Annotated in this window: 60 protein-coding genes and 2 pseudogenes (1 of these 62 only partly in view); 23 read left to right on the plus strand and 39 right to left on the minus strand. The window is 62.7% G+C overall.

Annotated features, from left to right (window positions below; translation table 11 throughout):
• Positions 1-442: 442 nt before the first annotated feature.
• From NKI95_RS15175 to NKI95_RS15215, 9 genes are read right to left on the minus strand one after another with little or no spacing between them, the layout of a single operon-like run.
• Complete coding sequence (locus NKI95_RS15175; protein ID WP_352717687.1) at positions 443-1012, minus strand: c-type cytochrome; 570 nt, start codon at positions 1010-1012, stop codon at positions 443-445.
• On the minus strand, positions 993-1877 hold the full coding sequence (locus NKI95_RS15180) for a cytochrome c oxidase assembly protein (RefSeq protein WP_352717689.1): 885 nt from the start codon (positions 1875-1877) through the stop codon (positions 993-995). Before NKI95_RS15180 ends, NKI95_RS15175 begins: the two co-directional genes overlap by 20 nt.
• Entirely contained in the window at positions 1874-2215 is a 342-nt protein-coding gene (locus NKI95_RS15185) for a hypothetical protein (protein WP_352717988.1), read from the minus strand. Before NKI95_RS15185 ends, NKI95_RS15180 begins: the two co-directional genes overlap by 4 nt.
• A gap of 1 nt (position 2216) precedes the next feature.
• Positions 2217-2822 carry a cytochrome c oxidase subunit 3 gene (locus tag NKI95_RS15190; protein ID WP_352516479.1) on the minus strand — a complete coding sequence of 202 codons (606 nt, stop codon included), beginning with the start codon at positions 2820-2822 and terminating at the stop codon, positions 2217-2219.
• Entirely contained in the window at positions 2819-4783 is a 1965-nt protein-coding gene (gene ctaD, locus NKI95_RS15195) for a cytochrome c oxidase subunit I (RefSeq protein ID WP_352717691.1), read from the minus strand. Before ctaD ends, NKI95_RS15190 begins: the two co-directional genes overlap by 4 nt.
• Entirely contained in the window at positions 4780-5796 is a 1017-nt protein-coding gene (coxB, locus tag NKI95_RS15200) for a cytochrome c oxidase subunit II (RefSeq protein WP_352717693.1), read from the minus strand. The genes ctaD and coxB overlap by 4 nt, the downstream gene beginning before the upstream one ends.
• Positions 5793-6326, minus strand: coding sequence for a c-type cytochrome (locus tag NKI95_RS15205; RefSeq protein ID WP_352717695.1), 534 nt, complete (start codon positions 6324-6326; stop codon positions 5793-5795). The genes coxB and NKI95_RS15205 overlap by 4 nt, the downstream gene beginning before the upstream one ends.
• A gap of 1 nt (position 6327) precedes the next feature.
• Positions 6328-7170, minus strand: a complete 843-nt coding sequence (locus NKI95_RS15210) for a substrate-binding domain-containing protein (protein ID WP_502909165.1) — start codon at positions 7168-7170, stop codon at positions 6328-6330.
• 1 nt (position 7171) lies between these two features.
• Positions 7172-8974, minus strand: a complete 1803-nt coding sequence (locus tag NKI95_RS15215; RefSeq protein WP_352717696.1) for a methanol/ethanol family PQQ-dependent dehydrogenase — start codon at positions 8972-8974, stop codon at positions 7172-7174.
• A 320-nt stretch (positions 8975-9294) separates the two neighbouring features.
• Here NKI95_RS15215 and NKI95_RS15220 point away from each other — a divergent pair, with 320 nt between their 5' ends.
• The 3 genes from NKI95_RS15220 (at position 9295) to NKI95_RS15230 (ending at position 11048) form a co-directional block, all read left to right on the plus strand.
• On the plus strand, positions 9295-10155 hold the full coding sequence (locus NKI95_RS15220) for an SIR2 family NAD-dependent protein deacylase (RefSeq protein WP_502909167.1): 861 nt from the start codon (positions 9295-9297) through the stop codon (positions 10153-10155).
• A gap of 48 nt (positions 10156-10203) precedes the next feature.
• Positions 10204-10362, plus strand: coding sequence for a hypothetical protein (locus NKI95_RS15225; RefSeq protein WP_352717700.1), 159 nt, complete (start codon positions 10204-10206; stop codon positions 10360-10362).
• 191 nt (positions 10363-10553) lie between these two features.
• The gene (locus NKI95_RS15230) at positions 10554-11048 is read left to right on the plus strand and encodes a hypothetical protein (protein WP_352717702.1); all 495 of its coding nucleotides are present in this window, start codon (positions 10554-10556) and stop codon (positions 11046-11048) included.
• 36 nt (positions 11049-11084) lie between these two features.
• On the opposite strand, the gene NKI95_RS15235 is transcribed toward NKI95_RS15230, so the two are convergent.
• The 3 genes from NKI95_RS15235 to NKI95_RS15245 form a co-directional block, all read right to left on the minus strand.
• Entirely contained in the window at positions 11085-11387 is a 303-nt protein-coding gene (locus tag NKI95_RS15235; RefSeq protein ID WP_352717704.1) for a DUF982 domain-containing protein, read from the minus strand.
• 60 nt (positions 11388-11447) lie between these two features.
• On the minus strand, positions 11448-11741 hold the full coding sequence (locus tag NKI95_RS15240; RefSeq protein ID WP_352717706.1) for a DUF982 domain-containing protein: 294 nt from the start codon (positions 11739-11741) through the stop codon (positions 11448-11450).
• A 126-nt stretch (positions 11742-11867) separates the two neighbouring features.
• On the minus strand, positions 11868-12071 hold the full coding sequence (locus NKI95_RS15245) for a hypothetical protein (protein ID WP_352717708.1): 204 nt from the start codon (positions 12069-12071) through the stop codon (positions 11868-11870).
• A gap of 293 nt (positions 12072-12364) precedes the next feature.
• Here NKI95_RS15245 and NKI95_RS15250 point away from each other — a divergent pair, with 293 nt between their 5' ends.
• Complete coding sequence (locus tag NKI95_RS15250; protein ID WP_352717710.1) at positions 12365-12949, plus strand: sigma-70 family RNA polymerase sigma factor; 585 nt, start codon at positions 12365-12367, stop codon at positions 12947-12949.
• 367 nt (positions 12950-13316) lie between these two features.
• Here NKI95_RS15250 and NKI95_RS15255 read toward each other — a convergent pair whose 3' ends face one another.
• The 10 genes and pseudogenes from NKI95_RS15255 to NKI95_RS15300 all read right to left on the minus strand — a co-directional run bounded on the left by NKI95_RS15255 (position 13317) and on the right by NKI95_RS15300 (position 21907).
• Positions 13317-13535, minus strand: a complete 219-nt coding sequence (locus NKI95_RS15255; RefSeq protein WP_352717992.1) for a hypothetical protein — start codon at positions 13533-13535, stop codon at positions 13317-13319.
• Between the two features lie 231 nt (positions 13536-13766).
• Positions 13767-14525, minus strand: a pseudogene (locus NKI95_RS15260) (class I SAM-dependent methyltransferase); the annotation flags it as partial.
• The gene (locus NKI95_RS15265) at positions 14522-15511 is read right to left on the minus strand and encodes a GNAT family N-acetyltransferase (RefSeq protein WP_352717712.1); all 990 of its coding nucleotides are present in this window, start codon (positions 15509-15511) and stop codon (positions 14522-14524) included. The pseudogene NKI95_RS15260 and the gene NKI95_RS15265, both read right to left, overlap by 4 nt.
• Positions 15512-15518: 7 nt before the next feature.
• A complete protein-coding gene (locus NKI95_RS15270; RefSeq protein WP_352717714.1) occupies positions 15519-16583 on the minus strand; it encodes a glycosyltransferase family 4 protein in 1065 nt (354 codons plus the stop codon).
• A 20-nt stretch (positions 16584-16603) separates the two neighbouring features.
• Positions 16604-17536, minus strand: a complete 933-nt coding sequence (locus NKI95_RS15275) for a glycoside hydrolase 5 family protein (RefSeq protein ID WP_352717716.1) — start codon at positions 17534-17536, stop codon at positions 16604-16606.
• Complete coding sequence (locus tag NKI95_RS15280) at positions 17529-18290, minus strand: TIGR04290 family methyltransferase (protein ID WP_352717718.1); 762 nt, start codon at positions 18288-18290, stop codon at positions 17529-17531. Before NKI95_RS15280 ends, NKI95_RS15275 begins: the two co-directional genes overlap by 8 nt.
• Before the next feature lie 2 nt (positions 18291-18292).
• Entirely contained in the window at positions 18293-19093 is an 801-nt protein-coding gene (locus NKI95_RS15285; protein WP_352717720.1) for a nucleotidyltransferase family protein, read from the minus strand.
• Positions 19093-20196 (minus strand): CgeB family protein, encoded by a 1104-nt coding sequence (locus NKI95_RS15290; RefSeq protein ID WP_352717722.1) that lies wholly within the window; start codon positions 20194-20196, stop codon positions 19093-19095. The genes NKI95_RS15285 and NKI95_RS15290 overlap by 1 nt, the downstream gene beginning before the upstream one ends.
• 14 nt (positions 20197-20210) lie before the next feature.
• Positions 20211-20807: a histidine phosphatase family protein gene (locus tag NKI95_RS15295; protein WP_352717724.1), complete on the minus strand. Its 597-nt coding sequence runs from the start codon at positions 20805-20807 to the stop codon at positions 20211-20213.
• The gene (locus tag NKI95_RS15300; RefSeq protein WP_352717725.1) at positions 20804-21907 is read right to left on the minus strand and encodes an inositol-3-phosphate synthase; all 1104 of its coding nucleotides are present in this window, start codon (positions 21905-21907) and stop codon (positions 20804-20806) included. The genes NKI95_RS15295 and NKI95_RS15300 overlap by 4 nt, the downstream gene beginning before the upstream one ends.
• Before the next feature lie 159 nt (positions 21908-22066).
• On the opposite strand from NKI95_RS15300, the gene NKI95_RS15305 reads away from it, so the two are divergent.
• Positions 22067-23899 (plus strand): hypothetical protein, encoded by a 1833-nt coding sequence (locus tag NKI95_RS15305; protein WP_352717727.1) that lies wholly within the window; start codon positions 22067-22069, stop codon positions 23897-23899.
• A gap of 244 nt (positions 23900-24143) precedes the next feature.
• Here NKI95_RS15305 and NKI95_RS15310 read toward each other — a convergent pair whose 3' ends face one another.
• Genes NKI95_RS15310 through NKI95_RS15345 form a run of 8 tightly spaced genes read right to left on the minus strand, consistent with a single transcriptional unit; the run spans position 24144 to position 33100 of the window.
• Complete coding sequence (locus NKI95_RS15310) at positions 24144-25190, minus strand: UDP-glucuronic acid decarboxylase family protein (protein ID WP_352717729.1); 1047 nt, start codon at positions 25188-25190, stop codon at positions 24144-24146.
• A 23-nt stretch (positions 25191-25213) separates the two neighbouring features.
• On the minus strand, positions 25214-26323 hold the full coding sequence (locus tag NKI95_RS15315) for a CgeB family protein (RefSeq protein ID WP_352717731.1): 1110 nt from the start codon (positions 26321-26323) through the stop codon (positions 25214-25216).
• Entirely contained in the window at positions 26320-27414 is a 1095-nt protein-coding gene (locus tag NKI95_RS15320) for a CgeB family protein (protein ID WP_352717733.1), read from the minus strand. The genes NKI95_RS15315 and NKI95_RS15320 overlap by 4 nt, the downstream gene beginning before the upstream one ends.
• A complete protein-coding gene (locus NKI95_RS15325; protein ID WP_352717735.1) occupies positions 27411-28541 on the minus strand; it encodes a CgeB family protein in 1131 nt (376 codons plus the stop codon). Before NKI95_RS15325 ends, NKI95_RS15320 begins: the two co-directional genes overlap by 4 nt.
• Before the next feature lie 2 nt (positions 28542-28543).
• Positions 28544-29644: a glycosyltransferase family 4 protein gene (locus tag NKI95_RS15330; protein ID WP_352717736.1), complete on the minus strand. Its 1101-nt coding sequence runs from the start codon at positions 29642-29644 to the stop codon at positions 28544-28546.
• Positions 29629-30921, minus strand: coding sequence for a TIGR04295 family B12-binding domain-containing radical SAM protein (locus NKI95_RS15335; RefSeq protein ID WP_352717738.1), 1293 nt, complete (start codon positions 30919-30921; stop codon positions 29629-29631). Before NKI95_RS15335 ends, NKI95_RS15330 begins: the two co-directional genes overlap by 16 nt.
• Positions 30918-31997, minus strand: coding sequence for an NAD-dependent epimerase/dehydratase family protein (locus tag NKI95_RS15340; RefSeq protein ID WP_352717739.1), 1080 nt, complete (start codon positions 31995-31997; stop codon positions 30918-30920). Before NKI95_RS15340 ends, NKI95_RS15335 begins: the two co-directional genes overlap by 4 nt.
• Positions 31994-33100: an NAD-dependent epimerase/dehydratase family protein gene (locus NKI95_RS15345; protein ID WP_352717741.1), complete on the minus strand. Its 1107-nt coding sequence runs from the start codon at positions 33098-33100 to the stop codon at positions 31994-31996. The genes NKI95_RS15340 and NKI95_RS15345 overlap by 4 nt, the downstream gene beginning before the upstream one ends.
• Positions 33101-33338: 238 nt before the next feature.
• Between NKI95_RS15345 and NKI95_RS15350 the strand changes: the two genes are divergently transcribed.
• Entirely contained in the window at positions 33339-33608 is a 270-nt protein-coding gene (locus NKI95_RS15350; protein WP_352467978.1) for a hypothetical protein, read from the plus strand.
• A gap of 24 nt (positions 33609-33632) precedes the next feature.
• On the opposite strand, the gene NKI95_RS15355 is transcribed toward NKI95_RS15350, so the two are convergent.
• Both NKI95_RS15355 and NKI95_RS15360 read right to left on the minus strand, forming a co-directional pair.
• Positions 33633-34229 (minus strand): response regulator, encoded by a 597-nt coding sequence (locus NKI95_RS15355; protein WP_352717743.1) that lies wholly within the window; start codon positions 34227-34229, stop codon positions 33633-33635.
• 1 nt (position 34230) lies between these two features.
• Positions 34231-34428, minus strand: coding sequence for a hypothetical protein (locus NKI95_RS15360; RefSeq protein ID WP_352467976.1), 198 nt, complete (start codon positions 34426-34428; stop codon positions 34231-34233).
• Positions 34429-34576: 148 nt separating this feature from the next.
• Here NKI95_RS15360 and NKI95_RS15365 point away from each other — a divergent pair, with 148 nt between their 5' ends.
• Both NKI95_RS15365 and NKI95_RS15370 read left to right on the plus strand, forming a co-directional pair.
• Entirely contained in the window at positions 34577-37681 is a 3105-nt protein-coding gene (locus tag NKI95_RS15365) for a CheR family methyltransferase (RefSeq protein WP_352717745.1), read from the plus strand.
• Positions 37678-38037, plus strand: coding sequence for a response regulator (locus tag NKI95_RS15370; RefSeq protein ID WP_352717747.1), 360 nt, complete (start codon positions 37678-37680; stop codon positions 38035-38037). Before NKI95_RS15365 ends, NKI95_RS15370 begins: the two co-directional genes overlap by 4 nt.
• A gap of 68 nt (positions 38038-38105) precedes the next feature.
• Here the strand turns inward: NKI95_RS15370 and NKI95_RS15375 are convergent, their stop codons facing one another.
• Positions 38106-40406 carry an FdhF/YdeP family oxidoreductase gene (locus NKI95_RS15375; RefSeq protein WP_352717749.1) on the minus strand — a complete coding sequence of 767 codons (2301 nt, stop codon included), beginning with the start codon at positions 40404-40406 and terminating at the stop codon, positions 38106-38108.
• A gap of 145 nt (positions 40407-40551) precedes the next feature.
• Between NKI95_RS15375 and NKI95_RS15380 the strand changes: the two genes are divergently transcribed.
• The 5 genes from NKI95_RS15380 (at position 40552) to NKI95_RS15400 (ending at position 42082) form a co-directional block, all read left to right on the plus strand.
• Positions 40552-40770, plus strand: coding sequence for a hypothetical protein (locus tag NKI95_RS15380; protein WP_254818791.1), 219 nt, complete (start codon positions 40552-40554; stop codon positions 40768-40770).
• 27 nt (positions 40771-40797) lie between these two features.
• The gene (locus tag NKI95_RS15385) at positions 40798-41235 is read left to right on the plus strand and encodes a GFA family protein (protein WP_352912867.1); all 438 of its coding nucleotides are present in this window, start codon (positions 40798-40800) and stop codon (positions 41233-41235) included.
• Between the two features lie 149 nt (positions 41236-41384).
• Positions 41385-41543 (plus strand): hypothetical protein, encoded by a 159-nt coding sequence (locus NKI95_RS15390; protein ID WP_352717753.1) that lies wholly within the window; start codon positions 41385-41387, stop codon positions 41541-41543.
• Positions 41544-41680: 137 nt separating this feature from the next.
• Positions 41681-41860: a hypothetical protein gene (locus tag NKI95_RS15395; protein ID WP_292657139.1), complete on the plus strand. Its 180-nt coding sequence runs from the start codon at positions 41681-41683 to the stop codon at positions 41858-41860.
• 3 nt (positions 41861-41863) lie between these two features.
• Positions 41864-42082, plus strand: coding sequence for a hypothetical protein (locus tag NKI95_RS15400; RefSeq protein ID WP_352717755.1), 219 nt, complete (start codon positions 41864-41866; stop codon positions 42080-42082).
• A gap of 43 nt (positions 42083-42125) precedes the next feature.
• On the opposite strand, the gene NKI95_RS15405 is transcribed toward NKI95_RS15400, so the two are convergent.
• Positions 42126-42401, minus strand: coding sequence for a hypothetical protein (locus NKI95_RS15405; protein WP_352717757.1), 276 nt, complete (start codon positions 42399-42401; stop codon positions 42126-42128).
• Between the two features lie 440 nt (positions 42402-42841).
• On the opposite strand from NKI95_RS15405, the gene NKI95_RS15410 reads away from it, so the two are divergent.
• From NKI95_RS15410 to NKI95_RS15455, 10 genes and pseudogenes are all read left to right on the plus strand, one after another.
• Positions 42842-43558 (plus strand): GntR family transcriptional regulator, encoded by a 717-nt coding sequence (locus tag NKI95_RS15410; protein ID WP_352717759.1) that lies wholly within the window; start codon positions 42842-42844, stop codon positions 43556-43558.
• Complete coding sequence (locus NKI95_RS15415) at positions 43558-44652, plus strand: LLM class flavin-dependent oxidoreductase (protein ID WP_352717994.1); 1095 nt, start codon at positions 43558-43560, stop codon at positions 44650-44652. Before NKI95_RS15410 ends, NKI95_RS15415 begins: the two co-directional genes overlap by 1 nt.
• Positions 44652-45197, plus strand: coding sequence for a flavin reductase family protein (locus tag NKI95_RS15420; protein ID WP_352717761.1), 546 nt, complete (start codon positions 44652-44654; stop codon positions 45195-45197). Before NKI95_RS15415 ends, NKI95_RS15420 begins: the two co-directional genes overlap by 1 nt.
• Positions 45198-45286: 89 nt before the next feature.
• Positions 45287-46264 (plus strand): TRAP transporter substrate-binding protein DctP, encoded by a 978-nt coding sequence (gene dctP / locus NKI95_RS15425; RefSeq protein WP_352717763.1) that lies wholly within the window; start codon positions 45287-45289, stop codon positions 46262-46264.
• A 78-nt stretch (positions 46265-46342) separates the two neighbouring features.
• Positions 46343-46855: a TRAP transporter small permease gene (locus tag NKI95_RS15430; protein ID WP_352717765.1), complete on the plus strand. Its 513-nt coding sequence runs from the start codon at positions 46343-46345 to the stop codon at positions 46853-46855.
• 54 nt (positions 46856-46909) lie between these two features.
• Positions 46910-47230 (plus strand): annotated as a pseudogene (locus NKI95_RS15435) (TRAP transporter large permease subunit); the annotation flags it as partial.
• Positions 47231-47336: 106 nt separating this feature from the next.
• Positions 47337-48167, plus strand: a complete 831-nt coding sequence (locus tag NKI95_RS15440) for a TRAP transporter large permease subunit (RefSeq protein WP_352717767.1) — start codon at positions 47337-47339, stop codon at positions 48165-48167.
• A 26-nt stretch (positions 48168-48193) separates the two neighbouring features.
• Positions 48194-48907: a hypothetical protein gene (locus NKI95_RS15445; RefSeq protein ID WP_352717996.1), complete on the plus strand. Its 714-nt coding sequence runs from the start codon at positions 48194-48196 to the stop codon at positions 48905-48907.
• Between the two features lie 42 nt (positions 48908-48949).
• The gene (locus NKI95_RS15450; protein WP_352717769.1) at positions 48950-49708 is read left to right on the plus strand and encodes an HpcH/HpaI aldolase family protein; all 759 of its coding nucleotides are present in this window, start codon (positions 48950-48952) and stop codon (positions 49706-49708) included.
• A 12-nt stretch (positions 49709-49720) separates the two neighbouring features.
• Positions 49721-50677: a C-terminal binding protein gene (locus NKI95_RS15455; protein WP_352717771.1), complete on the plus strand. Its 957-nt coding sequence runs from the start codon at positions 49721-49723 to the stop codon at positions 50675-50677.
• Positions 50678-50911: 234 nt separating this feature from the next.
• Here the strand turns inward: NKI95_RS15455 and NKI95_RS15460 are convergent, their stop codons facing one another.
• The 5 genes in view from NKI95_RS15460 to NKI95_RS15480 are tightly spaced (at most 9 nt apart) and all read right to left on the minus strand, a layout consistent with a single transcriptional unit that may run on beyond the window.
• A complete protein-coding gene (locus NKI95_RS15460) occupies positions 50912-51391 on the minus strand; it encodes a MaoC/PaaZ C-terminal domain-containing protein (protein WP_352717773.1) in 480 nt (159 codons plus the stop codon).
• Between the two features lies 1 nt (position 51392).
• Entirely contained in the window at positions 51393-52469 is a 1077-nt protein-coding gene (locus NKI95_RS15465) for a Gfo/Idh/MocA family protein (protein ID WP_352717774.1), read from the minus strand.
• On the minus strand, positions 52462-52791 hold the full coding sequence (locus NKI95_RS15470; protein ID WP_023676093.1) for an L-rhamnose mutarotase: 330 nt from the start codon (positions 52789-52791) through the stop codon (positions 52462-52464). Before NKI95_RS15470 ends, NKI95_RS15465 begins: the two co-directional genes overlap by 8 nt.
• A 9-nt stretch (positions 52792-52800) precedes the next feature.
• Positions 52801-53913, minus strand: coding sequence for a mandelate racemase/muconate lactonizing enzyme family protein (locus NKI95_RS15475; protein WP_352717775.1), 1113 nt, complete (start codon positions 53911-53913; stop codon positions 52801-52803).
• Positions 53914-53917: 4 nt separating this feature from the next.
• A protein-coding gene (locus tag NKI95_RS15480; protein WP_352717777.1) for an ABC transporter ATP-binding protein crosses the window boundary here: on the minus strand, positions 53918-54783 show its 3' portion. Its footprint extends 232 nt past the window's final position; only the last 866 of its 1098 coding nucleotides appear in the window; its start codon lies off the right edge, out of view — the gene reads right to left on this strand; it ends in the stop codon at positions 53918-53920.

Consider the following 54783-nt stretch of genomic DNA (forward strand, 5'->3'; position numbering starts at 1 on the left):
CCAGCGGCGACGCCGAGACGTTGGTCGACCGCGTCGAGAAAGTCGTGAAAAAGACGGCAAGCAAAACCGAGGAAGCCATTCGCGATCGTTTGCCGGAGACCGACGAGGCTCCCAAATCGAACGAGTCTCCCGAAACGACGTGATAGCGCTGCGGTCGTTCGTGGCGATTCCGACCGCGGGTCGCCTCGCGGTTGCCTCGCCAAAGAAGCTCATATCCGAGATGCCCGCGAAACAATCCGCACAGCAGATTGCCGGGCCATAGGGGCGCTCGCGTTGCCGCGATGTCCGACGTGATCGCGCGCAGCCTCGCCGATGCGGGCCGGTTCCGAAAGGTTCGTCGGCAAGTAAGGCATCGAGCCGAAGGCGGTGACGAATGCCGGTCCCGGCAAACCGGCATCGTAGACCGCCGGCAGGGTTTGATCTCGACTAGCGAGCAACGATGTCATTTCATCGAATAGAGATAGGCCGCGATATCCCGCGCCTCCTGCTCGGAAATTCTGGTCGAAGGCATTGCCGTGTGCGGATTGATCTCCCTTGCGGCGCGTATCCAACGGACCATGTTTCGCGGGTTGTTGGACAATACGCCGCCGATATAGACCCGGGTGGCCAAGCTGGCGTCGAGGCGTGGACCGACCAACCCTTGCGCGCTGGGAACGCCGGTGATCGTGTGGCATCCAGCACAGCCATTGGCCATCATGATGGGTATGGCGCGGGCGCCAACACCGCCGGTTGCATTGTCGGCCTTCTGCTCCACTCGACGGCTTTGCTCGAAGTACAACGCGATCCCGGCCATGGCTGCAACGAGCACGACAATTGCCGCGGCGCCGAGGATGGGTCCGGACGGAGTGAAGCGCGATGTGGCGCGCACGCCGATGCTGCTGGTGGCATTGTCCGACTTATGCGCGACCCTGATGAGGCGCTCCGGCCACAACGTCAGCGCCGCCCGAGCTGCGGCCAGCACAGCAATTGCCGTCCCGGCACCAATGACCAGCTTAGACAGCGTGGAGCGCATGCGACGTCTCCCATCTTCTCCGTCCACTAGAGCGAATCCACAGACCGGCCAGCAGCAACGCGGCTCCGCCATAAATCAGGCCGGCCGGAACCCACATCACCAAGCCGGCGAGCTGCTGGTCCTCGATCGGGCTAAGGTTCCACAATTCCGCACCGGCTGCGTTTACCGGGTACCACAGCCTTGGCGAGACCAGCTGCAGCACCCCGAGCAGGCCGGTGTGCAGCGAGGTGAAGAAGAGGTGCATGACGGCGCTTCCATAGGCTTGTTCGCGGCCTGAACGCGGCAGCAGTACCCACCAGAACAGCAGCCCCGTACCGAAGAAGCTGGCATGTTGCGCATAGTGCAGGACACCCTGTGCAAGCGCCGCCTCGAACAACACCGGAACGTGCCACGCCCATATCGCGACCCCGTGCAGGAAGGTGGCGGCTAAAGGGCGGCTGATGGCGGCCCAAGCGATTCGAAGCACCTTCGCGTTCCCGGCTGCGCCAAATGCCAGCCGCAGCTTGATCGGCAATGCCCACATCATCGCCGCCGCCGGACGGGAGGCGACCAGCAGGGGTGCCGCCACCGCCATCAACAGTTCGTGCTCGATCATGTGGGCGGTGAAGACGCGCTCGCCCAATGCATGGAGCGGACTGACCAGTGCTGTCGCCAAGATGGCCCAGCCGGTCGCAAACAGCAGGGCTTGCCGCATTCGCAACGGGCGGCTGCGGGCGCTCCGCCTCCACAGCCGAAAGGCGCCTGCCGCGTAAAGCAGTGCGACCACGGTTAGCGGCAGCGTGATCGGCAACGCCAGCGTCCAGCCGGCCTGCGGAGCGCCGGCACCGTAGCAGACCGAGGTCGAGAAGAGCGCGTCGAAGCTCATCGTAGGCAGCCGTCAAGAATGAGCGAGGCGGCGCCTTGCATGACGATTACCAGCGCAAACAGCACCGCGCTGAGAATGCCGATATTGGCGACGAAATCCTCTGTGCTGCGCGTACGATCCGGTTTGAAGGCGGCGCCTCCTTGCTGTCGCGCCCGCCACGACAGCGCGCCGCCAAGCAAGGCCAGCACTGTCAGCACCAGCGCAATGGCCGGTATGACGGGAATACCGTGGGCGCACTGCCACTCCACGAACGCGTAATTCAGCTGCGTCGACACCGCCCAGGCCAAAGGCCCGGATAACAGCCCGCCCCATGATGTGCCCAAGCGAAGCGCACGCATCTCAGTCAAGCCTCGGCATCCAGTAGATCAACAGATAGATCGGGATCCAGGTCGCGACCACGAAATCCCAGTAGAAGACGTTGTCGCCAACGTCCCCGAAACGCCGGCCGCTATAGCCATGGCGCGTGAACATCAGGACCGTCAGCACCAGCGTGTCGCCGACGTCGGTGATCAGGTGTGTGGTGTGGAGGCCGAGCAGGACCCACAGCATTGAGCCGTACGCATTGGTATCCCAATAGATGTTGAGGGCCGGAAATTCGAACCACCGCACGACAAGCGGTGCGATACCGAGCAGCGACATGACGATCAGGCCGATGCGCACGGGCACCATGGCACAGGCTTCGGCGTAGCGGTTCAGTATGTGATTGGGTACCACGCTGGCGAGCAGCAACAGCGTGACGATGGTGCCCGGCCAATGGTTGGGCGGCGGCACGCCCAATGGCCATTCGGGCGACAGATAGGCGAGGTAAAGATAGGTGCCTGCGGCGAGCGCGAAGCCGGTGCCCTCCAGCGCCATGAAGGCGAGAGTGCCCCACCAGGTCGGGCTGCGCGGTCCGAGTCCGAAGGTCGGGAGTTCGGAAAGATCGGCGGCAGGACGCTGTTTCACTCCTCATCCTCCGGATCGCCTTTCGGCCAGAACCAACCGATCAAAGTGATGGCGATCGGCCCGGCTCCCCAGACCACCGCCCACGGGCTGAAGATCGAATAGAGAAAGGTGGCGCCGACGGCGAGCGCGGCGAACAATGGCCAGATCGACGGCGTCGCCGACTTCTCGCGCACATCGGGATGCGCCTCCGCCACGGTCGAAATAACAAGTTCGCGCGCGTCGACGCGAAGCCCGGTCGCGACAGGCAGCGTGTCACGTTCGGCCCAGAGCGGCTCGGCGTGGGTAACCACCGGGATCCGAGCGAAATTATAGCTCGGCGGCGGAGAGCTCGTCGCCCATTCCAGCGTGCCCGCATTCCAGGGATTGTCCCCGGCCGGGGCGCCCCTCGACGCGCTGTACACCAAGTTTATCGTGAGCAGAACGAAGCTTAGGAACAGGACGACCGCGCCGGCTGTGATGAACAGGTTGATGTTGCCCCAGCCGAGCTCCACCGGATAGGTGTAGACCCGGCGCGGCATGCCCCACAGGCCGACAATGTGCATCGGAAAGAACGCCGCATTGAAGCCTATGAAGGCAAGCCAGAAGTGCCAGCGTCCGAGACGTTCGCTCATCATCCGGCCGGTGATCTTGGGGAACCAGAAATAGGTCGCGCCGAGCAGCGGGAATACCGACCCGCCGATCAGCACGTAATGGAAATGCGCGACCACGAAATAGGTGTCGTGTACTTGCAGGTCCAATGGCACCGACGCCAGCATCACGCCAGTCAGGCCGCCCGCGACGAACGTGAAGAAGAAGCCGAACACGAACAGCAGCGGCGTCCTGAATATCGGGCGTCCGTCCCACAATGTCGCCAGCCAGCAGAAGATCTGCAGCCCGTTCGGGATGGCGATCAGCATGCTCGAGGCGGTGAAGAAGCTCGCGCCGAGCTTCGGCAGGCCGGTTGCGAACATGTGGTGAACCCACAGGCCGAACGACAGGAAGCCGACCGAAATCAGCGACAGAACCATGCCCAGATAGCCGAATACCGGACGCCGGGCGAAAGCGGCGATGATCGAGGACACCATGCCGGTGGCCGGCAGGAAAATGATGTAGACTTCGGGGTGGCCGAAGAACCAGAACAGGTGCTGGAACAGCAGTACGTCGCCACCCTCGGCGGGATTGAAGATATGGGTGCCGACCAGGCGGTCGAGGATCAGGAACGTCGACGCGATCATGACCGCCGGCATCGCGAACACGATCACGAAGGAGGTGACCAGCATCGCCCAGACGTAGAGCGGGATCTTGTCCAGCGACATGCCCGGCGCACGCTGCTTCAGCACGGTGACGATGGTGGCAACCGCGACCGCCAACGACGACACTTCGGTATAGGTGATCATCTGCGCCCACACGTCGGAACGCTTGCCTGGCCCGAATTCAGGACCGGACAGCGGCACGTAGGAGAACCAGCCGACGTCGGGCGCCATGTCGAGTGCAAACGACACCCAGGCGAAGAGGCCACCGGAGAGATAAATCCAGAAGCTGAATGCATTGAGGCGCGGAAAGGCGATGTTGCGGGTGCCGACCATCAGCGGCACGAGGTAGATGCCGGTCGCCTGAACGATCGGCACTGCAAACAGGAACATCATGGTTACGCCATGCATGGTGAACAGCTGGTTGTAGCGGTCGGGCCCGATCAGCCCACGCTCCGGCCCCGACAGTTGGATGCGCATAGCAACGGCGCTGAGGCCACCGAGGCACAGGAAGACGAAAGCGGTGATCAGGTAGCGCCGCGCGACGATCTTGTGGTCGACGCTCGAGAGCGCACCGATGATGCCCGGCGCCGTCTGCCATGTCCGCGCCAGCCAGCGGTCAAGGCTGGCGGTGTCGAGGCCGGTATCGCGAGGACCGTCGCGCTCGGGGGCCAGGTCTCCTTTGCCGGCGCCGGCGAGCCGACGCTCACGGGCCACGTCGGCGCTGCTCATTTCAGGCCCTCGAGATAGGCGACGATCGCATTCAGTTCGTCCCCGTCCAGTCGCACCACGGGCATGTGGGCGCCTGGCTTGATCCCCTGCGGATTGGCTATCCAGGCTGCGAGATTGCCGCGGCTCATTGTCAGCGTGCCGGCAGCGAGCGTTTGCCGGCTTGCGATATGGGTTAGATTGGGGGCGACCGTGCCGCCGGCGATGGTGCCGCCGATCTTGTGGCACATCACGCATGGCCGTTTGAGGAACAGATCGTGGCCGGTTTTGGCCTCGGCCGACACGGGGGCGGCCGCCGGCCGCAGCTGGTCGTTCAGCCACGCGTCGAAGACGGGCCGAGGTTCGGCGATGATGAAGGTGCTCATATTAGCATGCTGCGCGCCGCAGAACTCGGCGCACTGGCCGCGATAGACGCCGGGCTTGTCCGCCTTCAGATCGAGAACGTTCTCGTGGCCTGGCATTAGGTCCAGCTTGCCCGAGAGGTTCGGTACCCAGAAGGAATGGATAACATCGGTCGAGGTCACTACAAGCCGCACCGGCTCGCCCGCCGGGATGTGGATTTCATTGGCGGTCGTCAGGATGCGGTTCGGCTGATCGCTTTCGTAGCGCACCTCCCACCACCATTGATGCCCGGTCACCCGGATCGTCAGCGCCGCGTCCGAGCCGATAGCAGCGAGCGTCCGGTTAGCGAAGAAGCTCAGCAGCGTCAGGCCGACCAGAATCAGGGCGGTAGCGGCGAGTGCGGCGACGACAATTCGCATCTTGCTGCGCTCGGCGGCAGCGTCGAGGACAAGCGGATCGCCGACTGGCGCCGGGCGCCGGGCCAATGGCACGATCAGCACGGCCATCACTAGAAGCCAGACCACCGTGCACAGCGCGGTGAAGAACCAGATCAGCCATGCGAGTTCGCCCGCAGCCGGGCCCTTTGGGTCGAGCGCGGATTGCCAGCCGCTGCATCCTGCGAGGAGCAGGATGCAGGCCGTGCACCCGCACACCGTCCAGACACCGCGGCTCACGGCGACTTCCCCAGCGTCGCGGCGTCCGGCAGGCGATTCTCGGATGGATGAGGCATCATGTCGTCGTCGCGGCCCGGCGCGGCGGAGGACGGTGCGTTGCCGCTCAGTGCCCGGACGAAGGCAGCAAGCTCCCAGATCTGGTCATCCGGGATCGTGTCACGGAAGCTCGGCATGCCGTTTGGCCGGCCGTCCCTGATCGTGGCGTGGATGCTTTCGATCGAGCTGCCATAGAGCCACTTCTGGTCCATGAGGGCCGGGCCCATACCGCCACCGCCATTGGCATGGCAGCCGGAACAGTTGAACCAGTTGAACAGACGCTTGCCCTCGCTGAGGTGGAAGGCGTTGGCCTCGAACACGCCGGCCTTGGTGTCGGAGGAAGCCGGTCGCTCGCCGCCCGGCGCAAGGACCGTGACCGCCGTCGGTTGGTCGCCGGCACCGAGCGCGGACTGAGGACGGGTATCGCGTTCCTCGCGCTGGCACCCGACAACCGCGAGGATTGCGAACACCAGCAAGGGAAGACCGCGCTTCATTTCAAGGCGCTCCGACAGGATCGAGGCGGGGCACCTGGTAGGCCGCCAGGATCGCGTCGATCTCGGCGCGGTGTCTGGTCAGGGCGGCGTCTACCTCGCCGCGCAGCGCATCGTCGTCGTGGCGCACACCCATAGAGATGTCGTAGACCATCGGCAGGAGCGGACCGTCGATGCGCGGCGCAACCGGCGTAATCCGCAACGGTATTTTTTGCCTGGCGCCGAAGTAGCCGGCCAACGGTCCCCAGACGACGGCCATATCGATGTCGCCATTCGCGACCGCCTCAATGATGCGTGCTGGCGGGTTCGGCGCCGAATAGTCGCCATAGACGGGGAAACCGGTGAGATGGCCGACGATGCCGCGACGGCCAAGCGCCTGGACGGGCGGCGAGTTGGCGCCGTCGTCGCCGATCAGCTGGACGCCGATGTTCAGATCGCGCAGGCGAGGATCGTTGAAGGACGTGATTTCCGGCGCATCCTTGCGTGTCACGAACACATAGGAAGACCGGTAGTAGGGCGCGGTGGTGCGCAGCATCTCGAGATTGGCGGGCGTGCCGGGCACCAGATCGCACAGGCCGGCTTTCAGCGTGTTGCGGACGAAGCCGCGCCGCTGTGCCCACCATGTGTAGGAAACCGTTGCGCCAAGCTCCGTCGCGACGAGTTCGGCAATCTTGTTTTCAAAGCCCTGCCTGGCGGCATTGGAGAACGGCATGTTGTTGGGATCGGCGCAGATCCTCAGCTCGCGCGCATCGGCGACGGCGGCGACGAGCGAGAGCGCCAGTGCGCCGACCGCGGCGCCAAACCGCCGGGAAGATTTTCTCCGTGCGCGCGCAACTCGGCCCATCATCTCAAGGCAGCCGGAACACATACAGCGTACCTCCCGGCGTGGTTACATCCTTCAGATCCTTCATGACGTTGACGAAGCCGAGCGCGGCGGTGGCGTCGCGCGGATCGAGATCGCCGGATACGATCGCGCCGGCCCAGCCGCCGACGCCCGAAAGAATCGCGACATATTGGTGCCCGTCCGGGCCGCGATAGGTGATCGGCTGGCCGATGATGCCGGACGACGTCTTGAACTGCCAAAGCAGTTCGCCGGTCCTGGCGCTGACCGCCTTGAACCAGCCTTCCATCGTGCCATAGAACACGACGTTGCCGGCGGTGGCGACGGCGCCGCTCCACACCGGAAAGTTCTCCTTCAGGCTCCACGCCGGCATGGCGGCGGCGACATCCCAGGCGGTGAAAGCACCGCGATTGCCGCCCGGCCCGGGAATCATGCGCACGTTCATGCCGACATAGGGCGTGCCGGCGATGTAATTCACCTCGACGCCTTCTTCATCCATGCACATGTTGTTGTGCGGGATGTAGAGCAGGCCGGTCTTGGGCGAGAACGCCGAAGGCTGCCAGTCCTTGAGGCCGGACGCGGTCGGGCAGATGTCGCGCACGACCTTGCCGGTGCCGGTCTTCTTGTCCGGATTTACAATCAGCCGGCCGGTCTTGAGGTCGACGCCCTTGCTGGAATTGACTGGCCCGAACGGGACCGCCGACAGGACCTCGCCCGTGGTGCGATCCAAGAGATAGACATAGCCGTTGCGTTCCGGCCGCACGAGCACCTTGCGGGGCTTGCCCTGCCAGGTCATGTCGAGCAGCACCTGTTCGTTGATGCCGTCGTAGTCGTGCAAATCGTGCGGGGTCCATTGATAGAACCATTTGGCTGCGCCGGTGTCGGGATCGCGGGCAAAGATGCCGGCGGTCCATTTGTTGTCGCCAGGCCGCAGATCCGGATTCCACGGACCGGGATTTCCGGTGCCATGGAAGATCAGGTTGAGGTCCGGGTCATAGGAGATCCAGCCCCACACATTGCCGCCGCCGATCTTCCAGGCGTCGGGCGGCCACGACGTCACGCCGAGATCCTTGCCCTTGTCCATGTCGTAATGCGGCTTGAAATCGGGGCCGATCAGCACCTCGGCGTCAGGGCCGGTGTTGTAGGCTGTCCAGACGACGTGCCCGTCGCCGGCGTCGAGCGCCTTGATCCAGCCGCGCACGCCCATTTCGCCGCCGGAATTGCCGACCAGCACCTTGCCCTTCACCACCAGCGGCGCCATGGTGATGGTCTCGCCGATATTGATGTTGCCGATATGGGTGTTCCAGACCGGTTTGCCGGTGGCCGCATCGACGGCGATGGCATGGCCGTCGAGCGTGTTGAAATAGATGCGCCCGTCGAAGAAGGCTGCACCGCGGTTGACCACGTCGCAACAGGCAACGCCCTGCGCGGCAGGCTCGGGATTGGGCTCGAATTTCCACTTCATCGGCGCGCCGGGCTTGGTAAGGTCAAGCGCGTAGAGAATGTTGGGAAACGGCGTCACGATGTACATCGTGTTGCCGACGACCAGGGGCGCAGCCTCCTGACCCTTGTTTACGCCGGTCGAGAAGGTGAAGGCCACTTGCAGGTTTTTGACGTTGTCTTCGGTGATCTCCGCAAGTTCGCTGTAGCGGGTCGAGGCGTAGTTCTTTGCCGGCATCGCCCACTGGCCGTCGTCGGGCGGAGCAGCTGCGGCCGGCGGATTTATCGCAGGGCCTGATTCGGGCTGCGCAACCGCCCCGGCGATCAGCGCAAACCCTGCCAGCAGCGTCCATCCCAGCCTCGCAGCCATTGGCCTCTTTCCCCTTTTGCCAGGCACCCTATTTTTCGCCGCCACCAGTCGCGCTTGCCTCATTTGCTGTCGAGTTGCCGACGTTGGCGCAGAGCTCCAGTAGCTGCAACTGCGCCCTGTTTGTTGAACACTCTCCAACGCGTGAGCGGCGCAGAAGTGCCAAATGCAACGAAATAAATGTCGGATTCGGTTGGCCAAGAGTCGGCGGCCGGGCGCTCGGGACAGTCGATCCGAATGTTCGCACTCAAGTCGGAAGTAAATCTATTCCCGGTGGTCCGGGCTCGGCTGGAACGGAGCGGCACCTATCGCAGTTGTGTCGAATGCTGTCTGCAGTCGAGCAACTGGCTCAATCGGTGAAAGAGCGGCGAGCGATCCTGTTCGTTGGAGCCGGGGTGTCGATGAGCGTCGGCTTGCCGTCCTGGCAAAAGCTCATCGAGCACATGCAAAACGAGCTCGGTCTCGACGAGGACATGATCGGCGCACCTGAAGCCAGTTATCAGGCCCTTGCCGAATACTACCGGCTGAAGCAGGGGAGCCTCGGCCCTTTGCGCAGTTGGATGGATCGCGAATGGAGCGTCTCACCGGAAAAAGTGCAGGGCTCGGCGATCCACAAGCTCATCGTGTCGCTCGATTTTCCGATCATCTACACCACCAACTATGATCGCAACCTCGAAGTCGCCTTCGAGATCCATGGCCGGCCCTTTGTCAAAGTCGCCAACGCGAAGGACTTGCCAAAGGCCACCGGCGAGGTGACGCAGATCATCAAATTCCACGGCGATTTCGACGACGATAAATCGTTGGTCCTGGCGGAGACCGATTATTTTGAACGGCTATCGTTCGATTCGCCGCTCGATGTGAAATTTCGAGCCGACGCGCTAGGGCGCACCATCCTGTTCATCGGCTACAGCATGTCCGACATGAACATCCGTCTGCTGCTGCATCGGCTTTGGCAGACCTGGCGCAGGTCCGGTTACGAGAAGAACCGTCCGAAGTCCTTCATCTTCATGCCGCAGCCAAGCATCGTCCAGGAGGCCGTCCTCGGACGCTGGGGCATCGATATGCTGACCGAGGATGCCGACGATCCAGAGGACGCGCTGCTCGCATTCCTGAACGAACTCAAGGATAAGGTCGGCCGACCAGATGGGAACCGGTTGGCCCGATGTGAGTTTGGAGGAGGCTAAGTTATACGGGACCACGCCTGTATGAGCGGACGCAAACACAAGCGAAGAATGCATGCCAAACACGACCTGTCGGCCGAGCAGGTCTATGAGATCGATTTTTTTGCCCGCAGGTGCGGCCTGACGAGGGACGAAGCGCTCAAGATGATGCGAGATGCCGGCCGGTTGAAGGACGGCGCGAAGGCGTCTGGCGAATCCGGGCCGAAGTAGCCGCATGGGTTCTACATAGCGGGCGGCCGGGATGGTCATCCCGACACAGATGCTTCGTTGTCGGTCTCGGTATCCGCATGGCAGTCGGTGGTGGAGCGCACCGCTGAGGATCGAGCGATGCACCGGCCGTCACCGATGGAACATCCATCGACAATTTTCGTTGACATGCTCCACAAGGCGAGAGGTCGAACATGTCGAACTTCCAAGCCGCCACCCCGGAGCGTTTGCAGCAGCTCAGGCTTGAGGCGACGGCGCACTTTGCGCCGCTCATATTGCGAGAGGCGTTGGTGCGTCTATGCCGGGCCTGCGGAAGCGATAGCCTTGAACGTTTCGAGAAGACGATGGTGGATCAAATCGAGGCATCGCGTGACGACAAAGCCGATTTCGATGCAATGAAGGAATTTGCCATCGAACAGCTCTATGGCTGGATTCGAGACGTCAAGTCTTCACCGGATATGACACAGCCGCTGGAGAACGTAGATACCCGAAGGACCCCCGGCCGCTCTGAAGAGCCGCAAACGCTGGAAGACCAGTTGCAGGCAGGCCTGGAAGATTCCTTCCCGGCGAGCGACCCGCCGGCGGTCGTCTCCACCGCGATCCCCGGCGGATCGAAGAAGCTCGTCGGAACCGACGAGATCCTCAGGCAAAAGCGGGAGAAGGACGCCGAGGGCGCGAGCCAATCGTGATATGCCGCGTTTTGGACGCCATTGAGGTACCCCTGTTCACCCCGCGTCCGATGCGAAGGCTGCTGTCGGGGCAGGTCTAGGATGCGACTGATCTTCGACGAGGATTCTCGCCTCCCAAGCAGCATTGACGAATGCTTCGCGAGCCTCCGCCGCCGTGATTTGGCCGATCTGGGCGCCATCCAATGCTGCTGTCGCGATCAGCGACAACGGGGCGTTGCGCGCCGGCCATTTTTCGCTCTTGAGGCAGTATGCGGCTTCGAAAACCGAACTGACCGTTCGCGATCGCCCCGGCTTACCGAAGTAGATGCAAACCGGGACATCGAACTCTATCCTCAGCATGGCGGTACTCCGACTTATCAAGTAACAGTAGCCTCTATGGTTTGCAGCGCCCGGCAGGGTTCAGCCTAGATCGTGGGCTTCCCTTGGTTTAGTCCCTGCTGGCATTTCGGCTACCATATCGTGCGCCAGAATTCCGGCCTTGCGGGCAAATGCTTCGAACGCCGCTCGCACCGTCTCAGCATCGATCTCGTCAGCCAGTCCGGCGCGACAGGCGTCGAACGCTCCCTTGTGCGCCGGGCCGCGGCTCGGCCATTCGTTCAGAACGTCATAGGCCTGCCAAATATTTTCGACGTGGCGAGGGAAACCAAGGCCGACGAGAATTGGAACGGGGCGGCCAAAGGATTTTTTTGTCATCTGTATCTCCACGAAAGAGCCGCCGGGTCAACGCGCAAGGCGGACACGACGCCGATGCTCTTTAACGCGGGATTGCTGCACGAGTTGCAGCGGGTTTGTTCGATACCGCAGCGCCCGGCCCCGGCATTATTTGTTGGTCCGTATCTTTTGCCGGGGATTGATACCGCCTTGCGGCGTGGTGTCGTTCTCGACGTCGCCTTCGAACGTGTTGTTGCCCTGATCGAGCCGGTCGCCCTCCTTGATCGTGCCCTTGGAACTGCCGATGCCGGGATCGTTGGCAAGATCGCTATCGGCCGGCGTTTTGCCTTTGGCGTGCTTGTTTCCTGTCATGAATTCAATTCCTCCTGTTTTGACGTGGCGGACTGTCCTTGAGGTGGCGGCCAAGGCTCGCTGCGAAATCGCGTTTCGACGCGCCAATGGCGGCGCCCCGGATTTTCGGACGACCTCGATTCGAACTCCGCGATACCGGTGGTTGTTCCGTCAAAAATATCGCCGCCGGCCGGGCTGCCCAGCCAAGCCGCTCCGGTTCTTGGTCGGGTGATTTCGCCCACCGGAACGATCTTTCGATCAATGCATTTAACAGGTCTGCGCTCACGAACTCATTCTGGACGGGAGCTGGACCATTGCCACCCACAGCCTACGCCTTCGCGACCCGCGAAACCGAAGAAGTTTCCATCGTCCACCTCATACCCGCTTTAAGGGCTTTCGCGCGTACTTTCTGCCGCACTCCCGATGATGCCGACGACCTGGTCCAGGAGACGCTGACCAAGGGACTGGCCAACATTGACCAGTTCGAAGCTGGAACGCGCATGAAGTCATGGCTCTTCACGATCATGCGCAACACCTACTACACGCGTGTCAGGGCCGCAGTGAGGGAAGCGCCCGGCCTGCTCGACTGCGCTTCGCTGCGGCCGATCTCGGAAGCGACACAGGAATGGTCCGTACAGGGCAAGGAAGTCCACCAGGCCATCCAGAGCCTTCCCGAGCACCAGCGCGAGGTTCTGATGCTAATAGGCGTGCTGGGCGTCAGCTATGAGGAAACGGCCGAAATATGCGGTTGCGCGGTGGGAACCGTGAAGAGCCGGCTCAACAGGGCACGCGCCGGAGTGCTGCAATACCTTGGCGAAAGTTCCTCGCAAACGCTGATGGAAAGGCGCAGCTATCTGTCCGAAGGACAACTGGACTTCGAAGCCGAGAGGCGCCGCTAATACATGTCACGTTAATTACTGGTTTCGCGCAATCGTCTTTCCACAAGCGCGTTCTGCAATTCGATCGCAAGTTTGGTCAGCCGGTCAGGAACCCTTTCCTGTTCGATGGCCGCAAGCAAGGAAGCGATTTCCCGGTCTATCGTCAGATCGGCACGCGTGCTGACGGAATCTTCCCTTGAGCGAGACATCGCGTTCTCTTGGCAAATGTTGGTCCCTTCACCTCACTCTGGTGGCAACAGTGCGAGTTTGCAAGAATTTGCAGGCCATCCATGCGACCGGCTTCGGTCCTTGCCCAGCTTGGTCAGCAGTTGGGCTCTCGCTGCGTTTCAATTGCTCGCCGGCTGCAAGCCACATGCTGCCGCAACGATCAGTCTTCAGGCCGCCGATCCGCTGAATGATCCTGGTACTGCTCGGACTTGACCCGATTGCCGTCGAGCCCACGCTCCTTGGTGTGCTGCTTCTTATCTCTGTTGGACAGAACGGCGTTCTCTCCGATCTTGTCCTTGGGAAGATCGGTCATCGCGCCAGCGCCAGCGCCTTTGCCGTGACCGCCGCGACCGATGTGCTTCTTGCTGCCGGACGCCATCTTGTCCTCCTTCATACTGTCGAATAGCGGCTTTTCCCGTTCGGCATCCGAACCAGCGGTGGGCCGCAATGTTCCGCCGGAAATCGTAAGCAGGAAGGCATCGCCGTCCCAGTGCCGGAACGGCTTTTCGCCGTCGACGAGGACTTGCATGCCATTTGCATTGGCGAAAGTATGAACGTCGGCGCGATCCAGCGCCGGCGATCCGCGATATGAGTAATTCAAAAGCACGGCCATGCTTGGCCTCTTCAGCACGCGTGCGATTTCCACGAAATGTCGTTCCGCGAGGCCGGCCAGCACGAGATAGGGAAAGCTGTCGACGGCCAACACGCGGTCGAAGCTGGCATCGCGAAAATCGGCAAGATCGAAACCGCGGGTAGGGCGGAATTCTACATTACCGAGCCCGGCGCATCGCCGACGGGCGATCGAGATCATCGCCGGGGATATATCGCTGCCGACGATCCGGTGCGACAGAGCGGAGAGCGCCTGTTCGAACCGACCGATACCACAGCCGATATCCAGTATGTCGCGGCTGCTGCCGGTAAAGCCCCGCCTCTCCAGCCATGCAACGATCTCAGCCGTAGCGGCAGAGAGCTTTTCCTCATTGCCCAGCGACGACAGCTGGACGCTCGCCGCCGGGGAGATCGCCGCCGCCGCGTCAAACCCGGCCGCCAGCCGCTTGACGACCGCATCGTCGGTCTCTCCCTCACCGCGTTCGTGCCGAACGGCACCACCCGTTTTGCACAGCGTGGGGAAGATCTCGGGCCTGCGCTGAAGCAGGTCCGCAATTCGTTGTAGTTTTGCCGTCTTTCGTGGGTCGGCCGAGTGCGTGTTTTGCACGATCTTCGCCAATTCTGCGGCATCAATTCCTGTCTCGAAACGGAGAGCCAGCCTGGCGATGACGGCTTCGACGCCGGCACCGTCTGCCATGCAGTCCTCCAGCACCCGCCTTGCTGATGTCGACCGCCGAGATCCCGGCTGGCTCGCGCTCATCGCCCTTTGCTCCGCGTCCAGATCTTGCGCATCGTCCACCGGTCGACGGCGCCCCAGCTGTATTTGTAGGCCTCTTGTCCGCGCAGAAAATCGAACTCTTCCGCGCCTTCGCAGATCGCCTGCCCTATCGCCCGGCCAATGAGCAGCGCGCCGGGACTTTCCTCCGCATAGCCCGGATCGAAGCCACCGAGATAAGCGTAAGCGCGGCCACGATGATGGAACCCGTAGTAGGCGCCCACGATCGCGCCACCGATGGCGACAAGCCAGCATCGGGCAAGTGCCTGAGCAGCCAGCTTCGGCAGCGCGTGACGGTGGAATTCTTCCACGCGGGTATCGGACAGAACGCCGTCGCCGTGTCCGGCCCAGCGCGCGCGGTGAAGGCGGATCAGGTGATCGAGGAATGTCTGCGGATCGGACAAAGCGGGTTCGATGGAGACCCTGCCGCGTCTCGACGCGGCCCTGTGGGCGCGGCGCAACTGGCGCCTCCGCCGCGCCGGAACACAGCCTTGAAGCGTCTGGTCGCCGGCGAGGGCGAGCACCGGGCAAGCGGCGTGATCGACGGCTTGGCACGATTCGAGCGCGGCATGCCTGATGGCAAGGCCGGCGCTGCCGGGAGGCAGGTCCTGCAAGATCCACTGTGACCAGCCGAGGGAAAGAACCGTGTCGGCGATGCCGACGGCGACCGGTTCGGCGGTTTGGGGAATACAAAGGACATCCAGATAGTCGCTCAACGAAATGCCGAGCGGAAGCAGCCGCGCCCCGGCGACCTGGCATTCCAGATAAAGTGGCGCCAGGCCGACCAGATCGTCGCCATGCCAGACGGCGACCGTCGCTAGCTCGCCGGGAGCGAATGTCCGCCACCATGGCAGCAACCATGCGGGAGACTGGAACGGCGTCGCCGAGGGACTGCGCGACCAGAGTTCCCACCAGTGCGGCTCGAGGGCTTCGAGGTCCGCCGGATCGTCGATGATCTCACTGCGGAGCATGTCCCGCTCACCTCGCCGTCGCGAACTGCCCGCTGTTTGTGCCGAGCTGTGCCAGCGCCCGATAGGCGTCCATGTAGGAGGAAACCATGCGGTCGAGTGAAAAGCGCCGCCGCGCCTCGGCCCGGCAGGTCTCGGGGTCCAGGCCGGGTGCGGCAGCGATGGCTTCGGCCATCTCGTCGACATCCCCGACCAGATACCCGGTCTTGCCGTGCTCGACCACATCCGGCAGTGCGCCATTCGGGAAGGCCACCACGGGGGTGCCGCAGGCGAGCGCCTCCATGGCGACGAGCGAACTGGTTTCCGCGGCAAGGCTCGGGATGACCAGGCAGCGGGCTGTGTTCAGCAGGCGCCGCTTGGCGACAAAGCCGAGCGGACCAAGGAAGCGGCGCCGGTCGTCCAGCCGGGGTTCGACCTCGTCGCGAAAATACGCTGTGTGCGTTTCATAGGGGTAGACCTTGCCACCGATGACCAGCGGCACGCTGGCCTTCTTGGCTGCGTCCAGCGCCAGATGGATGCCCTTTTCCGGGCAGACGCGGCTGAGCACGAGCGCAAAGTCGCGCTTGGCCTGCGGCTCGCTCAGCGCGTCGATGTCCACTCCGTTGGGAATCGGCCCGATCAGCCTGGCTCCCGGTGGCGCGGTCCTTTGCTGAGCCGCCGATACCGCATGCAGCCACAGATCCCCCCGCGCCGGATTGAGAGCGTCGGCCGGATACCAGTCGAGCGGCAAATGCAAGGTCACCAATGTCGGCCCGTCGCCCGGCAGATAGGCGTCGAAATCGATGCCGTGCAAATGAACCACGTCGATCGGCCAGCGCGCGCGCGCAGTAGCAATTGCGGCGCGATGACCACGCTGCGCCCGGCGCTTCGCCGCTTCATCGAGCACGCCCGGCTCGGCCGGCGTCTCGATGAGGACACCCGCAGCGCTCGATCCCTGGCAGCCGATCACGATCGAGCGGTGTCCGGCCTGTACAAGCGCCTGGTCGAGCATCGACAGCACCTGCTCGGCACCACCGACCGCATCCGGCCCGACGGGAGCGAGGGGATAGGCGACGTTGAGGACGGTGAGCGTCATGGCTGGAGAGCCAAAGCTCCTCACGCTGCAGAGGCGCGCAGCCTGCCGACCGAAGGGGCAGCGATGCTGCCGGCATAGCGGCGCGTCATTGCCGCGCAGAACTCGGCGAATTCCTCAGGCACCAGTGGCGGACTGCTGTGGTGCGGCATCAATCCGCGGTGTTCCGGCGTGAAGCAGAAGGTGACCGTCACGTCGAAGTCGGCCAAAGCCTCCATCTGCCGGTCGAACCAGTCAAGCGCGTTGGGCCTGAAGCTGTCGGCCCAGGAAAGCCCGGTGCGCAGATTGGTGACGCCGAGCCGTTTCATCCAGGCGACGGCGTCGTCCAGCCGGTGATCTTCGAAATGGAACCACTGCACCAGTCCCATTGCCGGCGCGTGGTGCAGAAACTCCTCGAACGCGGGCTTTGGCGTGCCGTCCTGACGAAGCAGGCCCATGTAGAAATGGCGGTAATAGGAAGAGCCTTCCGACTCGCGATGGCGCGTCGTCGCTTCCCACTCGCGCGGCAGGTCGTAGAGGCTGTACCATTGGATGCGCGGTGCGTTGCCGATCAGCAATTCCGCGGTCCGGCGCAGGCCCCAGACCTGTACCTCCTCGGCGCCGAAGGTCGATACGCCGACCTCGCTGACCCATACCGGGAGATCGGTAACAGCCGAAATCTCGCCGATCTTCTGCGGCCATTCGTGGATCTGCCAGAGGTTCCAGTCGAGCGGAAAGCCGTGCACCGCGACCGCGTCGACATGATCGAGCACGCCGAATTCCTTCATCCGTGTCATGAAACCGGCATCGATCGGCGAGATGCCGCCCAGCACCTTGATCAAGGCGGGATTCTCCGACGCTATCGCGTCGGCGGCCAGGATTGCCGTAGTGGCGAAGCGGCTCCAGTCGGGGTCGAGCTCGGGATCCCAGTGGGATTTGTTGTTGGGCTCGTTCCAGATCATCGCGGCTTCAATCATTTATCTGTCCTTTCAACGGGTAGACGGCGCCGCCGCCGGCCGGCGCGTCGGCGGTACGGCAGAAATAGACCTCCTGCTCCGGTTGCAGCACAATCTCGAAGCCGGCGCTGCGCAGCATGGCTTCGGTGCAGGCGCGATTGGGAATCCACCAGTTGGTGGGGTCGTCAGCGTAACGATGCTCGATGAAATGCAGCTTTGGGAACTCCGGCCGGTCGAACAGGTCGTGGGTCCAGAAATGATAATTCTGCTCGAGCGCCGGCACGTTGGTGCTGCCGCGCTGCATCGACTGGAAGATCATCAGGTCCCGGGCGACGTGCTCCCGGATCAGATCGAGTGCGAGCAAGGGATGGCGCAAATGGTAGAGCACTCCCATGAACAGCACGATGTCGAACCGCTCATGCAGGGCGCCAACGTCGTAGACCGAGAGCTGCCGGAATTCGATGTCGCAGTCCGCTACCTCAGCGGCAAAGCGCGCCTGCGCCAGGTAAGCCTCATCGAAGTCGATGCCTAGCACGCGTCCGGCGCCGCGGCGTTTCATCTCGATCGAGTAGAAACCCGCATTGCAGCCTATGTCGAGCACCGCCTTGCCGGAAAGATCGGCGGGAATCGCGTCGGCGAATTTGCGCCATTTGATCAGCGGATAGTTGCCAAGGAAATGGTCGGGAGCGGTTTCGATGCCGGCCAGTTCCATATTGTGGAACCATGGGCCGAGCGCATCGATACGGCGGCGGATTTCGGCATCGGAATGCAGCATGGCTAGCCTCCTTCGCCTGCGAGGATAGGAACGTGCTGGTGGCCGGGCAGCGTAATGGCGGCTTGATCGTCCTTGGTCCCGGCGGCGCTTTCAAGCAGCCGAAGTGCGGTGCGGTAGCCGTTGAAGGTGCCGACGTCGACATAGGCGGTGCCAGCCTTGATGCCATAGGCTTCGCCGCCGCCGGCGAGATAGGCATTGACCAGCGTGCCGATATATTCGTCGCTCCGGTCCCGTTCCCGCCACAGCGCGGCGAGCTGGTGAAGGGTGCGGCCGGGCATCTTGAACGCACCCCAAATCCAATTCGATTGGGCATTCTGCTGCTTGACCTGGATTTGCTTCACCCGGTCGTCCTCATCGACAACGACGGCATCGAAGAATTCCGGCTGGTCCACCGGAAACAACAGGAAGGACAGGCCGTCGTCCGGAAGGGCCAGGAAGCCGTTTTCGGGAAACCAGATTGTATCGGGCAGCCCGACCAGAACGGTCTCATCGGCTGCGACGAGCGGTGCGGCGCGGAAGATGGCGTCGCAAAGGCCGACCGGAGAGGGCTGCACCACAAACAGAGCGGCCGCATCGGCATAGCCTGCAGAATAATATTCGAGGATATCCGACTTACCCGAGCCGATGACGAAGCAGATCTTGTCGGCCCCCGCGCGCACCATGCGGCGCACCAGGTATTCACTGACCGCGCAAGGCCGCTCGGTATTGCCGTCGATGCGGCTGCCGACCGGCAGAAGCTCCTTCGAAAAGCCGAGCGGCTGGATGCGGCTTCCCCGTCCGGCTGCGGGCACGATGCCCAACATCAAACTGCCTCCTTCAACGGCTCGCCATGCGTGGAGCCGTGCAGTGCATCGGACAGGATGCGGTCGAATTCCTTCGCCCGCCGCGCCGAGGTGTGTTCGTCCAGCACCCGCTCGCGCGCACGGCGGCGGATCGCGTCAAGCTCGGCGTCGGACAGGTCGAGCGCGGCGACCACGTCGTCGGTGCTGTTGGCCACGACGATCTCTTCACCGGGCCGGAAAAAGGCCTCCAGTCCGGGCCATGTGTCGCTCACCATCGCAGCACCGCAAGCGGCGGCTTCGAACAGCCGGCCGGAAGGACACCAGCCTCGTTCGGCCATCGCCTCGCGGGTCACGTTCAGGGTCAGTCGTGAAGATGAAAAGAAGGCGGGGTGGTCGGCCGGCGGCAGATGCCGGACGAAGAAGATATTGTCGCTCCACGGGAATTCTTGCGGATATTGTGCGCCGCCAATAATGAAACGGCGATCCGGCAGGCGCGCAGCCGGATTGACCAGCAGCCTTTCGACCCCGGCCTGGCGGTCTGCCGCATAGGTCCCGAGATAGGAAAGGTCGCCGGCAAACTCCGGCCTGGGCGGGGCGGGCCGGTGTCGCTCTGGATCGACATGGCCGTAGAGCGGCATGACGCGGCGTGCACCCAGCATCGACCTCAATGCGTCGATCGCGGTTCCTCCCGTGTAGCTCAGCACGAGATCGAAATCGCGAAGCCCTTCCGGCCCGAAATAAGCCGGAGGCTCACCTTGTTCGATCCGGGCCAGCGTCACCGGCGTGTCCAGATCGTAGAAGACCTTCAGCCCGCGACAGGCCTGGTGGGCAAGGCGCGACGCGCTCACGGCATCGGGGCAATAGGAGGTGACGATGACAACATCGGCCTCATTCATTGCCTGCTCGGCAACGTGCTGAATGTCCTGCCAGTCCGGATAAAGGACAATGCTGCCGCCATCCAACTGGTCGAGGTCGCGCGTCCCGGCATAATAGGGAGTGTTGCGTTCGAAGAAGGTGATGGACCAGCCCAGCCCGGCCATCGCCCGGATCAATCCGCGCCACAGCGTGGCGTGGCCGTTGCCCCACGACGATGTCACGGTAAGACCGAAAATGACCATGCGCATCCGGCAATTCCCCGTCAGGCAGCTTCGTTGAGTCTGATCAGCTTCGACCCCCAGTCCCCCCAAACAACCGTGGTGATCGACGCTGGGTCGATATCGAAGCGAAAGCAGTTTCCCAGCGACAGGCCGAGCACTTTGCACACGGCGGCCTTGATGACGTCGGCATGGCTGACCAGTGCGACGCACTGATTCTGGTATGTTCCGCGGACCTGCTCGATCAGCGAGACGACGCGTTGCTGCACGTCCAGCATGGTCTCGCCGCTCGGCGTTCTCGCCTGCTGACGCTGGTCGTTCCACGCTCGCCAGTCGGCATCCTGGTTCAGCTCCTCGAAGGTCTTTCCCGACCAGGTGCCGAAGTCGACCTCATCGAGTTCCTCGCGGATCACGATTTCACCGGCATTGCAGGCGAGCGCGATCGGATTGGCCGTCTCCTGCGTGCGTTCGCGCGGGCTACAAAAGATTGCCGCTATCGCCTCGCGTGCCATGCGGTCAGCCAGATGCGAGGCCTGTGCCCTGCCGGCTTCGCCAAGGCACACGCCGGCCATCCGTCCGGCAAGATAACAGCCGACATTGTCGTGCGCGGCGTGGCGCACCAGAAAGAACGTCGTCGTCATTCCGCGGCATCGAGCATCGGCTCGTCCTTGCCGGCGATGAAAGAGAGCGTGCGCTGGCGGGCTTCCGCGTCGGTGAACTGCTCGGGCGGCGATTTCATGAAATAGCTGCAGGGACCGGTCAGCGCGCCCGCGATACCGCGGTCGAGCGCCAGCTTGGCGCAACGCACCGCATCGATCACGACGCCGGCCGAGTTGGGCGAATCCCACACCTCCAGCTTGAGCTCGGCATTCAGCGGCACACCGCCGAAGGTCGTGCCTTCGACCCGGATATAGGCCCACTTGCGGTCGGTCAGCCATGGAACGTGGTCGCTTGGCCCGACATGAATGTTGCCGGGCTCCAGGGGAACGTCGATCTGGCTAGTGACGGATTGGGTCTTTGAGATCTTCTTCGATTCCAGCCGCTCGCGCTCAAGCATGTTGAGGAAGTCGGTGTTGCCGCCGAAATTGAGCTGGTAAGTGCGATCGATGCGCACGCCGCGCTCACGGAACAGGTTGGCGAGCAGCCGGTGGACGATCGTCGCACCGACCTGGCTCTTGATGTCGTCGCCGATCAGCGGCAGGCCGCGCTGCTCGAAGCGCCGGCGCCACTCCGGCCGCGAAGCGATGAAGACTGGTATGCAGTTGACGAAGGCGCAGCCCGCCTCGAGCGCGCACTCGGCATAAAAGCGCGTTGCCTCCTCCGAACCGACTGGCAGATAGGACACCAGGATTTCGGCGCCGCTTTCGGCGAGGATCTTGCCGACGTTGGCGACCGGCTCGTCGGCCTCCTCGATCTCGTCGCGCAGATATTTGCCGATGCCGTCCAGCGTCGGTCCGCGTTCGACGCGAGCGCCGGTAGGCGCCACATTGGCAAAGCGAAAAGTATTGTTCGGCGCGCTGTAGATCGCGTCTGCCACATCGCGTCCGACCTTGCCCTTGGCGACATCGAAAGCGCAGACCACCTTGATGTCCTTGACATGATAGCCGCCAAGATCGGCATGCATCAGCCCGGGTATGGGCTCATTGCTCCTTGCGTCGCGGTAATAGGTGATGCCCTGAACAAGGGAGGAGGCGCAGTTGCCGACGCCGACTATACCGATTCGAACTTTCTTCGATCCCACGAAACCGCTGCCTATGCTGTTGAAGGTAAGTTCTTCGTGCCAAACCGCCTTCCTCCCGGATTGTTCCTTGCCGGCTGCAAAAATCGTGCAACCGATAGTGGATCAAAGTAGCGCCCGCCGAGTTGTGCAGCCAGGGGTGAGGCAAACCGGGACGGGACAATGATCGTCTATGGCGACCACAAGCGAATTGAGAGCGCGCGACATGTTCGCGGCTCGGCCTGCGACGCGGCCGGGCACATTGCGGACATGCCAAGTGGGATCGAACGCCACGCAGCCTTGGTCGGCCTGTTCATCAGGGCTTCGGAACTGGTCCAGGGCCTCGCCGATGCTGAATTCGAGGCCAACGGCATGGACAGGAATTCCCTACAGCGGATCGCGGGCGCAAATCTCCTGGTCGGCTTGGCCCGGGACGTTGGCAGATCGTGGGGGGCCGGATTCGCCATCGACGGCCCGATCGATGCTGAAGTGCCGCGAATGCTGGCCGAACTCGATTGCGATGGCGAAATCCTGACCGGCACGGCTGAAGGATTTGCCCATTACGCGCTCTATCCGGAGAGCTATTTCGTCGCCGCGCGGCAGTCGGGTCTCGATGCGAACACATGCGTGATCGGCATCCGCAGCATCGGCCTGGGGCTGGCAGCGATGGTGGCGGCAGCCATCGGCGCACCGGCACCCGTCAGCGTCCGTCCGACCGATCATCCGTTTCGCAGGCGGCTTGCCGCCGATCCGGAACTGATCGGCGGCTGGAGGACAAGGCCGTCGGCCGATTTCGCTGTCGTCGACGAAGGCCCGGGCCTGTCAGGCAGTTCGTTTCACGCCGTCGTCGCATGGCTGCAAGCGCTGGGCATCGATGCCGGGCGCATCCATCTGTTCCCAAGCCATTCGGGTGGGCCGGGTCCCGAGGCATCGGCGGACAGTCGTGAGGCATGGACGGTTTGCCAAAAACACACCGCGGATTTCGAACGGACTTTCCCCGCTGGATCCGCTGTCCCGACGTTGCGGGATTGGGTCGCCAGGACGATCGGCAGCACGGAGGTCAGCCTGATAGAAACATCCGGCGGAGAGTGGCGTCGCCTGCACTATGGCTCGCAGGACCATTGGCCACCCGTTCACCGCGGCTTCGAGCGGCGGAAGTTCGTCGCTTCTGCGGGCCGGGAAAAATGGTCGGTCAAATTCGTCGGCCTCGGTGAAATCGGAATGCACAAGGCCGAGACTGCCAGGAGGCTGCACGATGCAGGCTTTGGCCCGGACGTCGCCGGGCTGTGCCATGGCTTTCTCGTCGAGCGCTGGATCGACGGTACAACGCTGGACCGGGCAAGGCATTCGAAAGAAAAGGTGGTCGCTCATCTCGCGCGCTATCTGTCTTGGCGCGCAGCCAATCTGCCCGCCTCCGAGCCGGGTGCCTCGCTGGAGGCGCTTGCAGACATGGCCGTGCAGAATACAAGCGAGGCTTTAGGCGAAAGCCGCGCCACGGAGTTGCGGAACTGGTTCTCGAGACAGGGTCCACCCAAGACCATGCAGCGGGTCGAGATCGACGGGCGGCTTCATCCGTGGGAGTTCATCCTTTCGCGCGGTGGAAGGCTGGTCAAGACGGACGCCCTCGACCATTGCCGATCGCACGATCTGATCGGCTGCCAGGACATCGCCTGGGACATTGCCGGCGCCCGCGTTGAATACAGCCTCTCCAATGCGGCGACTGCGGCGCTCTGCAAGGCTGTGGAAGCGACTACGTCTCGTCCCGTCGATGCCAATCTGGTCCACTACTACGAGCCCTGCTATCTCGCCTTCCAGCTTGGCTTGTGGAGCATGGCTGCACGATCTGGCGATGATCGGGAACAGATCCGGCTGGCGGCCGCGGCAAGACGTTATACGGCGATGTTGCTTCGTTTCCTGGATAACCAAGGGGACCTGCGGCCCTTCGACCAGGATCAGTCCAGCCGGCGAAGCATATCCGCTTCCTTTTCGAGGATGGCCGCTACCTCCTCCCTCTGAAGATGCGTCAGCATCAGGCTCACGCAACATTCCAGATAGGTGATGGAGGCGCGCCGCAGGAAGGCAGCCGTCTCTCTTGCGGCCATTTGTTCGATGTCTTTGGCGGATCGTTTGGGATGCACAATCGTCTCCATGCCGGTACCTTGGCAGAACCAGAAGCTGGACGGGTTGTTCCCGCGACGAGAAAAAGTGACCAAATCCGCAACGACCGCGCGATCATGCAGCGGCCAGACGCTCCCCGCTATCAGGCCGGCAGGTTTTGCAGCCGGCCTGATGCGGAACGCGCGGTGGCGGCAATTCGACGTCTTCTATCGACCATCTGCGCCGTCTCAAGCTCGGCAAAATATCCGATCGTGCGCATCAAACCTTGCCTGAGCGGCACTTTTGGCGACCAGCCGAGAAGCTTCCTTGCACGGGAAATGTCGGGTTGCCGACGACGAGGATCGTCTTGCGGCAGCGGCAGGAATTTCAAGGCGGATTCGGTGCTGGTCATGCGCCTCACCAGGCCCGCCAGTTGCAGGATGGTGAACTCCCCCGGATTGCCCAGATTGACCGGCTGGCGCGGATTGGGATCGACCTCCATCAACCGGATCAAGCCGTCGACCAGATCGGAAACGTAGCAGAACGACCTGGTCTGCAGCCCGTCGCCGAATATCGTCAGCGGCCGTCTCTCGAGTGCCTGCATGATCAGGTTGGAAACGATCCGTCCGTCCGCAGGGTCCATCCTGGGACCATAGGTGTTGAAGATGCGCGCGACACGGATATCGGCCTTTCCCATTCTCAAATAATCGAAACACAGGGTTTCGGCGGTGCGCTTGCCTTCGTCATAGCAGGCGCGGGGGCCGATGCAGTTCACGTGGCCGACATAGTCTTCCTTCTGCGGATGCTGTTCGGGATCGCCATAAATTTCGCTGGTGGACGCCTGCAGGAACCGGGCGCCGTTACGGGCGGCGAGCTCCAGCAGATTGAGCGTCCCGATGACACAAGTCTGCGTCGTGTGGACCGGGTCGGCCTGGTAACGCGGCGGCGAGGCCGCGCACGCCATGTTGAAGATGCGGTCAACCGGTTCGCCAAGCTCCAACGGTCGGCAAATGTCTTGCTTGATCAGCCGAAAATCCGGACGATTGGCGATCGATGCTATGTTCTCCATGCGGCCGGTAAGGAAATTGTCGACGCAGATCACGCGCCAGCCGGCCTGGAGCATTGTCTCGCAAAGATGCGAACCGAGGAAGCCTGCGCCGCCGGCGACAAGCACGGTCTTGGTCCGTTGCGCCTTTCTTGATAGCTGCATCTCTATCTTCTCCCGTCTGCGGGTCATGCTGCGCTCTCGACGTCCAGATCGAGAACAGAACGTGGCGATTTGGCCTGCGCCAGCAGCGAAACGAATTCGCGGGCTCTTGCGATGCTTGTGTGGGCTGCCAGGATGAGCACGCGCGCCTGCTTGGCCATGGCAAGCCGGGCGCCATCGGACTCCCCGGACAGGATTCCGATTACGTCCTCGGTCCTGCGCGCGGTGTGGATCGTCCGCTCTGGAAACAGGCTGTCCAGTCCGGCCCAGCGATCGCTGATGATCGCCGTGCCGCAGGCGGCTGCCTCGAAGAGTCGCACGCTGGGCGACCATCCGGCCGCGATCATGGAACTGCGCGTGACGTTCAACGTGTAGCGTTGGCGGCTGTAAAAGGCCGCGTGATCTGCCGGCGGCAGGTGTTCGATACGATCGACGTTGTCCGGCCAGACGATTTCGCGCGGATATTGCGAACCTGCCACGACGAAGCGGCGCTCCGGCATGCGACGCGCCGGTTCGAACAGCAGGGCCTCCAGCGTCGCCTGGCGGTCGGGGCTGTAGGTGCCGAGATAGCCGAGATCCCAGCGGATTGGATCACCGGTTCCGTGATGCCGTTCCGGGTCGACGGAGCAGTAGAGCGGCTCGGCCCGCCTCGCGCCGAATTCCGCCGTCAGACGGGCAAGCGTCGGCCCGCCGGTGAAGGAGAAGTACACGTCGAAATACGGGACCTGCCGCCTGGCAATGTACTCGCAATCATCGGTTGAAAGCTTTGCCAGCGTGACCGGCGTGTCGATGTCGTAAAAGCAGAACTGACCCGTGCACAGCGATGCCACGACGTCGATGATTTTAGGGCCTTCCGGAACAAAGGAGCCGACGACCACGATATCGGCATCGCGCAGGCAGCGCGCAAAATTGCGGCGAAGATCGTCGATCGTTTCATAGTAGCGTAACGCGCAGAAATCGGGATCGCGCAGATCCCGATGACTTGCGTACCACGGCACGTCGCGTTCGAGAAAGGTGACGCGGTGGCCGAGTTCGTGGAGACCTTTAAGCAGCCCCCGAAAGGTGGTGGCGTGGCCGTTTCCCCAGGATGAGGAGAGCGACAGGCCAAGAAAGACGATGTCGAGCGGCTTCGTCATTCGGCCGCCTCCACGGTCGGACGCTCGAAATGGCGCCTGAAAATGGCGTCGGCCAAAACGGCCCGTGTCGTATAGGTATGTTCACCAAGCACCCGCCGAAGCGCAGATGCCCCGATCGCCTTGGCCCGTTCGGCGCTAAGGCTTTGCGTGATCTCGGCGACATCCTCGCCATCGCGCGCGACCAGGATTTCCTCGCCGGATTTCAGGAACAGGTCTACACCGAGCCAGGCGTCGGTGATGAGGCATGCGCCGGCGCCCGCCGCCTCGAAAACGCGCGTCGCAGGTGAAAAGCCGTTGGCCGCCATGCTGTCGCGGCTGATGTTGAGGACCGCCTTGGCCGTGACGTTCAATGCATTGTGGTCACGCGTGCCGACATGGCCGAGCCATCGGACATTGGCGGGCATCTGCTTGTCGCCCCAGCCCGATCCGCCGAGCAGGAAGCGCTGATCGGCCGAGCGGCTGGCCGGGTCGAGGAAGAAAGCCTCGACGCGCGCCTCGCGGTCCGGCAGCCGGTTGCCGAGAAAGGCGAGATCGCAGGCGAAGCGCCTATCCTTGCCGACCGGATGATGCGTTTCCGGATCGAGCGCATTGTAGATCGGCACGCATTCGGCCGCCCCCAGTGCCCGATAAGCCCAGACCACCGGGTCGCCGCCGCCATAGGTCAGCACGAGGTCGATTTCCTGCAGCGCGCGATGCAGCGGATGGTCGGGCTCGTCGCGCAACTGGCCAAGCGTCGCCGGCGCATCGACATCCCAGAATACGGTGAGCGCATCGGCACGGGCGTGATCGAGCACCGCCCGCAGCAGCGCGTCGTCGGCGAATCCGACGCCACTCGCCTTGACGACGATATCCGCCTCCGCCGCCCGCGCCGCCACCTGCATCATGGCATGCGGGGTGGCCTCGTAGACGACGACGGCACACCAGTCCGGCGCTTCGATGTCGCGATTCTTCTGGCGATCGTAGACGTCCGGCTCGTAGAAGGTGATGTCATAGCCCAGCTTGGCCAGGGCCTTGAGCAATCCGCGGTAATAGGTGGCCGCGCCGTTCCAATAGGTCGACAGCAGGCTCGATCCGTAAAATGCGATCTTCATTCGGCGGCCTCCTTTGCAAGGATCGTGTCGGCGGCTTGGCGGTGCCCGCATTCGGCGAGCACGCCGAACAATTCATCCGCCCGGTGCCGGCATGTGTGCCGTGAGCGGATCGTCTCGAGGCCCGATGTCGCCAGAGATGCGGCGAGATCCGCGTCACGCAGCACGGCGCGAAGATGATGCCGCATCTCGAAGCCGGTGTTTGCAAACAGGAAATCGGTGCCCGGCCTGAACAGACGTTCGACATCGGACCACGGCGCCGAAACGAGTGGGATGCCGCAGGCGAGCGCCTCGAACATGCGGATGGTCGGGATGCCGGGCAGGCTTTCGCGATATGGACGCCGCGGGATGTGAACCGTGATGCGGTTCGCCGCGAATGCCTTCGGCACGTCGGCATTGGCGATCCAGCCTTCGTAGCGCAGGCCGGCGGCGGCGAGGTCGGCGAGCGCCTCGCGTGGATAGCGGACGCCGTGGACAGTGCCGCTCAGGCCAAGCTCATGCACCGGGTCGACCAGGAATTCCCTGATTTCGGTGCTGCGCTCGTCGTCGCCCCAATTGCCGATCCAGATCAGGTCGGCGCTACGCTCGATTTCAGGATGGGGCTGGAACAGATGGTCATCGGCTGCCTCGTGCCAGGTGAAGACCCGCTTGCCCCATCCGGCGCGAAGATAGCTTTCCCGCAGCGCCTCGCCGAAGGCGAGCACGCCATCATAATGTTCAAGCTGCAAGGCGGAAATCGCTTGCGTGGCCGAGATGGCGCGATGGTGCGTGTCGTGGAACAGCAGCGTGAAACGGCCGCCAATTGCTTTCGCCCTTCCCAGCCGCGCGACAAGGTCCGGCTCGGTCCACTCATGCACGATCACCACATCGGCATCGGAGATCCAGGCTTCGTGGTCGAAGGCGGTGTCATAGGTGACCGGCATCAACTCGGGAAAATCCTTCCGGAATCGCTCGATCGCGAAGGACCCTTTCTCGGCCAGCAGGTTCGACCGGCTCCAGCCGTCGGCCGGCTCCAGCGCAATAGCCTGGTGCCCGCGCGCGACCAGCTCACGCATGATGCCGCGCAGGAAATGTGCGTTGCCGTGGTTCCAATCGGAAACGATCGAATGGGTGTAGAACAAAAACCGCATAATCAACTATCCGCCACGGTGGCCAGGGCCGCCTTGTCGTAGACGCCGCGCATGGCGGTCGCCTGTCTTGCCAATGAAAATCTGCGGCTTCGGCGGGCGGCTGCTTCACCGAGCTCTCGCCGGCGCTGCGCGTCGCTGCAAAGGCTATTGATGCATCTGGCGAGATCGCCCGGATCGCGCGCGTCGTAGAACATGGCCGCGCCGTCCCACAGTTCGCGATAGGTCGAAATATCGGCGAGCACCAGGGGCGTCGCCGACATCGCGGCTTCCAGCGTGGCCAGACCGAACGGTTCGTAGAGCGACGGCGATACGAAAATGCCGGCCCGGGCCATCAATGAGCGTACCTCTTCATGTGGCACCGGCCCGACGGGAACCGCATGACTGAAGCCAACATGCTGGCCGTCCGGGCCTTGCAAGGAGCCGGCAACGAAAACCGGCCATTGCGTCAGGGAGGCGGCCTGGTCAAGCACCGCCGCGTTCTTTCCTTCATCCCACCAACGCGCGGCGGCGAAAACGACCGATTCCCGCCTCTCGCCCTTCGCGCCGGGCCGCGCGCCGTTGCCGACGACGCTCAGCCGCGTGATCGGCCCGTAGCAGGTTTCGAGCATGTCGGCATGGCTGCGGCTCGGTGCAACGACCATGCCTGCTTTGTCGAAACCGCGCCGGTTGCGCTCCTTCTGCCAGGCCCATTCGCCGTCCGCCGCCTGTCCCTTGACGGCGTGGAACCATGTCACCACGCAGGAATGCGACACCGCCACGACTGGGCAGGGCACGTCGAGCCCCGCCGCCTGCGTCGGCGCGTTTAGATGGACGATTTCGATGGCGTAGTCACGGATGAGTGGGTGCAGCTCCTGCTGCAGTGCGTCGAGGTCGTGCTCGTTGCGGGTCATCCAGTCGGGCGGCGTGTTAAGCCATGTCAGCGCCGCGAACGACTGGGCCTCTTCGGCCTGCTGCCTGGACGGTTCCGGACCAAGCCCGGCAAGCACAACGCTGTCGCCGCCGGCGACCAGTTGCCTGGCCAGATCGAGCGCATAGCGCCAGACGCCGCCAACCGCATCGACAGTCATCAGGATACGCCGTGGCGGGCTCAGTGTCCGCAACATGTGGCCTCCAATTCGGCCAGCGGACGCGGACGCTTCTCCTGGATGTCGCTGAACGTTCGGAAGGATGCGAGGTAATGTTCATGCGCGCGCTCCCAGGCGAGATCGTCGGGCTCGCCCCAAAGTTCGCGATAGCTGGGCGAACTCGGATAGGGATAAAGCGGCACCGGCTCGTTGGCCCAAACGCCGTTGTCGATCAGGTGCTTTCGCCAATAGTCGACCAGCGCGGGGTCGTCCTCGACCACGCCGATCAGATTGGCCTGCACGAACGGCACGTGGCGCCTTGCATCGACCAGCAACGCAGCCAGTTCCTCGGTGCCCAGCCGGCAGCGTTTTGCCAGCATGGCTCGGCCTTCCACCGTCAGGCTTTCGAGGCCCGCCTCGATCGAGACGCAGCCGGCAGCGCCGAGCAGCCTCAGCAGTTCCGGTTTCCAGAGGTCGATACGCGTCTGCACGCCGAACTTCACATCGCGATCGACCAGCGCTTCCAGCAGCGCCTTTTGCGGCAGGAAGATCTCGTCGATGAAGTAGATGTAGCCGACGCCCTGTGCGATCAGCCGGTCGATCTCGGCGATCACTGCTTCGTGGTTCCGTCTGCGGTAGGCGTCGCGGAAATCGATCTTGGCGCAGAAGCTGCAATTATAGGGGCAGCCGCGCGACGCCTCGACCTCCGCGCCGAAACCGACCTGGTCGTCGTCGAAGCGGTGATGATGGTGCTGATGGGCGGCAATCCAGTCCGACGGCCATTCGAGCGCTGGGTGATCGATGAACGAGCTCGCATGCACGCCGCCGTTCGAAACCAGTTCTCCATCCTTGAAATGGGCCGTGGACGGCACTGCGCTCCAGTCGTCGCGCCGGGCAAGTTCCGCGACCACTTCCTCGCATTCGCCGCGCACGACGATGTCGACGCCAAGCTTGCGCAAAGTCGGCGTCGGCGTCGCCGAGCCATGTGGCCCGATAGCGACGGTGCGGCCGCCGCGCCCGGCAAGATGGTTGAGGAAATCAGCCGGCACGCGCAACTCGGGCGGTGCGCAGCGCCAGAACAGGTAGGTCGGCGCGGTGCTGACGACGGTCATGCCAGGCTCGAAGGCGGCGACGCGATCGGCAAGCGCGGTGTTATCGAGCTTCTGGATCTGCCCGTCCAGCATCAGCACCTTGTGGCCGGCGGCTTCGAGCAAGGCTTTCGAATAGCCGAGTTCGAGCGGCAGATGCGGCTGCCGGCAGCCGAAATAGATGCTGTCCTGGTAGGTCCAGGACGGATTGACCAGAGCGACCTTCATGCCACGTACCTCGCCGGTTCGGGATGCGGGTCGAGGCGATGACGCTGCAGCCAGTCGGCGAGGTCGCGAATGCCGTTTCGCCACGAGACGTGCGCTTTCCATCCCAGCGCCGCCTCGATCGCGCGTGTGTCGGCGACGAAGAACGGTTGATCGCCGGTGCGTTCGCGGTCGTAACGGATCGGAACGTCCCGTTTCGTTATGTCGCGAATCTCCTTCAGCAGCATGCGCAGGCTGACGGCGTTGTCCGGTCCGCCGCCGAGATTGAATGCTAGGCCCTTGACTGCCTCGATCCGGTCGAGCACCGCGCGGTAAGCCGCAACCGCGTCGGCAACGTGGAGGATGTCGCGCACCTGCTTGCCGTCGCCATAGATGGTGATCGGCCGGTCGGAGAAGGCGCTGAGCAGGAAATGGGCGACCCAGCCCTGATCCTCCGTCCCGAACTGGCGCGGGCCATAGATGCAGCTCATGCGCAGCACCGCCGTCGGCAGATCGTATGACTTGGCGTAGTCGAGGACATATTGGTCCGCCGCGCCCTTGGAGCAGCCATAGGGCGTGCAGAAATCGAGGCCGCGCGTCTCGTCGACGCCGTGCGCCCGGATGCCCGCGTCGCAAGGCGCGTATTTGCCATCCTCTTCGCGCATGGCGAGGTCAGCGAGGCGGCCATAGACCTTGTTGGTGCTGGCGAAAACGACGGGGATGCGCTTGCCGCCGCGGCGAGCGGCTTCCAGGACGTTGAATGTCCCGCGCAGGTTGATGTCGAAATCCTCGTCCGGCCGAACCAGGCTCGTGGTGACGGCGGTCTGCGCGGCAAAGTGGAAAACCGCCTTCGAACGCGCCACCAGCGGCATCAGCGCCTCGGTGTCACGGATATCGGCGATTTCGGCGGCGAGGCGGTTGCCGTGCTTTTGCGTCAGCCATTCGAGATTCTGCTCGACGCCGGGACGGCTCAGATTGTCGATGACCAGCACCGGTTCGCCGTCCGACAACAGACTGTCGGCGAGGTTGGAGCCGATAAAGCCGCTGCCGCCGATAATGGCGACGGGCGCTTCGCGAAAATCGGGTGAATCCGGTCTCATGACACCAGCCCTCGCGCTTCGAGTTCCCGCTTCATCTCGGCGCTGCGATCGATGGCGACCGTGTTGCGCACCCACGCGACGAAATCCCCGAGCGAATGCTCCAGCCGGTACTGCGGCTGGAAGCCGAGCAGTTCGCGCGCCTTCGAAATGTCGGCAAAGCAGTTGCGGATATCGCCGGAGCGTGCCTTGCCGAGGATTTCCGGCTGGCGGCCAGGCACGCCCATTGCTTCGGCGAGCAGTCGGGCGACGTCGCTGACCGCGTAGGCTCGCCCGCTGCCGATGTTGATGACATGGCTGCGCGCCTGGGGCTGTTCCAGCGCCAGCCGGAAGGCGCGGGCAACGTCGCGCACATGCACGAAATCGCGCTTCTGTTCGCCGTCCTCGAAAATCAGCGGCCGCTGGCCATTGGCGATGCGCGAGGCGAAGTTCGCCAACACGCCGGTATACGGGTTCGAGAGCGCCTGTCCGGCGCCGAAGACATTGAACAGGCGCAGCGCCACCGCGTCGACGCCGTAGGTTTCGCCGAAGATCAGTACGGCGCGTTCCTGGGCGTATTTTGTCAGTGCGTAGATCGAGGCGAGATCGACCGGTTTCTGCTCGTCGGTCGGCAGCGGCGACAGGACTTCACCTTCCGGCGACAGGGGATTCCATTGGCCGCTGCGGATGTCGTCCGGCTGCCGTCTTGCATTGTCGATGCGCCGGCCGTCCGGCGTGGCATAGAGACCCTCGCCATAGACACTCATCGACGACGCAACGACGATCCGTTCGATCGGCCGTTTGATCAGTGCCTCCAGCAACGTGGCGGTGCCGAGGTCGTTGGCGCCGACATAGCGGGCGATCTCGTACATGGACTGGCCGACGCCCACTTCAGCCGCCAGGTGAATGATCGCGTCGACATCGTCGACCGCCTCCGTGATGGCGTCGCGATCGCGAACGTCGCCTTTGATCAGCTTGGCGCCTGGCGGCAGGCTGATTGCCTCGCCGCCATGCACCTGGTCCAGCAGTGCATCGAGAATTGAAACCCCATAGCCATGTTCAACGAGTTCCTGGGCGACGTGGCGGCCGATAAAACCGCAGCCTCCCGTGACCAGTATACGTTTCACGACAACTCCTCATACGAATGGCTTTGCCGCCCCAAACTTCCGGGCGAAAGGTTTGTTCCCTTGCTTCAACAAAGTTCAGGAGGCTCGCCGGGGTAGGTTTCAACCAGGCGTGGGAACATCGAAGGCTGCTTGGTGTTAGGAGCCATGTTCGACCAACCGCGCGCACATGCCGGGCAGCGATGCATCTGCTGGTTGTGCAACGCGGGGGATCTCGCGGTGGAATCGAAGGGAGATTGCGATGTCTGAATCGAAGACGACCACCGATCATGACGAAATCCGCCGTTGGGCCGAGGACCGCGACGGGCGGCCGGCGGTGGTGCGCACCAAGGGCGAGGGCGGCATACTGCGCATCGATTTCGGCGAGCCTGAAGAGACGTTCGAGCCCGTCGAGTGGGACGAGTTCTTCAGGATATTCGATGAGAACGAACTGGCCTTCCTCTACCAGGATGAGACCAGCGGCGGAAAAACCAGCCGCTTCAACAAATTCGTCGAACGCAGCCGGAAGTAGAGTCGCGACAAACAGCGGCTGCGGTCAGTGCAGCAGGCTTGGCCCGCGTGCCCTGACGATGTTTCGCATGATGCCGTTGAGCCAGTCCTCGGTGGAGGAGCCGGATCGTCTCTTGTCGATTTCGCCGATGGCCTGCTCGAGCGTTCGCTCGACCAGCCGGTCGGAAGCATCCATGTCTCCCAGCAGCAGACGTGCCGCGAGCCGGAGCTTAGGCAGCAGCGAAAATACGTCGTCTGAGGGCTCGGACGCTCGGCCTCCCTTCGATGCCGTCGTCTCGGCTGGGAAAAGAGCATCGAAAACAGCCTGGCCGTCCGAGGATTTTCGGAGGCTGCTGGCATACCGGAGGCGCTCAGGAATAACGATGTCTTCGTCGCCGCTGAAAAACACGAACGGCACGCCACGGCGCATCAACTCGTCGGCGATCGGGAACACTCGTCGGCCGTTGAGATTGACGTCCAGGATCGCGGCTTCCGCCTCATCCGTATGTTTCGATGCCTGTTCGATCGTCGCCACTGGGCCAAGCACGACGGCGCCCATCTTGCTGAAATAACGTGCAAGATCGCCCGCCAGCATCCATTCGTCCTCGACGATCAGGATATGCAAGCCTTGCAGGTCGCGCACCTCATTGTTCCTTCTTCCTGCGGGTTTTACGGCCGTCGGCGCAGACTTGTTCAAAGTGGCTGGCCAGGAGCTCTTGCAATCGTTCCGCGAGCGCGAGCAGGCGAGGCGGAATGTTTTCAGATACGGGGAACTTGGTCAGATCCGGCGAGGGCAACAGGATTTGCTTAGCCCGCTTTATTTCAGGTGGTCGTTTTGCCATTGGAACCGCCTCCAAAGTCAAATGTTAATGCCCACCGGCGGTGCTTTGTTCCGTTGGTAGACTATTCGCTGGCCTGAGGCTCGGCCCGGTCTTAACCTAAGGCCCGATTTGACGGTCTCGTGTTCGCGGCTGTTACCAGAGGCGTGGCGTGGCATTCCAGAATGGAAGATTTCCCGTTGTCGGCGTCGGCGCATCGGCCGGCGGCATTCCCGCGATGGAGGCCTTGTTCAAAGGACTGACCGGCGGCACCGGCATGGCGTTCGTCGTCGTCACGCATCTCAGCCCGGAGCGGGAAAGTCTGCTGCACGAGGTCATCGGACGTTACACCGAAATGCCGGTCGTCGTGGCCGAGGAGGGCGTGGCGGTCCAACCGGACCAGGTCTATGTGATGCCGCAAAACGTCGTCCTCACCATCCGCAAGGGCGCGCTTTCGCTGCGCCGGCCGAACACGCTCAACCGCGAGCGCAAGCCGATCGACATCTTCTTCAGCGCATTGGCCGAGGACCAGGGCGAGTATGCCGTCGGCATTATCTTGTCGGGTGGCGATTCGGACGGCACGCTCGGCGCCAGGGCAATCAAGGAGCATGGCGGGCTGACGATTGCCCAGGCGTCCAATGGTTCCGCCCCGCGCAATCCGGACATGCCGCAGAGTGCGATTTCGAGCGGCCTGATCGACATAGCGGCGCCCGCCGAGCAGATCGGGGCAAAGCTTCAGGCGTTTGCCCGCGGCTTCGAGGTGCTGAGCGGACTGGCCGAAGCGGACGACGAGCACAAGGCCGAGATGGATCGGGCCCGCGATGAAATCTACGCCATTTTGCGCAGCCATTCCGGGCACGACTTTTCCGGCTACAAGCCCAAGACGTTCCTGCGTCGCGTAAAGCGGCGCATGCAGATCACGCAGCTGCAGTCGATCACCACCTACATAGAGCGGCTGAAGAGGGATCCCGACGAGGTGGCGAAGCTGTTTCGCGACCTGCTCATTAATGTCACCAGCTTTTTTCGCGACGCCGAAGCGTTCAAATTGCTGGAGGACAAGATCATACCGCAGATTTTCGAAGGCAAGAGCGCCTCCGATGCGGTGCGCGTCTGGGTGCCCGGCTGCGCCACTGGCGAGGAGGTATTCTCGATCGGCATGCTGATGCGCGAGCGCATGGAGAAGCTTTCCGCGGCGCCGCGCGTCCAGATATTCGCGACCGACATCGACGAGCCGGCGCTCGCCGTGGCGCGTGCGGCGCGTTATCCCGAAGCGCTGCTGCACGGGCTATCGGCACAGCGCAGGCAACGCTTTTTTCACAGCGACGGCGAGAGCTATGTGCTGGGCCAAGAGGTGCGCGAACTCTGCATTTTTTCGCCGCACAGCGTTATCCGCGATCCTCCCTTCTCGCGCATCGACATGATTTCGTGCCGCAACCTGCTGATCTATTTCGGCCCGCACATCCAGAACCGGGCCATTCCGATCTTCCATTACGCGCTGAGGCCGGGCGGTTATCTGTTCCTCGGCACGTCGGAAAGCGTCGGTCAGCACGGCGACCTGTTTGCCACGGTCGACAAGAAGCACCGGATATTCCAGGCGCGGGAACATGCCACGCCGCGGCCGCCGGTCCTTATCGGCAATGGCCGCGCGGATGTCCGTCCGGTCGGACGCGGCGGCTCGAAGAACGATGCCGCCAGTCATTCGCTCCGCCAGGCGATCGAGGCTCAGGTGCTGGAGCGGTTCGCCCCGCCTCACGTGCTGGTCAATGGCGATGGCGACATCGTCTACTATTCGGCACGGACGGGCAAATATCTGGAAGCGCCGCAAGGCGCCCCGAGCCGGCAGCTGCTGACCCTGGCCCGCCGCGGGCTGAGACTTGAGCTGCGCGCCGCGTTGCGGGAAGCAGCCACGACGCGCCGCACGGTCGTGCGGGAGAACATAGCTGTCGACGAAGACGACGGACAGCTTCAGTTCATTACACTGACGGTCGAACCGTACACGGAGCGCGGCAATGGCGAGCCCCTCTACCTCGTCCTGTTCAATCCGGTGGGACAGGCCCAGCTACGCTCCGAGCGGGCACGCGAAAGCCGCGGCACCGACGATGCGGCCGATCTCGAACGGGAGTTGCGCGACACACGCGAGCGGCTGCAGTCGACCATCGAGGAATACGAAACCGCGCTGGAGGAAGTAAAGTCTTCGAACGAGGAACTCGTCTCCGTCAATGAAGAGGCGCAGTCGACCAATGAGGAGCTTGAGGCCTCGAAGGAGGAGATGCAGTCGCTCAATGAAGAGCTCAACACCATCAACGCGGAGCTGACTGGCAAGATAGAGGAACTCGATCGCGCCAACAGCGATCTCAGAAACCTGTTCGAAAGCACGGAAATCGCCACCATCTTCCTCGACCGCAACCTTGTGGTGCGGACCTTCACTCCCGCCGCGTCGTCGTTCTTCAACTTGCGTCCATCCGATGTCGGCCGACCGCTGACCGATCTTTCGAGCCGGCTCGACTACCCCGAGCTGAAGCGGCACATCCAGGCGGTGTTCGAGACGGGAGAGACCCTGAACCATCATCTCACGCGCGACGACAAGGGCCGGTTCTACCTGGTTCGCATCAACCCTTACCGGGACAAAGGCGGCAGCATCCAGGGCGTGGTCGTGACCCTGATCGACGTGACGACACTGGCGCAGGCGGAAGAGCGTCAGCAGGTGCTCATCTCGGAGCTGAACCATCGCGTCAAGAACATGCTGGCGGTCGTCGCCAGCATCACCAACCGGACACGTGAAAACTCGGCGTCGAAAGACGAGTTCGCCGACGCCTTGATCGGCCGGCTGCAGGCGATGTCACGAGCCTACAGTCTGCTCTCGCGAGAAAGCTGGACCGAAGCTTCCGTCGAGGAACTGCTGCGCCAGGAACTCGATCCCTTCGGGGCCGAACGGTTCGAACTCCATGGCAAACGGGTGAGCCTCAAGCCGGTACAAGGGCTTTCCTTCGGCATGGCAATCCATGAACTGGCGACGAATGCCGCTAAATATGGCGCACTGTCGAAACCTGCCGGGCGGATAGTCGTAAAATGGTCGGTCGCAGACGGAACCTTCAGGCTCACTTGGCGCGAGAAGGGCGGCCCCCGCATCAAGGAGCCAACCGACAGCGGCTTCGGCCTTACCCTTCTACGTGGCGAAATCGGCTACCGGCTGGGCGGAAAGGTTGAAACAACTTTCCACTCAAATGGTTTGGAGGCGGAAATCGCATTCCCTCTGACCCGCGAGGGCTCGTCGTGACCGGACAGATGCGCGTGCTGATCGTCGAGGACGAATGGCTGATCGCCGACGACGCGGCGGCTTACCTGCGCAAAGCCGGCCATCAGGTGGTCGGGCCTGTTTCGTCGGTGACGGCAGCACTCCGGCTCGTTGGCGAAGGCGGCATCGACGCGGCGTTACTGGATATCCAGTTGAACGACGAGACCAGCTATCCGATCGCGGAAGCGTTACGGACCTGCGGTGTTCCGTTCGCCTTCCTCTCTGGGTATGGCGAACGCGAAATTCCGGCCGGGTTCCGCACTTGCAGGATCGTGCAGAAGCCGGCGAGCCAGAGTGCGATCCTGAATGCCGTGGATGAACTCGCGCGAGCCTGCTGAGGTCACGATTTTGAAAGTCGCGCCAGGTCACATCGGCGTGGTGCGTGCCCGCCGCGAATAACGAACGCCTATGCAACAATCCGCACCGGTACCGATTTGGCGGCCGGAACATGGGCCTTCTCGGCTCTGTGCCACAAAGGAATCAGCGGGTTGAGCTCGGGATAATAACCGGCGCAATTTCCTTCCGGCACCGAGAAAGGCGTGATGCGCAGCCCGCGCACGCGGCGCTCCACACCATCCTGCGCATTGGCTTCGAGATCGACTTCCTGTCCCGCGCTCAAACCGAGGCGCTGGATATCCTTTTCATTCATCAACAGCACCATGCGTGTGCCGCTGATGCCGCGCAGCCGGTCGTTGTAGCCGTAGACGGTCGTGTTGAACTGGTCGTTGGAGCGCACCGTGATCAGTGTCAGCACATCGCGGCCGGCGACATCGATGTCAGGGTCGGTTTCAAGGCCACTTGGCAGCTTGAAATTGGCCTTCTTGTTCGGCGTCTCCCACACCCGCTTGCTCGCCTTGATGTCGCGATGGAAGCCGCCGGGCGTCAGGAAACGCTCGTTGAAGTCGCGGAAATGTTGGGGGTAGCAGCGCTCGATTTCGTCGCGGATGCGGGAATAATCCCCAACCCACTCGTCCCATGGGATCGAACTCCTGCCCGGCAATGTCGCCTTGGCAAGCTCGGCAACGATCCTGGGCTCCGAAAGCAGATGTGGCGAAGCCGGAGGTCGCGACCCGAATGAGCCGTGGATACAGGCGGTGGAATCCTCTACCGACACCCTTTGGTCGCCGCTCGCCTGATGATCTCTTTCCAGCCGTGACAGGCAAGGCAACAGATAGGTTGTCCGGCTGGTGATCAGGTGGCTGCGGTTGAGCTTGGTCGCGATCTCGACATGCAGGTCGAGCCCACGCCAGGCTTTCTCGACCAGGCCGGTTTCCGGAACGGCCCGCACGAAATTGCCGCCGAGCCCAACGAAGCCCCTGACCGATCCGTCGATGACGCCTTCGCAGGTCTCGACCGTATCGAGACCTTTCTCGCGCGGCGGTTCAAAGGCGTAGAATTCGGCGAACTTGTCGAGCGGGACGAGCTCGGGTTTTTCCGATATGCCGACGGTGCGCTGCCCCTGGACATTGGAATGGCCGCGCAACGGCGAAATGCCGGCGCCGGGTTTTCCGATATTGCCGCGCATCATCAAAAGGTTGCACAGCATCTGGACGTTCTCGGTGCCGTGCCGATGCTGGGTCAGGCCCATGCCGTAATTGCCGATCACCGCGTTGGAATGGCTGTAGACCTCGGCGACATGCTCCAGATCGGCCTGCGCAATGCCGGATCGCGCGACGATATCGCTCCACTGGGTGTTGCGCAGGAAGGCTTCGAACTCGGCGAAGCCATGCGTGTGTTCGGCGATGAAAGCCGTATCGAGGACACGCGTCCTGCCGCTCTCGCGGGCGGCATCGTCGAGGGCCAGCAACGCCTTGGCGATACCCGTCATCGCGGCGATGTCGCCGCCCGAACGAACCTGGAAGAAGTCGCTGGACATTTTGGTGCCCGGTCCGGGCGACAGCATGTCGAGGGGGTTTTGCGGATTCTTGAAGCGCTTCAGTCCCCGCTCGGGCAAGGGATTGAAAGTGAAGACGGGCACGTTGCGTTGACGTGCCTCTTGCAGCGGATGCAGCAGGCGCGGCGCCGTCACCCCGGTATTGTGCCCGAAGAAGAACATCATGTCGCATTTCGCAAAGTCTTCGAGCTGCACGGTCCCGACCGGCGAACCGATCGATTCCGGCAAGCCGACCGAGGTCGATTCATGACACATGTTGGACGAATCGGGCAGGTTCGAAGATCCATAGATCCGCGCAAAAAGCTGGTACATGAAGGAGGCCTCGAGCGAGGCCCGGCCAGACGTGTAGAACACCACCGATTTGGGATCGAGCCGCCGCAGTTCGGCAGCTATGTCGCGGAACGCATCGTCCCAGGAGACCGGCTCGTAACGGTCAACGGCGGCATTGTAGCGCATCGGCTCCGTAAGCCTGCCCTGCTTCTCCAGATCGTGGTCTGGCCAATCGAGCAGTTCCGCCACCGAGTACTCGGTGAAGAATGCGGGTTCGCAGCGCAGCTTGGTTTGGTCCCACATCGTCGCCTTGGCGCCGTTTTCACAGAATTCGAAAGGCCTCGGCTGGGCTGGCTTTGCCCATGAGCAAGACATGCACATATAGCCGTCGGCCTTGTTCTGCTTGAGCAGCGTGCTCCATATCCCGGACAATAGCAGGCCTTCGCCTCGCGCCTTGCGGACCAGGGATTTGAGCGATCCCCAGCCGCCTGTCGGGTGGTCGTATTTCTTGGTTTCGATGCGATCGGTTACGGCGGGTTTCATGCGAGCCACTCCCTGTAGAAGAGCACTCATACGAACCCGCCGTGAGGCTGAATGTTCCCGGCCGGCTCCGTCCCGTCACGCCGTCCGTCTACCCGGAACCATTTCCGCCATCGTTTGTTCGGCTAAAAGAAAGGAGCCGTGCGAAATGGAGCGACGTAACGCGTTAATTGCGATGGTGATTTCGGCCATCATCATCGTCGGCTTCCTCATAGGTTTTTTGTACGGCGATATGGGCTGGCAAACCTCGCCGCTCAAAAGAGCCCCTGAGCAGAACCAGGGTGGCAATGCTCCGGCCGACACCTCGCCTGCCGCCGGCATCAAGAAGAACCCTAAGGAAAATACCGAAATGCCAGGCCAGCAGTGAAGGCGAGTCCAGCAATGAAGTTAGCCAATGCCACGAACTGAAACGGGTTCCTGTTTTTGCGGCGCCATAACGGCGCAAATGCGCGGCGAGCCGTTCTGGGTTTGCTCCGATCACGATGACGACTGTCGCAAGGCGATAGGGAGCCCGCTAATGGTGTGGGTCGGTTATCGGCCTTCTGAATTCACATTGCTCACCGGCACACCGAAGACCTTTTCGAAAACCCCCGGCGTGCTCCGGTCCTTCTGCGCGGATTGCGGAACATCGATCGGCTATATCGACCAGGGCCTGCCCGACGAACTCTATCTGGCGATCGGCTTTCTCGATCACCCCGAACGCTTTCCGCCACAGGCCCACGCATATTGGGACATGAGGCTGCCCTGGGTCGACTTTCCAGATGAGCTGCCGCGGGTGGGGACGTATTCGAGGCAGCGAGATCCGGCCTTCGGAAATCCGGCGGAACGCTAGCTTTCGATCCCCTCGCTGGTTGGAAAACGTGCCATTCGGGGCTGCGTACGAAAACGACGATTGGCGCGCGGCTGAAAACGCGCGATCATGTGCCAATGGGCCGCCGTTTGGATGACAAGCTCGATTGCAAGGCGTGCGGGACGATCCTGATGGAGATTCCCGACAACCCGAAGGATTCGACGCCGATCTATTGCAGCAATTGCGGCGGCTATCTCGGCGAATGGGGCGATCTGCAGGAGGACTTCTTCAGGCAGGCTTTCGGCGCCCAGGCCTTCGATCTGAACAACGGAAACATCATCAAAAAATAGTCCTGGATTGTGCCGGCCTCCCGCCGGTCATGCCACGGCCTGTGGACCTGGCTCGTTGCGGCAACCGCCCTTCGTATCGGACCCTCGGGAACCTTTCTCCCGAGCCGCTTGTTTTGGGTGGCGGAAGGAGACACGCCATGAGCACAAAACCTCCCCCTGTGCCGCCGAAGAATCTGAGCCCAAAGGGCGCCGGTGACAAAAAATCGGTAGCGGCCGACCAGGCACCGCAATCTGCCGTTCCGGATCCCGACAAGCAGGGCCAGCAAGGCAATACGAAGGTCAACACCACTCATCAAGGCAACGTCCAAGATCGCTAGGCCATGTCCACGTCGAAAAAAACTCCTGCCAGCATCCGCCAGGGCGGTCCTGGCGCCGCGCACGAAAACGCCAAGAAGGCGCTGAGCGTCGAAAAGCCGCCGGCCGACTCCGACCGTCGCAGCCACAGCAAGGTCTCCGGCGGCGGTGGCGAACGCGACAGCCACCATACCCACGACCCCGAAAAGAAAGGCGACACTCGGCCCGCGCATCAGGACAAGTGAAATCGGATGGGGACGCGGAGATCGGTAGAGCTCGAGCGAAATGTCAGCGGGGACGTCGCGCCGAGACAATCGACACGACGTTGTCGACCTTTGCTACCGGGACCACCGGCAAGTCGAACAGCATCGGAAGCCCCCGCGTCGCGGCCATTTCCACGATCAGCTCCTCGATGGATTGATCGGTCAGACGGGTCTCGACGCTCCGCCGGATCATCGCTGCAAGTTTATGGACTGGCACCGGCACCGACTTCGCCCGGTCGTCGAGCAGCTTGCTGATCTCTATCACGAGGTCAGCGTCGATATTCCTGGGCAAGTCTCGCATAAGCGCCTCCTCGCCAACGAAAAGCCCGCCGCACCTTTCGATACGGCGGGCGATCCAGTAATGCGCACCGGCGAGGGGATCGGGGGTGGGCGTGCCGGCGCGCGCAGATCGCAAGTAATTTTAGTTAAATCCGCCAGCTTGGATGTGTCACGGAAAAACGTCTGTACGTTTTTTACCGAAGCGAGCGGATCGTTAGCTGTCCCCGCCGTCGCCCGGCGCGGCAGCACGCATGGCGCGCTCCGCACCCTCCGGACAGCGAGCTCTAAACAGTATACATTATAAACTTAAAACATCTTGCCAGGCGATCCAGCCTGTGCTCCACTTCGCATTGGAACAGGGCCTGCAGGTCGAATTCTATCGATATGGGGCTGCATTCAACGGATGACTGCGAGAACACCAGCCTCAAACCATATACGAAATCTTCGCATGGGAAGGCGTGGATGACGGAAACGATAGAATTCAAACGGGTTGGCGATGGCAATCTGCGTGCCCAGGTCTATCAACAAATCCGGCTGACGATACAGCATGGCGAATTGGCGCCTGGCCAGAAGCTCGTCGATGTCGACATTGCCGCCCAGCTCGGTATTTCCAGAATGCCTGTCCGCGACGCCTTGATGCAGTTGGTGCATGAGGGCTATCTCGTCGGCACCACACGCGGCTTCACGCTGCCCACACTTACCGCAACGGATGTCGCCGACATCTTCGAGGTCCGCCGCTTGCTCGAGCCGCGGGCCGCCGCGCACGCTGCGCGGACACTCGACGCCGCCAGCCTCAAGACGCTTGCAGCCGCGCTTCGGGAGGCGGAGGCTGCGGCCGCCGCCGGCGATGCCGACCGCTTTTTCCAGGCCAATTCGGCATTCAGGAATTGTTGGCTCGGTGCCGTCGAGAACGAGCGCCTTTCACAAACGATTGCCCGCTTCGCCGACCACGTGCTCGTCGTCCGCTTAAGGACGCTGTCGCACCAGCCGACACAGGCCGTCGTCGTGGCCGGCATGCGCGCCATCTACGAGGCATTCGTCAAGCGCGACGCCGTCGCCGCTTACGACTGCATGACCCACTTCATTCAGAACGCCGAGGAGCGTTTCATGAAGCTGAGCCCACCGCTTCAACATTCCAGCGGTGAAGGTGAGAGCATGTCGCGGCGGGGGAAATCATGATCAGGAAGCAGCACCCGCTGAAAGGGCCGAACAGGTTCAAGCTCGGCGTCTTTTCCATGAACGCCGATGGCGGCCTGGCAATGACCACCGTCCCCGAGCGCTGGCGCGCTCGCTGGGAAGACAACCTCAATTCCGCCTGTATCGCCGATCGCGCCGGCCTCGAGTTTCTGCTGCCGATCGCCCGTTGGCGGGGCTTCGGCGGTTTGACGCATGTGCGGGAATGGTCGTTCGAGACTTTCACCTGGGCGGCGGGTCTCGCCGTCGCCACGGAGAACATCGGTCTGTTCATGACGGTGCATGTGCCGCTGGTTCATCCGCTGCAGGCCGCAAAAGCCCTGGCGACGGTCGACCACATCTCCAACGGGCGTGCCGGCTTGAACATTGTCTGCGGCTGGAACCCGGACGAGTTCGCCATGTTCGGGCAGACGGTCGGCGACCGGACCTACGATCAGGCCGAGGAATGGATCAACATCATTGAGCGTGCCTACCAATCCAGGGAGCCGTTCGACTTCGGCGGCGAGTTCTATGATCTGAAGGGGGTCGTCAGCCGCCCGCCAAGCCTGCAGGTGCCGCGCCCGGTGACCATGAACGCCGCCTTCGGCGCGCCGGGGCGCAACTATGCGGCGCGCCACTGCGACTACCTGTTTTCGACTTTTTCCGAAATTGCGGATGGCCGCGCGCATGTGGTCGACATCACCAACCGGGCGGCTGAAGTGGGACGCGAAGTCGGCGTCTACACGGTCTGCCACGTCGTCTGCCGGGAGACCCAGCAGGAAGCCGAGGATTATTACCGGCACTACGCGCTGGAATGCGCGGACGAGGGTGCGGTCGACGAGCATATGCGCAAGAAGAAGGAATTCGCGAACTCGCATGACGCGAAGGCCTTCACCGAATATCGGCAAAGGTTCGCCGGCGGTGCTGGAACGTTCCCGCTGATCGGCACGCCGGAAAAGATCGTCGACGATCTCACCAAGATCATGGAACAGGGTTATTCCGGCGCCGCCCTCACATTCGTCAACTACACCTACGAATTGCCCTTCTTCTGTGACCGCGTGTTGCCGCTGATGCGCCAGGCCGGGCTTCGGGTAAATTGATGCCGGCGGCCGCCATTTCGACGGCATGGGTGGATGGGCACGACGCCATCAATCCGCGCGCCTTCAAGCAGGCGATGCGGGCGGTGGCAGGCTCGGTCGCCATTCTAGCGTCGGAGCATGACGAGATCGGCTTTTGCGGCATCACGGCGACGGCCGTCTGCTCATTCAGTGCCGAGCCGCCATCGCTGTTGGCGTGCGTCAACCGCAGCAGCACCTTTGCCTCGGCCATTCGCGAAGGTTTGCCTTTTTCGGTCAATCTTCCCGCCGGCGACCAGGAGAACGTTGTGCGTGCCTTTGGCGGCATGACCAAAGCCAAGGGCGCCGCGCGCTTCTCAGCCGGATCATGGGTGCGCGGCGAAACCGGCGCGCCCTTGCTTGTCGGCGCGCGGGCGATGTTCGAATGCCGGGTGGCCGAAATCATTGTGCGGGCGTCGCACATGATCGTCATCGGCATCGTCTCAGGCGTTGCGCTGGATCGCGCTGACCGATCGCCGGTCTTCTACGCGCATGGGCGGTTCCTGACAGTAGGAGATGATGTCAACTAACCGCCGTTCGTGTGGCGGCGCAGCGTGCAATTTCAGATCGGCCCGATGATGGGCCCCGGCGAAGTGAATCTATCAGAGGGAGTACGGCAATGCGCATTTGGAAATCCCTTGTTCTGGCGGCACTCATGTCGGGTGTAGCGGGTATCGCCACGGCCGAAGAGGTCGTCCTCAACGCCGTGCATTTTACGCCGACGCAGAACGGCTACGCCCAGAGCTTCCTGAAGTTCGTTCAGAAGGTGAACGAAAAGGGCAAGGGCGTGGTCCAGATCAACGTCCGTGGCGGGCCGGAGGTCATTCCGCCGATCCAGCAGGGCGCGGCGCTCAGGAGCGGCCTGATCGATGTGATCGACACACCGGCAGGGCAGTTCCTCGAGCTCGTGCCCGAAGGCGAGGTTTTCTCCGCATCGACGAAGACGCCGTGGGAGGTTCGCGAGAATGGCGGCTGGGACTTCATCAGCGGGATTTTCGAGAAGAAGGCCAATGCCCATCTGCTGGCGCATGTCGACGCGGGCTCGGGCTTCAACGTCTTCACCATCGACGAACCCAAGCTCAACAGCGAAGGCAGCATTGACTGGGGCGGCCTGAAGATACGCTCGTCGCCGCTCTATCGCGATTTCCTCGAATCCCTGGGCGCAACGGTGATCGTGCAAGCGCCGGGGGACGTTTATACCTCGCTCGAGCGCGGCGTCGTCAATGCCAACGCCTACACGGTATTTGGCTATGCGTCCTTCGGCTGGGACAAATTCACCAAATACCGTGTCGATCCGCAATTCTTCAAAACCGACGTGCTGATCTCGATCAACAAGGCGAAATGGGACACGCTGTCGCCCGAGGCGCAGAAGCTGCTTGCCGACACGGCCGTCGAATACGAGCGCGCGAGCTATGACGCCAACCTTGCCGAGTCCGAAAAGCAGGCACAGGCGATGATCGACGGCGGGCAGAAGGTGATCAGCTTGGCCGGCGCCGGCCGCGACAAATTCCTGGCGGCTGCCACGCAGGCGAGCTGGGCGAGAATGGCCAAACGCGATCCCACCAACATCGATCAGTTGAAGAAATTCTTCCAGTAGCCCGAGCCGAGGGTGCCTTGTGCGCCCTCCATCAAAGCTGGGCCGAGGGGGCAAAGGTGGACATGAGGGTCGTCGGGAATGGACAGATTGTTTGCAGCGATTGGGAAGCTGAGCCTTGCGCTGGCGGCGGGCGCAAAAGTGGTGCTTGGCCTCATCATCGTCGCGGTGGTTGCTGATGTATGCGTCCGCAATCTGGGCCTGAGGCCGCTTGCCTGGGCAGTATCGGCGACGGAATACGGCCTGCTTTACGCGGCATTTCTGCCGATGCCCTGGCTGGTCCACAGCAAGGGCCATGTCTTCGTCGAGTTCCTGCGCAAGGCGCTGCCCGTGCGGGCACGAGCGGTGCTTGAAAAGCTGGTCTATCTCGCCTGCATTGCGGTCAGCCTCTACCTCGGCAGCGTCGCTCTGTCTTCCCTGACAAATGCCGTTGCGGGCGGCGAATATGAAACGCGCAGTTTCGATATGCCGAAATGGCTGATCTTTCTGCCCATCATGCTCGCCTTTTATCTCTCCGCGCTGGAATGGCTCAGATATTTGCTCGGCCGTGACACGCTGTACACGCTCGATCCGCTGGAAATGGAAGGGCTCTGACCAGTGGCCTGGCTGTTTCCATTCGCCGTGCTTGTTGGCACCATCCTGGTGTTGATGGGGCTTGGGCTGCCGGTCGCTTTCGCGTTCTTCGTCACCAATGTGATCGGGCTGTTTCTCTTCTTTGGCGGTTCGATCGGCGTGACGCAGATGGTCGCCAACTTCTCCGACGCTGTCTCGACCTATGCGCTTGCCCCGCTGCCGATGTTTCTCGTCATGGGCAGCCTGTTCTTCCGCTCCGGCCTCGGCGAGAAAGTCATCTACGCGCTCGACCTGTGCATCGGCAATCTGCGCGGACGCCTTGCTTATGTCGTTCTCGCCGCCGGCACGATCTTTTCCGCGCTGTCAGGTTCCAGCCTCGCCAATACCGGCATGATGGGCTCGCTGATGGTGCCCGAGATGCTGAAGCGAGGTTACAAGCCGCACATGGCCTACGGCCCCGTGCTCCGCCGGAAGCCTTGCCGTCATCATCCCGCCATCCTCGTTGGCTGTCTTGCTCGGCTCGCTGGCCCAGATCGACGTCGGCGCGCTGCTCATAGCGGGGGCTCTGCCCGGGCTGCTCCTCGTCGTCATGTACGCGGCGCTGATCTTCGCACAGACGAAGATCGACCCAGACGCCGCTCCCCACTATCCGGTGCCCGCCGTCCCCGCGGCCGAGAAGGTGAGGGCGGTCGCCGTCAACATCATTCCGATGAGCGTCATCGTGTTCATGGTGGTCGGCACGATCATCCTTGGAATAGCGACCCCGACCGAGTCGGCAGGGCTCGGCTGTGCCGCCGTCTTCGCCTTGTTGTTTGTCTACCGACGGTTCAGCTGGTCGGTGGTCTGGAAGTCGCTGGACGATGCGATGAAGGTCACGGGCATGACCTTCCTGATCATCTCGGCTTCGACGACGTTCTCGCAGATATTCGCCTTCTCCGGCGCCTCCAACGGCTTTATCCAGTTCATCGTGGGCTACGATCTTGGACCGTATCCCATGCTGCTCATGATGGTGCTCGTCATCCTGCTGCTCGGCATGTTCATGGATCAGGTCTCGATGATGCTGATCACGCTGCCGATCTTCCTGCCGATCGCCCAGCAATTCGGCTACGAGCCGGTATGGTTCGGGCTGATCCTGCTGCTCGCCTACGAGGTCGGCTTCACCACGCCGCCTTTTGGTCTGCTGCTGTTCATCATGATCGGTGTCGCGCCGAAAGGGACGTCGCTCAAAACGGTTGCCATGGCTGCGGCGCCTTACATCGCGCTGACGCTTCTGCTGATCCTGCTGATTGTCCTCTTTCCGCAGATCGCCCTCTTTCTTCCGAATTTGATCTAGTCGAACTCGATCCAGCAGGTGTCCACATGCGCTTTGCCTATCTTGCTTTCTTCCATGATGACCGCGAGGCAAATTTGGCCATCGCCCGTGAAGACGTTGACGCTGTGCGGCGTGTGATCGCGTCAACGCCGGGCCTTGCGCTTGCAAACATCTATCTGCCCGAAGTGGCGACAGACATGTTCAACGACGATGGTCCACCGCCGGTCTTTGGCTTCCAGCTCTATTTCGACGAATTGGCGGACCTGGAGGCGGCGCTGGCGCCGTCCGGCCATCTGCAGGCGCTTGCCGCGCCGGAGATGCTGTCGAGCATCGCCGCTTCGAGGCCGACGCAACAGGCAATGTGCGTGCGCCCGTTTCCCGTCGATGACGCTGGCGTCAAGACATCCGGGCTGCCCTGCAGCTATCTTGTCCACTATCCCGGGCCGGCCGAAGACATGAATGTCTGGCTCCACCACTATGTGACGCATCATCCGCAATTGATGCGGGGCTTCCCCGGCATTCGCCACATCGAGGTTCTGTCGCGACTGGATTGGTGCGGTTCGCTGCCCTGGCCGCGGATCGACCATATGCAGCGCAATCGCGTCATGTTCGACAGTCCCGCGGCATTGACGCACGCGCTGCAGTCGCCGGCGCGGCTGGAGATGCGCGCCGACTACAAGACCTTCCCGCCGTTTTCAGGCGGCAGCCGGCATTTCCCGATGTCGACGGAAGCCGTGCATCCTTCGTCAAGGGCCACATAGCGCAAACAGGTTTGCCGACGCCGAAAAATTTCTGGAGATTTCATGTACGACTTTCGCAAGAAATGTGTCTCTCTCGATCGCCTCATCGGCACCTTCTGCGCCATCCCGCATCCGGTGGCGGTCGAAGTGGCGGCTGCCAGCGGGGTCGATTTCCTGTGCATCGACTGGGAGCATTCGCAGATTGGCCGCGAGCTGATCGAGGATCTGATCCGCGCCGCGGATGTCCACAAGGTTCCTGCGATGGTGCGCGTTCCCGGCCACACGCCGGAGTGGATGGCGGCTGCGCTCGACGCCGGCGCGTCGGGCGTCCTGGTGCCGCGCGTCTCGACGGCCGAGCAAGCGCGCATGGCGGTCATGGCCTGCCGTTACCCGCCGGTCGGCGCACGCGGTGTCGGCCCGGGCCGCGCCGCCGGTTATGGCTACAGGATTCCGGACTACCTCAAATCGGCCAACGAGGTCCTGACGGTCGCCATCCAGGTCGAGACGGCCGAAGGCCTCGCCAACATCGACGACATCGTCCAGGTCGACGGCGTCGACGTGGTCTTCATTGGCCCAGGCGACCTGTCGGTCTCGATCGACGCCATGGGGCCGGCCGGCCAGGACAAGCTCAATGCCGCGATTATCAGGATCGCGGCCGCGGCGCGTGCGGCCCGCAAGGCCGTCGGCATCTTTCGCCCTTCGGCGGATGATGTCGGCAAATGGTCGCGGCACGGCATCAGCTTCTACATGCTGGCTAGCGATACGATGTTTCTCGGCGCCGGCCTTGCCGCCGGCGTCGTCTCGGCGCGCAGCGCCTCATAGCAAGAGTCTGGCATGAAGATCATCAAGACCGACGGTGTGCTGTCAGTCGAGGAGGAGCAGCTGCGCTACCTCGACGGCTTGAACGTCGAGTTTGTCGAAAAGACGCTGCTCACGGAAGATGCCCTGATCGAACACTGCCGCGACGCCGACGCATTGATGGTATTGCGGGAGCCGATCACGGGTCGCGTCTTGGCGGAACTGAAGAGGCTCAAGGTCATCGGACGGTTCGGCGTAGGGCTCGACTCGATCGACGTCGAGGCCGCCAGCCGTGCCGGTGTTCAGGTAACCTACGTGCCGGACGCCAATCTGGTTGAAGTCAGCACCCACGCTATGGCCCTGATCCTGGCCTTGACGCGCAGGCTGAAGCAGTTCGACAGCGCGGTGCGTGCCGGCCGCTGGGCTGCAATGACCGATGGCGCCGGCATCACGCGGCCCGACAGGCAGATCCTCGGCGTGATCGGCTTCGGCCAGATCGGGCGGCTGACTGCCGAGCGGGCGCGGGTCTTCGGCTTTCATATCATCGCATACGACCCGCATATGCCGGCGGAGCGCATTACGGCCGGCGGTGCTGAACCGGTCGGTTTCGATGAGCTGCTTGCCAGGGCCGACATCGTCTCGTTGCATGTTCCAGCGACACCGGAAACCAGAAACATCATGTCGGCGCAAGCCCTCTCGCGCATGAAGGAAGGGGCGATGCTCATCAACGTGTCCCGTGGCGGCCTGGTTGACGAGGTCGCGTTGGCGGATTTGATCCGGCGCAGCCATTTGGCAGGCGCCGGCATCGACACATTCGAGCAGGAGCCGCCTTCGCCCGACAATCCGCTGCTGGCGCTGGACGCCGTCCTGGTCAGTCCACACGCGGCGCACTACTCGACCCAGTCTTACGCGGAGGTTCGCAACAAGGTGTTTGCCGATGTCGCAGCGGTCCTGCGCGGCGGCAAGCCGGTATATCCGGTCAACCGGATATGACCAATTCCCGATGTCGGCACCATCCGCTGCCTGTCGACAGTTCCACCTTAACGTTCGGGGGCAGGCGCCCTTGAGCGCGACCTCGGCAAGCGGATAAAGACGGGAGTGGGTGATGTGAATTCGCATTTTTTGCCGACAGTGCCACATTTTGTTCTTGCTTTGTGCCGGCAGCTACTAATTTGCGTATGGTGCTGATTCGCACCGAGGAGCCGCCGCAAGGCGGTTTTTTTGTCTTTAGGTTTCAGCGCGATCGGTCGAGGCTCTGCTCGGCTTGTCGCGACGCTCGACGATGTAGATGTGGTCGGCGACCAGCACCACGTCGCCATGCTGGTTGATCACCTCGCAGCGCTCGACGACCCGGCCTGAATCGGGCCGCTTCGGGTCGTCTTCCTTGGCCGATATGGTGGTGCGGGTCCTGATCGTATCGCCGATGAACACCGGCTTGATGAAGCGCAGTCTGTCGTAGCCATAGGAGAAGGCAACCGGGTTGACGACGCTTGCCGTCAGCCCGACGCCGACCGAAAAGACCAGCGTGCCGTGGGCGATGCGCTGGCCGAACGGCGTCGCCTTCATGAACTCGGCGTCCATGTGGTGGGGAAAGAAATCGCCGGTATGGCCGGCATGGACGACGAAGTCGGTCTCGGTGATGGTGCGCCCGCTGGTCATGCGCGACGAGCCGATCTGGTAGTCCTCAAAGTAGATCGTCTGCTCCATGTCAGGGCCTCGCCGCTATCGGTGTTGCCGGCGCCGCGCTCGATTGGTAGGCGGCTTCGACCAGCGCCATGGTGTTCCAGCCGTCCTCGACGGAACTGACAAGCTCGGCGTCCTCGCCCGACACGTAGCGCTGGACATTGGCCATGCGGCCGGCAAAGGCGTCCGGAAACCATGCGCCGACGAGTGGAACCGCAATCCAGTCCGTGCCGCCTTTGGGGTAGATTTCGAGAATGTCCGGCTCGCCGCGCGGATAGTCGAGGTTGACGCCTAATTTGAGGTAAGCGGCGCCTTCGGTGCCGCAGATGCGGAATTCGCAGGCCTGGTGTTTTCGACCGAATTTGTGATCGTGGTTGATCGACAGCGCACAGCGGACGGTGTCGCCATAGTCGAGGATCGCGCTGGTGCGCGTTTGCGCAACCTTATGGCCGGGATGGCCCAGTGTCTTGGCGTGAACCCCCTTGGGGTCGCCGAGCAATTGCCGGATTAGGTCGAGATAATGGATCGAATGCATGGCGATCTCGACGCGCGGCGCCTGCAACAGGAATTCCCAGAGCTGCCAGGGTGTTGCCAGCGCCAGCCATGCGTCGAAATCGACCACGTCGCCGAGCCAGCCCTTGGCGATAGCATCCTTGAGCGCCAGCATCATCGGCGCAAAGCGCAGCTGGAAATTCACCGCCGCCTTGAGGTTTTTGGAACGGCAGATTTCAAGGATCTCGGTCGCCTGGCTGAGGTCACTTCCCATCGGCTTCTGGATCAGCGCCACCGCACCATCGGGCAGCGCCCTGAGCACGCCGGCATGATAGGCCGGCGGCGTCGCCAGATCGAAGACGACGTCCTTGATTGACGCAGCTTCCTCGAGCGACCGGTAAGCGGTGACGCCCCATTTCTGCGCCAGTTTTTCCGCCTTGGCCAGGTCGGGGTCGAAAAGCCCGGCAACCGGGAAACCGGCTTTCCCATAGGCCGGGAAATGCGCATCGCCGACGATCGAGCCGGCGCCGAAAATCACGATCGGCCTGGGCTTTGACGGCTGTGCCCAGGCCTGGGAGAGCGAGGAAGGATCGAAAATGTCATCAGTCATAATGGAAGACTTCGTCCATCGACGCCCACCACTCACCCTCCTTGCGGGTCGGCAGCGGCTCCTGGCATGGCATGCACAGCGCCCACCATTCCTGCGTCGTGGGGTCGGCGGCCATCTTGGCCATGTCGGCGGCATAGTCGGTGCCGTGGTACTCGAAGGTGCTGAACAAAAGGTGCTCCGGCTCCCTCAGATAGATCGAATAATTCTTGATGTTGCAGGCGGAAATCATCTTGAGGACGTCCGGCCAGACGGCGGCGTGAAGCCGCACATACTCGGCGACTTTCTCCGGCTTGAGGCCGAGCACCATTCCCATTCGCTGCATGTCCGACTCCTATTTCACTATCGTCGTGGTGAATTCCGCGATGCTCTTCGCCTTGATCGCATCCCAGTCCCAGTCGATGCCGATGCCGGGCTCGTCCGGCGCCAATGCGTGCCCGTCCTCGATACGCATTTTCTTGCCGGTCAGCTCGTCGAGCTGGGGAATATACTCGACATATCTGCCGTTCTGAACGGCGCATGTCAGGCTGACATGCAGTTCCATCAGAAAATGCGGGCAGACCGGTATGTCGAACGCCTCGGCTGCATGCGCCACCTTCAGCCACGGCGTGATGCCGCCGATGCGACCGACATCGACCTGCACGATCGAACACGCGCCCTTTTGCATATATTCGCGGAAATGCCGGATCGAATAGAGCGACTCGCCGATGGCGATCGGCGTCGATGTGGCATTCGACAGCCGCACATGGCCGTCAATGTCGTCGGCTGGCAGCGGTTCCTCGATCCAGGCGAGGTCGAGTTCACGCAAGCGTTCGGCCCGGCGGATTGCCTCGTCGACCGAAAAGCCCTGGTTGCAGTCGGTCATGATCTCGTAGGAGTCTCCAACCGCCCGGCGCACCGCCGTCAGGCGGGCAAGATCCTCGGAGCCGTGCGGCTTGCCGATCTTGACCTTCGAGCCGCGAAAACCCTTGGCCTTGGCGGTCAGCGCGTCCTCGACCAGCGTCTCGGTTTCGATATGCAGCCAGCCGCCTTCGGTCGTGTAGAGCGGGCAGCGGTCCTTGGCGCCGCCGGCCAGCTTCCACAGCGGCAGCCTCTGTTTCTTGGCCCGCAGGTCCCAAAGGGCAGTGTCGATGGCCGCGAGCGCGATTGCCGTGATCGCGCCGATCGTCGTGGCATGGGTGGCGAACTCCAGCTCGTGCCAGATCGCCTCGATCATGTCGGCGTCGCGGCCAATCAGCCGCGGCGCAAGGTGGTCGGCCAGCAGCCGCATCACCGAGGAGCCGCCGGTGCCGATCGTGTAACTGTAGCCGGTGCCGACCGCGCCGTCGGCATCGGTGATGGTGACGATCGGTGTTTCCTGGCTGACAAAACTCTGGATGGCATCGGTGCGCTTGACCTTCGGCACCAGGTCGACCATCCGCAGTTCGACTTTCTCGATCTTTGCCATGATTTTAACCTCGCAATGTCTTGCCTGTTTCTGCAGAAAACAGATGGGCCTGCGACAGGTCCAGGCTCATCTTGACCCGGTCGCCGGCTTTCAGCGGCTTTGGATTGAGCATGCGCGATACCCAGTCGCTGCCGTTGAATTCGGCGAACACCAGCGTCTCGTTGCCGAGCGGCTCGGTGACGGTCACCGGCAATTCCACCTGGTGGACGTCGACCTCTTCGCCGGAGCTGATGCCGTGCCCCGTCGGATAGATGTCGTCGGGCCTGAGGCCGAACACGACTTTGTCTCCGGTTCCGACATTTGCCTTGAACTGGCTGGGCAGAGGCAATCTCTCGCCGCTGGCGAACAGCAGCTGTCCGTCGTCGACAACCGCCTCATGCAAATTCATCGGCGGCGAGCCGATGAAGCCCGCCACGAAGCGTGTCTGCGGCCGGCGGAAGACCTCGTCGGGTGTGCCGACCTGCTCGATGAAACCGTCACGCATGATGACGATGCGGTCGGCCAATGTCATCGCTTCGACCTGGTCGTGGGTGACGTAGATCACCGTCGACCGGACCTTGGCATGCAGTTTCTTGATCTCGGTGCGCATCTGCGTCCGAAGCTTGGCGTCGAGATTGGAAAGCGGCTCGTCGAACAGGAAGACGTCTGGATCGCGCACAATGGCGCGGCCCATAGCGACGCGCTGGCGCTGTCCGCCCGACAGCTGCGACGGCCGGCGGTCGAGCAATTGGTCGAGGCCGAGAATGCCCGATGCCTCTGCGACGCGGCGGTCCATTTCCTCTTTCGCGGCGCCGGCGATCTTCAGCGAGAAGCCGAGGTTTTCGCGCACCGTCATATGCGGATAGAGCGCGTAGGACTGGAACACCATCG

Source organism: Mesorhizobium sp. M0306 (assembly GCF_040321655.1).
Taxonomy (GTDB): domain Bacteria; phylum Pseudomonadota; class Alphaproteobacteria; order Rhizobiales; family Rhizobiaceae; genus Mesorhizobium.

What these genes read in the sequence shown, in the direction of transcription:
- NKI95_RS15175 (WP_352717687.1), bottom strand. Translation starts at nt 1,012, where the DNA reads ATGCGCTCCACGCTGTCTAAGCTGGTCATTGGTGCCGGGACGGCAATT.
- NKI95_RS15180 (WP_352717689.1), bottom strand. Translation starts at nt 1,877, where the DNA reads ATGAGCTTCGACGCGCTCTTCTCGACCTCGGTCTGCTACGGTGCCGGC.
- NKI95_RS15185 (WP_352717988.1), bottom strand. Translation starts at nt 2,215, where the DNA reads ATGCGTGCGCTTCGCTTGGGCACATCATGGGGCGGGCTGTTATCCGGG.
- ctaD (WP_352717691.1), bottom strand. Translation starts at nt 4,783, where the DNA reads ATGAGCAGCGCCGACGTGGCCCGTGAGCGTCGGCTCGCCGGCGCCGGC.
- NKI95_RS15205 (WP_352717695.1), bottom strand. Translation starts at nt 6,326, where the DNA reads ATGAAGCGCGGTCTTCCCTTGCTGGTGTTCGCAATCCTCGCGGTTGTC.
- NKI95_RS15210 (WP_502909165.1), bottom strand. Translation starts at nt 7,170, where the DNA reads ATGATGGGCCGAGTTGCGCGCGCACGGAGAAAATCTTCCCGGCGGTTT.
- NKI95_RS15215 (WP_352717696.1), bottom strand. Translation starts at nt 8,974, where the DNA reads ATGGCTGCGAGGCTGGGATGGACGCTGCTGGCAGGGTTTGCGCTGATC.
- NKI95_RS15220 (WP_502909167.1), top strand. Translation starts at nt 9,295, where the DNA reads ATGCTGTCTGCAGTCGAGCAACTGGCTCAATCGGTGAAAGAGCGGCGA.
- NKI95_RS15225 (WP_352717700.1), top strand. Translation starts at nt 10,204, where the DNA reads ATGCATGCCAAACACGACCTGTCGGCCGAGCAGGTCTATGAGATCGAT.
- NKI95_RS15230 (WP_352717702.1), top strand. Translation starts at nt 10,554, where the DNA reads ATGTCGAACTTCCAAGCCGCCACCCCGGAGCGTTTGCAGCAGCTCAGG.
- NKI95_RS15235 (WP_352717704.1), bottom strand. Translation starts at nt 11,387, where the DNA reads ATGCTGAGGATAGAGTTCGATGTCCCGGTTTGCATCTACTTCGGTAAG.
- NKI95_RS15240 (WP_352717706.1), bottom strand. Translation starts at nt 11,741, where the DNA reads ATGACAAAAAAATCCTTTGGCCGCCCCGTTCCAATTCTCGTCGGCCTT.
- NKI95_RS15245 (WP_352717708.1), bottom strand. Translation starts at nt 12,071, where the DNA reads ATGACAGGAAACAAGCACGCCAAAGGCAAAACGCCGGCCGATAGCGAT.
- NKI95_RS15255 (WP_352717992.1), bottom strand. Translation starts at nt 13,535, where the DNA reads ATGGCGTCCGGCAGCAAGAAGCACATCGGTCGCGGCGGTCACGGCAAA.
- NKI95_RS15265 (WP_352717712.1), bottom strand. Translation starts at nt 15,511, where the DNA reads ATGCTCCGCAGTGAGATCATCGACGATCCGGCGGACCTCGAAGCCCTC.
- NKI95_RS15270 (WP_352717714.1), bottom strand. Translation starts at nt 16,583, where the DNA reads ATGACGCTCACCGTCCTCAACGTCGCCTATCCCCTCGCTCCCGTCGGG.
- NKI95_RS15275 (WP_352717716.1), bottom strand. Translation starts at nt 17,536, where the DNA reads ATGATTGAAGCCGCGATGATCTGGAACGAGCCCAACAACAAATCCCAC.
- NKI95_RS15280 (WP_352717718.1), bottom strand. Translation starts at nt 18,290, where the DNA reads ATGCTGCATTCCGATGCCGAAATCCGCCGCCGTATCGATGCGCTCGGC.
- NKI95_RS15285 (WP_352717720.1), bottom strand. Translation starts at nt 19,093, where the DNA reads ATGTTGGGCATCGTGCCCGCAGCCGGACGGGGAAGCCGCATCCAGCCG.
- NKI95_RS15290 (WP_352717722.1), bottom strand. Translation starts at nt 20,196, where the DNA reads ATGCGCATGGTCATTTTCGGTCTTACCGTGACATCGTCGTGGGGCAAC.
- NKI95_RS15295 (WP_352717724.1), bottom strand. Translation starts at nt 20,807, where the DNA reads ATGACGACGACGTTCTTTCTGGTGCGCCACGCCGCGCACGACAATGTC.
- NKI95_RS15305 (WP_352717727.1), top strand. Translation starts at nt 22,067, where the DNA reads ATGATCGTCTATGGCGACCACAAGCGAATTGAGAGCGCGCGACATGTT.
- NKI95_RS15310 (WP_352717729.1), bottom strand. Translation starts at nt 25,190, where the DNA reads ATGCAGCTATCAAGAAAGGCGCAACGGACCAAGACCGTGCTTGTCGCC.
- NKI95_RS15315 (WP_352717731.1), bottom strand. Translation starts at nt 26,323, where the DNA reads ATGACGAAGCCGCTCGACATCGTCTTTCTTGGCCTGTCGCTCTCCTCA.
- NKI95_RS15320 (WP_352717733.1), bottom strand. Translation starts at nt 27,414, where the DNA reads ATGAAGATCGCATTTTACGGATCGAGCCTGCTGTCGACCTATTGGAAC.
- NKI95_RS15325 (WP_352717735.1), bottom strand. Translation starts at nt 28,541, where the DNA reads ATGCGGTTTTTGTTCTACACCCATTCGATCGTTTCCGATTGGAACCAC.
- NKI95_RS15330 (WP_352717736.1), bottom strand. Translation starts at nt 29,644, where the DNA reads ATGTTGCGGACACTGAGCCCGCCACGGCGTATCCTGATGACTGTCGAT.
- NKI95_RS15335 (WP_352717738.1), bottom strand. Translation starts at nt 30,921, where the DNA reads ATGAAGGTCGCTCTGGTCAATCCGTCCTGGACCTACCAGGACAGCATC.
- NKI95_RS15340 (WP_352717739.1), bottom strand. Translation starts at nt 31,997, where the DNA reads ATGAGACCGGATTCACCCGATTTTCGCGAAGCGCCCGTCGCCATTATC.
- NKI95_RS15350 (WP_352467978.1), top strand. Translation starts at nt 33,339, where the DNA reads ATGTCTGAATCGAAGACGACCACCGATCATGACGAAATCCGCCGTTGG.
- NKI95_RS15360 (WP_352467976.1), bottom strand. Translation starts at nt 34,428, where the DNA reads ATGGCAAAACGACCACCTGAAATAAAGCGGGCTAAGCAAATCCTGTTG.
- NKI95_RS15375 (WP_352717749.1), bottom strand. Translation starts at nt 40,406, where the DNA reads ATGAAACCCGCCGTAACCGATCGCATCGAAACCAAGAAATACGACCAC.
- NKI95_RS15380 (WP_254818791.1), top strand. Translation starts at nt 40,552, where the DNA reads ATGGAGCGACGTAACGCGTTAATTGCGATGGTGATTTCGGCCATCATC.
- NKI95_RS15385 (WP_352912867.1), top strand. Translation starts at nt 40,798, where the DNA reads ATGCCACGAACTGAAACGGGTTCCTGTTTTTGCGGCGCCATAACGGCG.
- NKI95_RS15390 (WP_352717753.1), top strand. Translation starts at nt 41,385, where the DNA reads ATGGAGATTCCCGACAACCCGAAGGATTCGACGCCGATCTATTGCAGC.
- NKI95_RS15395 (WP_292657139.1), top strand. Translation starts at nt 41,681, where the DNA reads ATGAGCACAAAACCTCCCCCTGTGCCGCCGAAGAATCTGAGCCCAAAG.
- NKI95_RS15400 (WP_352717755.1), top strand. Translation starts at nt 41,864, where the DNA reads ATGTCCACGTCGAAAAAAACTCCTGCCAGCATCCGCCAGGGCGGTCCT.
- NKI95_RS15405 (WP_352717757.1), bottom strand. Translation starts at nt 42,401, where the DNA reads ATGCGAGACTTGCCCAGGAATATCGACGCTGACCTCGTGATAGAGATC.
- NKI95_RS15410 (WP_352717759.1), top strand. Translation starts at nt 42,842, where the DNA reads ATGACGGAAACGATAGAATTCAAACGGGTTGGCGATGGCAATCTGCGT.
- NKI95_RS15420 (WP_352717761.1), top strand. Translation starts at nt 44,652, where the DNA reads ATGCCGGCGGCCGCCATTTCGACGGCATGGGTGGATGGGCACGACGCC.
- dctP (WP_352717763.1), top strand. Translation starts at nt 45,287, where the DNA reads ATGCGCATTTGGAAATCCCTTGTTCTGGCGGCACTCATGTCGGGTGTA.
- NKI95_RS15430 (WP_352717765.1), top strand. Translation starts at nt 46,343, where the DNA reads ATGGACAGATTGTTTGCAGCGATTGGGAAGCTGAGCCTTGCGCTGGCG.
- NKI95_RS15445 (WP_352717996.1), top strand. Translation starts at nt 48,194, where the DNA reads ATGCGCTTTGCCTATCTTGCTTTCTTCCATGATGACCGCGAGGCAAAT.
- NKI95_RS15450 (WP_352717769.1), top strand. Translation starts at nt 48,950, where the DNA reads ATGTACGACTTTCGCAAGAAATGTGTCTCTCTCGATCGCCTCATCGGC.
- NKI95_RS15455 (WP_352717771.1), top strand. Translation starts at nt 49,721, where the DNA reads ATGAAGATCATCAAGACCGACGGTGTGCTGTCAGTCGAGGAGGAGCAG.
- NKI95_RS15460 (WP_352717773.1), bottom strand. Translation starts at nt 51,391, where the DNA reads ATGGAGCAGACGATCTACTTTGAGGACTACCAGATCGGCTCGTCGCGC.
- NKI95_RS15465 (WP_352717774.1), bottom strand. Translation starts at nt 52,469, where the DNA reads ATGACTGATGACATTTTCGATCCTTCCTCGCTCTCCCAGGCCTGGGCA.
- NKI95_RS15470 (WP_023676093.1), bottom strand. Translation starts at nt 52,791, where the DNA reads ATGCAGCGAATGGGAATGGTGCTCGGCCTCAAGCCGGAGAAAGTCGCC.
- NKI95_RS15475 (WP_352717775.1), bottom strand. Translation starts at nt 53,913, where the DNA reads ATGGCAAAGATCGAGAAAGTCGAACTGCGGATGGTCGACCTGGTGCCG.